Consider the following 57,671-nt stretch of genomic DNA (forward strand, 5'->3'; position numbering starts at 1 on the left):
TAGCCATTGACCGTGGCCGCGGTGCCACCGCGCTGGCTGGCCGGTTTCAGCGCGCCGGGCAGGCGCACCCGCGTGGTATCGCCTGCGCCGCGCGAGGTCGATTCCACCGGATGCCGGGCGAGGAACTCCTGCGGGTTGGTGTACCACACCGAGCCATCGACGAAGTAAACCGTCAGCAGGTTCTTGCTTTGCAGTTCCTCGGCATCGAACTCGAACTGGCCTTGCGGGCCTTCGCCACGGGTGGGGGGGCGGGGGGCCGCCATGACGGAGGTTTCCGCCAGCAGTGCTTCGAATGACGCCTTGCCGGCCTTGACGGTCTCTTCGCGCGTTTTATCGGTTTGCATACCCACCCCCTGAAAAATGATGGGGGAATATTAGGTTGCACACGTGGACATGACGAAGAAAGTTTTGTGTCCGGTGGGGCTGTGCGGTTGCCGCGCAACATTCCAGGGAATCCCCGGGGTGAATTCGGTAGGGCTGTCCCGAAAGTGCATTGCGAACGCAGCGGGCCCCGTAGCCGGTGGCGGTCAGGCCCAGGCCCAGGCCGGCGGCCGGGGGCGTCCCGTGGCGGCAGGGACGCCCTGGCTGGCTCAGGGGGCGCGGTTCACGCCGCTCAGTACGGCCTTGATTGCGGCGGCGACGATATTGTCGTCCACGCCGGCGCCAAAGCGGGGCGCTCCGCCCTGGACGCGCAGCTCCACGTAGCAGGCGGCGGAGGCGGCCGCGCCCTGTGCCAGCGCGTGTTCGTGGTAATCGATGATTTCCACTTCCAGCGCCAGCGCGTGGACCAATGCATCGAGCGGGCCGTTGCCGCTGCCGGTCACGGTGCGCACGGTGCCGGCATGTTCCAGTTCCACCTCGATCCGTACCGCGTCGTCGCCATGGCCGTGGCGCTCCTCCAGCCGGTGGCCGAGATAGCGCCAGGGCGTGGTGGCATCCAGGTATTCGCGGCGGAACAGGCCGAACAGGTCGCTGCCGGTGACTTCGCCGCCATGATCGTCGGTGACGCGCTGGATCACGCGTGCGAATTCGATCTGCATCCGGCGCGGCAGCGCAAAGCCGTGTTCCTGCTCCAGTACGTAGGCCATGCCGCCCTTGCCGGACTGGCTGTTGACGCGGATCACCGCGTCGTAGCCGCGCCCGACGTCGGCCGGGTCGATCGGCAGGTAGGGTACTTCCCACGGCTGGTCGTCACGCTGTTGCGCCATGCCTTTCTTGATCGCGTCCTGGTGCGAGCCGGAAAACGCGGTGAAGACGAGATCGCCGGCGTAGGGGTGGCGCGGATGGACCGGCAGGCGGGTGCAGTGCTCGGCCACCTGGCGCACGCGGTCGATGTCGGAGAAATCGAGGCCGGGATGCACACCCTGGCTGTAGAGGTTGAGCGCCAGCGTCACCAGATCGACGTTGCCGGTGCGCTCGCCGCTGCCGAACAGGCAACCTTCCACCCGATCCGCGCCGGCCATCACCGCCAATTCGGCCGCCGCCACCGCCGTGCCACGGTCGTTGTGCGGGTGCACGCTGAGCACGATGCTGTCGCGGCGTGCCAGATTGCGGTGCATCCATTCGATCTGGTCGGCATAGGTGTTGGGCGTGCTCATCTCCACCGTGGCTGGCAGGTTGATGATCATCTTGCGCTGCGGCGTCGGCTGCCAGACTGCCGATACCGCGTCGCATACTTCCCTGGCGAATTCGACTTCGGTAGCGGAGAAGGTTTCGGGCGAGTACTGGAACACCCACTCGGTTTCCGGCCGCGCTTCGGTCAATTGCTTGATCAGGCGCGTGCCTGCCAGGGCCAGGTCCTTGACGCCTTGCTGGTCGGTATCGAACACGATGCGGCGCCAGGCCGGCGCGATGGGGTTGTAGAGGTGGACGATGGCGCGGCGCGCACCGGCCAGCGCGTCGATGCTGCGACGGATCAGGTCGTCGCGCGCCGGGGTAAGCACTTCGATGGTCACGTCGTCCGGGATGCGCCGTTCTTCGATCAGCATGCGCACGAAATCGAAGTCGGTTTGCGAGGCGGAAGGAAAAGCCACCTCGATTTCCTTGAAGCCGATCTTCACCAGCGCTTCGAACATGGCCAGCTTGCGCGTCGCATCCATCGGCTCGATCAGCGCCTGGTTGCCGTCGCGCAGGTCCGTGCTCATCCAGATCGGCGCGCTGCGCAGCACCGCGTCGGGCCACTGGCGATCGGGAAGGGAAATCGGCTGGAAAGCACGGTACTTGGCGGCTGGGTCGGCAATCATGATCTATCCTCTACTAAATGTCCGATAACGGATTTAATTCGACGAACAAATCGTAGGTTTATCTGATTAATGATGTCAAATTTATCTTTTATTGGACAAATTGTAGTTGATGGTCTTGCGGCTGGACCGGATGGTCAAGCGGCTGGCGCTCGCGTACGCTGCCTTTCTTTCTGGAGACCCCGATGTTGCAATCGATCCGTGCTGTGCCGGCCGCCCCTCGATCCCTCTGCCGGGGCGCGGCGCGATGACGCTGGGCGATCATGCCGCCCCGCGTCATCCTCGGGTGGTCGCGTTGGGTGGCGGGACAGGCCTGTCCGCGTTGCTGCGCGGGTTGAAGCACTTTCCGCTGGACCTCACGGCCATCGTCACCGTGGCGGACGATGGCGGCAGCTCCGGCGTGCTGTTGCGCGACTTCCAGTTGCCGCCACCCGGCGATATCCGCAACGTGCTGGTGGCGCTGGCCAGCGAGGAAACGCTGCTGGGCAGTCTGTTCCAGTACCGGTTTGCCACCGATGATGACCATTACCTGGATGGTCATTCCCTGGGCAACCTGCTGATCTGCGCCATGCACTCGCTCACCGATGGCGATTTCGTCCAGGCGGTGGCCAATATCGGGCGCGTGCTGAACATCCAGGGGCGCGTACTGCCGGTGGCTGCCAGGGCGGCCGTGTTGTGCGCGGAACTGGCGGATGGGCGCATTGCGCGCGGCGAATCGCAACTGGCCCGGCAGGGGGCGCCGATCCGGCGCGTCTACCATGCGGCGCCGGTGGTGGCGGTGCCGGAGGCGGTCAACGCGGTGGCCGAGGCCGACGTGATCGTGCTGGGACCGGGCAGCCTGTATACCAGCGTGCTGCCCAATGTGGTGGTGCCGGAGATCCGCGACGCGATCAATGCCAATAGGCGGGCCGACATCGTGTACATCTGCAATGTGATGACCGAGGCCGGCGAGACCGACGGCTACGATGCGGCGGAGCACGTGGACGCGCTGTATCGCCATGGCGTGGCCCGTATCGATCATGTGGTGGTGAACGACGAGCCGATTCCCGGCGATATCCTGGCGCGCTATCTCGCGGAGGGAGCGGTGCCGGTGGCGGTGGACGAAGCGCGGCTGGGTGCGCTGGGCGTGCAGGTGATCCGCTCGCGCAATGCCAGCGTGCATGGCGGCATCGTCCGGCACGATCCGATCAAGACCGCCGCCAGTGTGTTCAGCATTGCGCTGGAGCGCCTGTAGCCGCGCGGCGCCGCATATGAATGCAAAAAGCCCCGCCGAAGCGGGGCTTTTCGTGCGCGTGGGATGATCAGGCGATGGTCTTGTTCGCCGTCAGGTCCCAGCCGGCGCTGACATTGCCGCCGCCGGCACCGTCTTCACGCTTCTGCTGGGTGTAGGTCCACTTGATCTTGCCGTAGCTGAAGCTCACCGCTTCGGACGGGAAACCTTCATCGTTGGCCGAGCCGTTCGGCTGCACCTTGGAGATCAGCACCTGTTCCAGCTTTACCTCGAGGTACTTCACCTTGTCGCCACCGGCGCGGCACAGTTCCAGCGTCACATCCTTGATGTGCTTGCCGGTGCAGCAAGCTTCGTACAGCTTGGGGCTGGCCTTATCGATCAGGTGCACGATATCGAAGGTGCTGTGGTTCACGCGCTCGGCGGTGGCGCCGCCGACCGAGCTGGCGGTGGCCGAAGCCGGCTGTTCCAGCTTGTGCGCGAAGGATTTGATCTCGATCCAGTCCTTGTGCTTGTCGTCGGTGCTTTCACCGGGAATGCCGTCGATCTTGATGAAGGCGTCGAATGCCATGTTGAAACTCCTGGGGTTGAGTGAACGAACCCACCCGGGCCGTTTTCTCAGAATTTGGTGAGGAAGCAGACTGAAATGTAAGTTGGGTGGATCTGGCGCCAAGATTACGTGCAAATTGCCATGCATCGTGGAGCGCGTATCGGGAAAAAGCAGCCGTTCAACCTGGAGCTTCGGCGTGGTTACTTGCATGCGCGGCAATTTTCATAACTGACTGATTTCTGTCAATATGCTTTAGGGATTTTTTGCGGCGATACCACGGCCGGAAGTGCTACCTTTGGGTGTTCCCGGCGGGCCGATCCGCCTCGATGATTACCGGTGCCAAACCTGAAAATCGCCGGGAAACGTGCGCGAAAAGCATGCGAAAATACGCACCTTGCAGGGAAATGCCAAAAAGTGTCGGGAAAGGGTGAACCGAACGCCTGTTTCGCTGTTTAACTGAAAGCCGTTTCCGGTCCGACTGCCTGCCGGCGTGCTGTCCATGCCTGGCCAACGGCATCGGAACGGGGTTCGGGATCATCGCGCCCACCGCGCGGCGCCGTTCGGCCGCGCGTCTGTCTTGCCACTCATAACCATAAGGAACCGCGATACGTGCCGCACGATATCAGCCTGATCACCACCATTTCCGCCGGTCTTGGCCTGGCGCTGATTCTCGGTTTTCTCTGCGCCCGCCTGAAAATACCCGCATTGGTCGGTTATCTGCTGGCCGGCATGGTGATCGGGCCGGCAACGCCGGGTTTCGTGGCCGATGTGCACCTGGCGGGGCAACTGGCTGAAATCGGTGTGATGCTGCTGATGTTCGGCGTGGGGCTGCACTTTTCGCTGGAAGACCTGCTGGCGGTGCGCAAGATCGCGTTGCCCGGCGCCGTGGTACAGATTGCCGTTGCCACGCTGCTGGGGATGGGCGTGGCGATGTGGTGGGGCTGGAGCATCGGCGGCGCGCTGGTGTTCGGGCTGTCGCTGTCGTGCGCCAGTACCGTGGTGCTGTTGCGGGCACTGGAAACGCGCGGGGTGCTCGAATCGGTGAACGGCCGCATTGCCGTGGGCTGGCTGATCGTCGAAGACCTGGCAATGGTGCTGGTGCTGGTGCTGTTGCCGGCGGTGGCGCCGATGCTGGGCGGTACGGTGGCGGGGCACGCGACCGGCGGCAACCTGTGGTGGACGCTGCTCAGTACGCTGGGCCAGGTGGCCGTATTCGTGGTGCTGATGCTGGTGGTCGGGCGCCGCCTGTTTCCCTGGCTGCTGTGGCAGGTGGCGCGCACCGGTTCGCGCGAGCTGTTCACGCTGTGCGTGGTCGCCGCCGCGCTGGGTATCGCCTACGGTTCGGCCAAGTTGTTCGGGGTGTCGTTCGCATTGGGTGCATTCTTTGCCGGCATGGTGATGCGCGAGTCGGATCTCAGCCATCGCGCCGCCGAGGAATCGCTGCCGCTGCGCGATGCGTTTTCGGTGCTGTTCTTCGTGTCGGTGGGCATGCTGTTCGATCCGCGCGTCATGGTCGAGCAGCCGTTGCAGGTCCTGGCGGTGGTGGCGATCATCATCGTCGGCAAGACCGTGGCGGCGTTCGCGCTGGTGCTGATGTTCCGCTATCCGCTCAATACCGCGCTCACCGTTTCGGCCAGTCTGGCGCAGATCGGCGAGTTCTCGTTCATCCTGGCGGGCATGGGGCTGGCGCTCGACCTGCTGCCCAAGGAAGGGCAAAGCCTGATTCTGGCCGGCGCGCTGATTTCGATTGCATTCAACTCGGTGGTCTTCACGGCCATCGAGCCGGCGCAGCGCTGGATCCGCTCGCGTTCCAACCTGGCGCGGTTGCTGGAACGGCGTGACGATCCACTGGCCGAACTGCCGATGGAAGTGGACCAGGACAAGCTGACCGGGCAAGTGGTGCTGGTGGGCTATGGCCGGGTCGGCCGCCGCATTGGCGAGGCATTGGCCGAACAGGGCATCCCCTTCGTGGTGGCCGAGCAGAACCGCGAGATCGTCGAAACCCTGCGTATCCAGGGCGTGCCGGCGGTGTCGGGCGATGCGGCCGAGCCCGCAGTGCTGATCCAGGCGCACATTGCCAATGCCGGCATGCTGGTGATCGCCACGCCGGACAGCTTCCATGTGCGGCGGATGGTGGAGATTGCGCGCACGCTCAACCCGGGCATCGAAACCGTGGTGCGTACCCATAGCGAAGACGAAGCCGTGCTGCTGGCGCAGGAACAGGTGGGGCAGGTATTCATGGGCGAACACGAGCTGGCCAAGGGCATGACGCGCCATGTGCTGGAACGAATGACTGGCCGCCGGAAACCGGTGGGGGCCACACACTGACGGCGTGATGCTCTGACGCACGCCGGCCGGGGAGCACCATGCTCCCCTTTTTTCAGGTGCCTGAGCGGGGCCGCGATCAGCCATCCTCCGGCCATTGGTGTGCGGTGAGGTGGGCTTCCCCCTCACTGTGCCAACGATCTTGCGCTATTCACCCAGTGGCCCGGCTGAATCACTGTTTGGCTGAATGTGGCGGCGTCATTCCGAAATGGGAGGGGGGAAATCCGAAGGTTTGCCCTCCTTGCCCTACCACGGAAACCCGTGCGTGGGACACCACCTGTCCCGCCGCATCCACATACTGCGCGCGGCTATCACCGCGACATCTTGAGACAAGTTGTGTGGCATCCATGCCGGATGCGGAAACCTGGCGAAATCAGGCGCGGACTCAAAAGAGGATTTGGCTAATGTCCACGAAAGGCACGCATGATCGCCTTGCCCATCGCCTGGCCTGTACCCTCATATTGCTCAACCAGGGTGGCAAGCTCACGCCCAAGGGCCTGGCGGGCCGGTTCAATGTCTCGGTCAAGACGGCGCGTCGTGACCTCGATCGTCTCGACGCCATGGGCCTGCGCCAGGATGAAGACGGGCGTTACTTTTTGCCGAGCTATCTGCTCGGCAAATTGACTTTCCACGAAGTAGACCGGCTGATCGCATTGTCGGGCATCCAGGACCTGTTCCCGGATGTGGGTTCGGCACTGCTGCGGGATATGTTCGATCACATGGCGCGTAGTGCGCTGCTGACCAAGGGAGTGTACGACGAGCAGGCCGGAAAGCCCGCGGACGTGCAGACGATCCAGGGCGCGATCACCGAGTACCGGCACCTGGATTTCCAGTATCGCACCGGTGCCGGCCTGGATGACTATGTGGACCTGGAGCCCTACCGGCTGCTGAACGACAAGGGGGCATGGTACCTGGCGGCGGTTCACCACGGCCAGATCAAGACCTTCCACCTTGGCAAGATTCAGACGCTGTCGGTCAAGGCGTCCAGCTTCCAGCCCGACCCCGCCATCCAGGTCCGCGTCCAGACCGACGACAGCATCTGGTCCCACGAGGCCTTGAGCGAGGTGCTCATCACCGTCAATGCGGAGGCCGCCGATTACTTCAAGCGGCGCACCGTGCTGGCCCGACAGCAGATCGTCGAGGAACTGGCGGATGGCAGCCTGATCGTGTCCACGGCGGTGGTTCACCCCGCGCAGATCCTGCCCATCGTGCGCTACTGGATTCCGCACCTTCGCATTCTCAACCCGCTGGAATTGCAGATTTCGCTGGAACAGGAGTTGCGCGAATATGTGCAATAGCGCGCTGGTGCCAACCGACATGAAAAAAGCCCGGCCGAAGCCGGGCTTTCCAGTTGCGAAGCAGGGCGTCTAGCGACGCGCGGCCTCGCCGAGTCGGCGCGCTGCATCCTGCGCGCTCATATTGGCATTGCCCCAGTAGGCCCCGATCACATCGAAGAAGGCGGAGCGGACATTGTCCTGCACGGCCATGTTGTGGGCCCAGGACGGCACCAGCACGCCCTTGTTGGCGGCCGCGGCGAAATCCTTGGAGGACTGGCGGGCGTACTCGTCGTAGCGCGTCATGTTCACGTCGGTCCGCGCCGGGATGTTGCCCTTGTACAGGTTGAACACTTCCTGCCCTTCCTGGCTCATCAGCAGGCGGACGAAATCGCGTTGTGCCGCATGGCGCAGCGGGTCGGTCTGCTTGAACATCGTCAGCGTGTCGGCGGCGAAGCTGTAGTCGCCGCTTTGCGTCGGCGCCGGCCAGCACAGGTAATCGCGGCCCTGTTCCTTGCCGGCCTGCACGAACTCCGCCTTGGACCAGTCGCCCATCAACTGCATCGCGGCGCGGCCATTGATGACGTCGGCGGTGGCGAGGTTCCAGTCGCGACCCACCGGGTCCGGCGTCACGTAGGGCTTCAGGCGCTTGAGGGTTTCCAGTGCCTTGATCATCTTCGCGCCGGTGAGGCTGCCCTGGTCGAGCTGGCTGAACGCGGCACGGTAGAAGTCGGCACCGCCCTGGCCCAGCGCAATGGCTTCGAACACGGTGGCGACCTGCCAGCTCTGCTCGCTGTGCGCCAGCGCCGGAATCCCGGCCTGCTTCAGCTTGTCGGCCATGACGAAGAAGTCGTCCCACGAGGTGGGCGGGCGCAGGTTCAGGCGGTTCACGATCTGGGCGTTCACCCACAGCATGTTGGTACGGGCGGTGCCCAGCGGCACGGCCACGTACTTGCCGTCGGCCTGGATCATCTGGTCGAACACGGCGGGCAGCACGCGTGACCAACCTTGCTCGCGGGCGATTTCGGTCAGATCGGCACAGACGCCGTCGCGGGCCCAGTTCTGGATCTTCACGCCACCGATGGCGGCGGCGGTGGGCGAATTGCCCGCCTGGACGCGTGTCTTGAGCGAGGCCATCGGATTTTCGCCGCTGCTGCGCGCATCCATCCAGTGGTGACCCTGCTTGTTCAGCAATGCCTTCACTTCCGACACCGCGCGCGCTTCGGACGACGACAGCCACCAGTGCAGCACCTCGATGTCGGCCAGCTTGAACTTGCCGACCAGATCGAGCAGCCTGCTGGCGCGCCCGTCGAGCTGGGCCAGCGTCTGGCCGGATTGGCGCAGGGCCGAATCGGTGGCCTGCGTCATGTTGTTGATCTGCTCGGCGGAGTGCGCCATGGTCGTGGTGGCCGACGATTGCTCGCGGGTCGATTCGGCGATCTGCCGCACCGCTTCCACTACGTGTTCCATGCGCTGACCGATGCCCAGCATGTGCTTGCGGGCGTCATCGGCACTGATCACGCTGCCGTTCACCTGATCGGCGGTGGACCCCATGCTGCTCACCGCGCTGGTGGTTTCGCTGCCGATCGATTCGATCATGCGAGCGATTTCCACTGTTGCGGTCGAGGTACGTTCGGCCAGCTTGCGCACTTCGTCCGCCACCACGGCGAAGCCACGGCCCTGCTCGCCGGCGCGCGCGGCCTCGATGGCCGCGTTCAGGGCCAGGAGGTTGGTCTGGCCCGCGATGTCCTTGATCACCCCGACGATGCCGCTGATTTCCTGCGAGCGCTTGCCCAGGCTGTCCATCGTGGTGCCCAGCTCCTGCATGGCGCTGGCGACGCCGCCCACTTCTTCCAGGACGCGGCTTACCGCGTCGGCGCTTTCGCTGGCGGTGTGCTGGGTGTCCGACACCGCTTCGTCCACGTCGCGGGCATTGTCGGCAATGTGATTGATGCTGACCGTGATCTGCTGCACGGTGGCGGCGGAGGCCGCCGCGAAATCCGATTGCTGGCGGGCGTCCTTGGCCATCTGCTCATTGACCACGGCCACTTCGTGCAGGCCGATGGCGAGGCCTTCCATTTCCCGCTGTACTTCGCGCAGCACGCCCTGCTGGCGGGATACGAAGGTATTGAGGGCCTTGGCGATCTGGCCGGCCTCGTCGTCGCCCATATCCGGCAGGCGCAGATTCAGGTCACCGTGATCGCTGCCCAGGCTTTGCAGCGTGGCGTGGATGCGGGCGAGCGAGCCCATTCCCTTGCCGACGCCGAACAGCAACGCGGCGGCGATACCGCCCACGCTGACCAAAGCAATCAGCAGGGCGATGGTGGCGGTGCCGCCCGCGAGATTGCCGGCGCTGAACACGTAGCCAAGGGTGGCAGCAAAGCCGGCGACGACTGCGGCGAGCGGTACGGCGACCATCCAGCTTCGTAGCGACATCATGATTAATACTCCTGCGGCGACCCAGCGGTGGGATGGCCTTGAACGTAAAGCGAAATCTCAGTGCAAAGCTTGGTGGTGGTCCCACCCGTTTGGCTGGGGGTAGTTAGGATTATTTTTACATATTTGCAGCATAGCCTAGTGTCCTTACCGATGTGCGGCCATAAGTGGAAACGTTAATGAGGAATACCCTTTATGTGCACTAGATCATTGGCTTGCGGCGGATAACCTCAAGATGTTTCCTGGTTGCGCCGCACCATTTTCGGGGTGGGCCAATCCCGTGTGCCCTGAATCGGTGCGCAAAACCAATATTTCTATTTGTGTAATTATAGGTCGCCCTGAGCAGACTGCTGGTGCAAGAAAATCCCGAATTTTTTCGGTGGAGAATGCGCAAGGCGCGCAAAGGGAGCAAGGAGCATCGCAATTGTGTCTGATTCGGGTCGGTAATCACCCGCTCAAACCGGACGATGATAGGGGAGGCGGGCCTTTCCGTGCGCGCGCAATGGCATGAAAGTGGGCAAGCGGGGAACAGACGTCGCGCTGTCCTCCCATCGGCCCCTGCCCCGAACCGATAGACGCAAAAAAGCCGGGTCGAAACCCGGCTTTTCGTTATTCGATGGTGCCGACAGTGAGACTCGAACTCACACAGCCGAAGCCACTACCCCCTCAAGATAGCGTGTCTACCAATTTCACCATGTCGGCCTTGCGGGGCGGGACATTGCCGTCCAACCTGCAAAGAGGCGGGATGGTAACCGGCGCGCTGCGGCGTGTCCAGCTTTCCATGCACGACATCGCGCAGGCGTTTCGTTCAGGCCGCAAGGGCTTTGCGGTACAATGCGCTGATATCAATGAAAGTTTTAATCTTACAAAGCATCATGTCCGATTCTTTGCTTGATTACCTCAATCGCTATGATCTCGCAGGTCGCTATCCGCACCTGCTGGCGGAGCGCTACCCGCGCATCATCGGCCGGATCGTGGATTTGTGGGGTACGCCGGCGTTGTCCGCCTATTTCGAAGAGCTGTTGATCATGGATCGCCCCGATCGGCAGGGGTTTCCGCCCGAGGTCGGCGCGGAGTTGATGTCATTGGCATTTGCTTACGATCATCTGGTCTTGCCGAGCCAGGAGCAGGAGGACGTGTGGGCGCACGTCAACGGCAAGGCGCAGGAAGAGCTGGCCGCGCATGGCCTGATGCCCAGCGCCAAGGATTTCCATACCAGCGTCGGCCGTGGTGAACAGCAGATGATCGGGCTGTTCCTGCGCGCGGGGCTGTCGATCGACGCCCGGGACGAGCAGGAATGGACGCCGCTGATGCGCGCCTGCTTCGAAGGCAACCTGGCGATGGCCGAAGCGTTGATCCGCGCCGGTGGCAGCGTTCATGCGCAGGACAACGATGGTTACAGCCCCTTGCACTGGGCCGCGCTCAACGGCAATGAAGGGCTGGTGAACCTGTTGCTGGCCAATGGCGCCCGCGTGAATGCCACCAGCAACCACGGCTTTACGCCGCTGATCCAGGCCGCGTCGTGCGGGCATACCAAGCTGGTGCGCGCGCTGATCGCGGTGGGCGCCAACGTGGCCGCCACCACCACGGATGGCTGGACCGCCTTGCACAAGGCGGTATCCAATGGCCACCTCGATGCCAGCGTTGCCCTGCTGGACTACGGAGCCGATCCACTTGCCGCCTATCAGGACGGCACCACGCCGCTGGACATCGCCCAGCGCGGCAATCGCCAGCAACTGGCGAAGCTGCTCGCCATGGCCGCCAGCCTGCGCCAGCGCCATCCCGAGGCACTGAATCCCTCCAGCAAGAAGTAAGCGCTGGATTGCCGTCCCGAGGTGGCGCGGCTGGCCGTGACCGCCAAGCAAAACGCCTGCACCGAAGTGCAGGCGTTTTACGTTGCGGGTTACCGGTGGCTCAGCCGACCTGTACCGAACGGCCGCGACGGTTGGTGGTGGTGAACGCGGCCAGCGTGACCGTGCCGCTGACTGCCACCGGGCCGGTGTAGGCCGGCGAGGCAGCGTTCGGTTCGCTGCCGTCGGTGGTGTAGCGCAGCACGAAGCCCGGGCTTTCGATATTGGCCAGCAGCTTGCCGCCTTCGACCCGGGCGCCCGGCACCGGCACGCGGTAGCCGTAGCCGCCGAGGAAACCATCCAGGCGCGGCAGTTCGCGTTGACCCAGGCGGTTGGCGAACTGGTTCCAGTCGGCCTGCATGCGGCGGTCGCGCTCGCCTTCGTCGGCGATGAAGGTCCAGCCCGGATCGACGGCCCAGGCGCGTTCGGCCAGGGCAACGATGCGCGGCATGGCAAAGTGCTCGACCCGCGTGCCACTGCGGGCATTTTCACCCCACAGCTCGCCCTGGATGCCCAGCACGTTGCGGGTGCCGTCGGCGGTCAGGCGCGCCTTGTCCTTCAGCGAATCGCCCAGCTCGCCGCCGAACAGGTTGAGCTTGGCGGTGGTGTAGATATCGAGCGGGCAGAATTCGAATGCCTTGCGCGTATTGATGAAGCCGCCCCAGTAGTAGCCGGGCTCCTGCGGGTCCTTTTCATAGGCCAGGTCGAAATACAGATTGGTGACGTTGCACAGCACCACCTTGTAGCCGGCGTTGGCCAACTGGTAGGCGAAATCCTCCTGGCCCCAGCCCCACACGTTGTTCCAGACATACGGCTGGAAGTTGGCGTTGACGAACTTGGGGTTCGGCTTGTGAACGTGCGCGCCGTCGACGGTTTCGCTGGTGAGGGCAATTTCTTCCCAGCCGCCGAAGGTCAGGTCGTATTTCTTGAGGATGTCGCGATAGCGCGCCAGGAAATGGTCGAGCAGTTCGCGCGTGCCGTTCAGGCCATGCTGCTGCATGAAGGCCTGGCACTTGGGCGAGCCTTCCCACACCCCGGCGGGCACTTCGTCGCCGCCGGTGTGCATGGTCTTCCATTCCACGCCGGCCTCGGCGTACATCTCCTTCACGTCGCGGATCACGGTTTCGATGAAGTGATACGCGCCGTCGAGCGCGATGCAGATCACATTGTCGTGCCACAACTGCACCGACTCGTACTTGGAGACATCGTCGAAATCCGCCAGCAGGTAGTACTCGGCCTCGGCCTGCTTGCCGGCCTTCACCAGGCGGTCGTAACGCACGTTCATTGCCTTGATCGCCGAGCGGGCGTGGCCCGGCACGTCGAATTCGGGCACGACCTCGATATGGCGTGCGGCGGCGAACTTCAGGATCTCGATGTATTCGGCACGGGTATAGAAGCCGGTGCCATGAGAGTGCTCGACCTCGGCGCCGGAGCCGAAGCTGGGCACCAGGTTGTCGGTTTCGGTGGTGGTAAAGCCGCGCAGGCTGCCGATTTCGGTCAGTTCCGGCAGGCTGGGGATTTCCAGGCGCCAGCCTTCGTCATCGGTCAGATGGAAGTGGAACTTGTTGAGTTTGTACAGCGCCATGCAGTCGAGCAGGCGAAGGATGGTCTGCTTGGAAGAGAAGTTGCGGCCCACATCCAGGTGCATGCCGCGATAGGCAAAGCGCGGGGCATCCTTCACCTTGCCGAACGGCACGCTCAGCGTCGGCTGCGGATTGCGCCAGGCGTCCAGCGGCAACAACTGGCGCAGCGACTGGATGCCATTGAACACACCGTGCGCGCTGGCGCCGGTGATCACGATACCGTCGGCGTTCACTTCCAGCGTATAGGCCTCGGCGGCGGCGCCGCTGTCGGCCACGGCCACCTGGCCCAGTTGCAGCACGATGCCCTTGCCCCGGGCGGCGCCATGGAACTCGGTGCCGGTGAGGTCCTTCAGGGTCTGGCGCAGGAAGGCGGCCTCGCGCTCCAGCGCCACCGGGAAGACCACCGGTGTGTCGTGCGAGAAAGTGTAGCTGCCGCCGCCAAAGCTCGATTCCAGCGGGGTGGGCGTGATCCTGCCTACCTGGTCGGCCGGCAGCAGCGTCAGTGCTTCGTTATCGGCGTAACGGGTATCCGCGGTGACATAGGGCACCTTGTCGCCGTTGGAGCGGTTGCGTTGTTCCGGGCGGGTGAACGGCACGATTTCCGGGTCGCCGATCGCTTCGGCGCGCGCATCGGCCTGGCCGTCGCCATACACCACGTAGAAACCCAGCGGGGCGTCGGTTTCCTGGATCACCCAGAACAGGCCGACATAGCGGATGCTGCGGCTTTCGCCCGGAGCCAGCGTGCCGAAGTCGGCGGTGGGCACCAGCTTGGACAGGTCGCCGTTGACATGCACCATGTCCACGCCGCCGGTGACGGTGCCCGGTTTGACCTTGCGGCAGGCGTTGAAATAGATCGCCCAATCGTTGCCCGACAGCGGCGCATCGGATTGATTGGTCAGCGTCAGTTCGGCCAGGAAAGTGTCGCCGTCGTAGTGATTGGAAATGCATTCCCAGGTGAGCTTGAGTTGTGATCCAGCGGGACGGCTCATCGGTCTACTCCAAGATAGCGGTGGGAGAATACGAACGGCTCGCGACGCCGTAAGAAAACGAAGTGTCTGTGAGTTTAGAGCGATTGACTTACGCTCGCCAGCGCCCGTTTTGCCCAGATTGTCGCGAGCGGCCCGCCGGTATGACGGCCATGCGCGGGGTCGGAGGGCGCTTCGTCAGGGCTGTCGGGCTTGTAAACCGTGATTCCACTGGGCGTTGCGGCTCGTTATTGTGTGCCGATATCTGCATCAAACCCATGAACATCGATCCGCTTGGGCATAGAGGGCAAAGCTTCCTTCCGGCTGTGGAAACCCTCGGCACACCTGCTTCCAGGGTTTGCCATGGGACGGGCGTCAGCAAGGACGGGCCGACGGATGCCGTCCCGGCCGGTGAAAGTGGCGGTGACCGCCGATCCGCGAGGACGGGCCGCCCAGGTGCCGGTCGGTTCACCGGGATGCTTGCCATGGGGCCGGCCGCGCGGCCCGCAACGGCGGCGCCCGCGCAATCGGCGCGGGTTCCGGGCCGGGCGACGGCAAGCTTTTCCGGTATCATTGCGCCTGAATTTCGGCGCGGGGGTTGCTGCCCACCGCGTTTCATTTGTCGCGACCCCTACGGATCCGAATCATGGCTGATGTCCTCAAGCTGCGCGGTGGCGCGGCGCTCTCCGCTTTCCGCATCGAAAAACTCCAGGCCGCGCTGGCCGCGCAAGGCATACAGGCCCGGCTCTACGCCGAGTTCTGGCATTACGCGGAGGTCGATGGAGAACTGGGCGCCGAGCAGCGCACGGTGCTGGAGCGAGTGCTCAGCTATGGCGAGCCGGCACGCGACGGTGAAGCCACGGGCACGCTGCTGTTGGTACTGCCGCGCCTGGGCACGATTTCCCCCTGGTCGTCCAAAGCGTCCGATATCGTGCATCACTGTGGCCTGGAACAGGTGGCCCGGGTAGAGCGCGGCCTGGCGATTCATGCCAGCCATGTGGATGGCTCCCCGTTGAGCACCGCCGAGAAGAGCCTGCTGATTCCGCTGGTGCACGACCGCATGACCGAGCAGGTGTTCGAGACGCTGGACGCCGGCATCGAACTCTTCCGCCATTTCGCTCCGCGCGAACTGGTCAGCGTGGACGTGCTGGGCGGCGGCCGCGTCGCGCTGGTCAAGGCCAATGGCGAGTTCGGCCTGGCCTTGTCCGAGGACGAGATCGATTACCTGGTGGAGAATTTCGGCAAGCTGGGGCGCAACCCCACCGACGTCGAACTCACCATGTTCGCGCAGGCCAATTCCGAGCATTGCCGCCACAAGATCTTCAACGCCGACTTCGTCATCGACGGCGAAGCGCAGGATCACAGCCTGTTCGGCATGATCCGCGAAACGCACAAGGCACACCCGGAAGGCACGGTGGTGGCGTATTCCGACAACTCGTCGGTCATCGAAGGCGCCGAGGTCGATCGTTTCTACCCCAGTGCCGGCAGTGCCGAATATGCCTTCCAGCGCCAGCAGACGCATATCCTGATGAAGGTGGAAACGCATAACCACCCGACCGCGATTTCGCCGTTTCCCGGCGCGGCCACCGGCTCGGGCGGCGAAATCCGCGACGAAGGCGCCACCGGGCGCGGCTCGCGGCCCAAGGCCGGCCTGAGCGGCTTTACCGTCTCCAACCTGAATATCCCCGGCGCGATCCAGCCGTGGGAAGACCCGGCCTACGGCAAGCCGGACCGCATCGCCAGCGCGCTCGACATCATGATCGAGGGCCCGATCGGCGCCGCGGCCTTCAACAACGAATTCGGCCGCCCCAACCTCTGCGGCTATTTCCGTACCTTCGAGGAAAGCTTCGACGGCCAGCGTCGCGGCTACCACAAGCCGATCATGATCGCGGGCGGCCTGGGCAACATCGCCGCCATCCACGTCGTCAAGAACGCCTTGCCCGAAGGCAGCCTGCTGATCCAGTTGGGCGGCCCCGGCATGCTGATCGGCATGGGCGGCGGCGCCGCCAGCTCGATGGCCACCGGCGCCAATACCGCCGACCTGGACTTCGATTCGGTGCAGCGTGGCAATCCCGAAATCCAGCGCCGCGCGCAGGAAGTGATCGACCGCTGCTGGCAACTGGCCGATGCCAACCCGATCCAGTCGATCCACGACGTGGGCGCGGGCGGTATCTCCAACGCCTTCCCGGAACTGGTGAACGACGCCCACATGGGCGCGGTGTTCGATCTGCGCAAGGTGAACATCGAAGAATCGGGCATGGCGCCCAAGGAAATCTGGTCCAACGAATCGCAGGAACGTTACGTGCTGGGCATCCACCCGCGCGATCTGCTGGTGTTCGAGGCGATCTGCGAGCGTGAACGGTGCCCGTTCGCGGTGATCGGTCGTACCACCGAACAACGGCAACTGGTGGTCGAGGACCCGCATTTCGGCAACAAGCCGGTGGACATGCCGATGGACGTGCTGCTCGGCAAGCCGCCCAGGATGACCCGCGATGTGGCGCGTCTGAAGCCCCAGTTCCAGGTGTTCGATTCGTCCGCCTGCGACCTGAAGGATTCGCTGTACCGCGTGCTGCGCCTGCCCACCGTGGCCAGCAAGAGCTTCCTGATCACCATCGGCGACCGTAGCGTCGGCGGCCTGACCGCGCGCGACCAGATGGTCGGCCCGTGGCAGGTCCCGCTGGCCGATGTGGCCGTCACGACGATGGGCTTTGCCACCTATCGCGGCGAGGCGATGGCCATGGGTGAGCGCACGCCGCTGGCACTGCTGAATGCCCCGGCTTCCGGCCGCATGGCGGTGGCCGAAGCGCTACTGAACATCGCTGCCGCACCGATCGCCGCGCTGGGCGACGTCAAGTTGTCGGCCAACTGGATGGCCGCCGCCGGCCACCCCGGCGAGGATGCCAATCTGTACGACACCGTGAAGGCCGTGGGCCTGGACCTGTGCCGCGAACTGGGCGTGTCGATCCCGGTGGGCAAGGATTCGCTGTCGATGAAGACGGTGTGGCAGGACGGCGCCGAGAAGAAGGAAGTGATCGCGCCGCTGTCGCTGATCGTGTCCGCCTTCGCCCCGGTGGCCGATGTGCGCAAGACGCTGACGCCGGTGCTGCGCGCCGAGTTCGATACCGACCTGATCCTGGTCGATCTGGGCGACGGCAAGTGCCGCCTGGGTGGTTCCGCGCTGGCGCAGGTACACAAGCAGGTTGGCACCTGGTCGCCGGACGTGGTCAGCGTGCCGCATCTGAAATCGTTCTTCGAAACGGTGCAGAAACTCAATGCCCAGGGCCGCATCCTGGCCTATCACGACCGTTCGGACGGTGGCCTGCTGACGGCGGTGACCGAAATGATGTTCGCCAGCCACGTGGGCGTGACGCTGGAAATCGACGAGGTCTGCATCGAGCGCCGTCGCCGCGCACGCGAAGAGGACGAGTTGTCGTCCGAGGACGTGGCGCGCGCCGAGATGGGCCGCGTGATGGGGGTACTGTTCAACGAGGAACTGGGGGCGCTGTTGCAGGTGAAGCGTAGCGACACCGCCGCCGTGATCGCCGCGTTCTCCAATGTCGGCATCCGCAGCGAGCTGCACGTGATCGGTACGCTGAACCACGACGATCGCCTGAAGGTGAAGAAGCGCAACCGGCTGCTGCTGGACGAATCGCGCGTCGAGCTGCAAAAGGCATGGACGGAAACGAGCTGGCGCATCCAGCGCCTGCGCGACAACCCGGCCTGCGCCGATGCCGAGTTCCATCGGCTGGAAGAACGCCACGACAAGGGCCTGTTCGCCCAACTGACGTTCGAGCCGGGCGAGGACATTGCCGGGCCGTTCATTGCTAAGGGTGCGCGTCCCAAGGTGGCGGTGCTGCGCGAGCAGGGCGTCAACGGGCAGATCGAGATGGCCGCCGCCTTTACCCGTGCGGGCTTCACCGCCGTGGACGTGCACATGAGCGACCTGATCTCCGGCCGTATCAGCCTGGCTGATTTCCAGGGCATGGCCGCGTGTGGCGGCTTCAGCTACGGCGACGTGCTGGGCGCCGGTGAAGGCTGGGCCAAGAGCATCCTGTTCAATGCCCGTGCGCGCGATCAGTTCGATACCTTCTTCCATCGCGCCGATACCTTTGGCCTGGGCGTATGCAATGGTTGCCAGATGATGGCCAACCTGGCCGGCATCATTCCCGGCGCCGAAGCGTGGCCCAAGTTCACCCGCAACCAGAGCGAACAGTTCGAGGCGCGCCTGACGATGGTGGAACTGCCGGAATCGCCATCGCTGTTCTTCGGCGGCATGGCCGGCAGCAAGCTGCCGGTGGTGGTGAGCCACGGCGAGGGCTTCGCCAACTTCAGCCAGCAAGGCGACCTGAAGCACACCATCGTTGCCATGCGCTACGTGGACAGCCACGGCAAGCCGACCGAGGCCTACCCGGCTAACCCCAACGGCAGTCCGAAGGGCGTGGCCGGGGTGACCACCGCCGATGGCCGCTTCAGCATCATGATGCCGCACCCGGAACGCGTGTTCCGTACCGTGCAGATGAGCTGGCACCCGGATCACTGGGGCGAGGATTCGCCGTGGCTGCGCATGTTCCGCAATGCGCGCGCCTGGCTGGGTTGATCGGCCGGTCCGCAAAAAAAAAGGAGCGCTCAGGCGCTCCTTTTTTTCATGCTCGTCGCTCAGGAACGCGGCTCGCCGGCGCGTGCCTTGCGCCGCCGCGCCCAGCCGACCAGCCCCCCACCGGCCAGCAGCAAGGCGGTGGTGGTGGGTTCCGGCACCGGGGTGGTGATGGCATTGAAGGAGATGCGTTGCAGATAGAGATCGGCGCCGCCCAGATCGGCTTGCCACATGTAGACCGGCACTTCCCCATAGATCGGCACTTCGATCAGCGGGCAATCCGGCTGCCCGACGCAGAACGGGTCTTCCTGCCAATCGGTGCCGACCTGCACGATCTCGGTGCCCACCTGCACCTCGGTCCAGTCGATCGAGCCTTGCGCCTCGGCGGAGCCGCGCAGCGCCGGGGCAATCGGATCGTTGTATTGCAACTGCTGCACGAACGAGCCGCCGCCGCTGCTGTAGCTGCTCCAGCCCACGCCATCCACGCCCATGCCGACGCCACCGGGGTATTCGGTGTTGTAGCTGCCGATGAAGTCGATGGTGTAGCCGACGATCTTCTGGCCGGGCTTGGCGGTGAAAGAAAAGCCCGCGTCGAAGAAGGCGTGCACCGGCAGCAGCGGATCGCTTTCATTGATCGCGTAATCGAACAGCGATATCTGGCTGCCGAAATCGAGGGTCACCCCATTGGTGGAGGCCGAATAGCCCACGCTGTTCGGGTCCAGATAATTGGTCCAGCCCCAGTCGTAGTAGTCGATGCCGAAGGTGAAGGTATCCGGATCGAAATCGACGGTGACATGGGTGGAGTCGATGGAGGCGGGAATGGCGAACGCGGCCTGCGACAGCAGCAGGCCGGCAAGAACAGGCAAAACATGGCGCACAAGCATGACGATCATCTCCAGTTAATGGTTTATTTCGGGTAAGGCACCATCAGGCTAGAGCTAGCTTTGCAACAGGTTTGGTATGTCTGCTTTTCACATTATTCGAATGTACGAATATGACGCGGACAATTGTCACGGGCAGGTCAGGCAGGGCGGATTACGGGGTCGCTCCGCTGCACGGTGCAGCGGTCTGCTTGCGCCGGCAAGGATGAAAGGCGGGTCATGCGTGGTGAATGGTGCACTGCGGCGTAGGCGACTTACTGACCGCGAAAAAAGGATTTTCCGCGACCGTTGGTCGTGTCACTGTCGGTTGTTGCGAAAACGCCGCGCCACCGACGAAAAAGCCGCCAGGAAGGCGGCTTTTCGCTGCCGCCGGCCTGGTGCCGCCGGCGGTAACCAGAAGATCGTTACTTGATCAGGCGGATATTGAACGGCAGGCGATACGCCACGCCCTTGCTGGCGTTCACGGCGCCGAGGATGCAGAACACCAGATGCAGGATCGCCAGCACCGGGATCAGGAACACGCCGATCACGACGAAGGTGAGCACGAAGCAGGCGATGTAGCCGATGATCGCGGTGATCGACCAGTTGAGGGCTTCCTTGGATTGATCGAGGACGAAGGCATCGTCCTTCTTGATCAGGAAGACGATCAGCGGCGGAATGAAACCAAAAATCAGCGTGCCGATCCAGGTCAGCACCGCAAAGGTATTGGAATCGTTGGAAGGCGGCTGAGTGGTCGGTTGAATATCGGTCATCTCTGTTCCCCTGTCTTTGTTGGTGCGCGGACATGCGCTGAGGCATCTTAGAGTTGAAGAAAGCATGGGTCAAATCGGCGTAAACCAGGCGCAAAAAAACCGGCCGGGGCCGGTTTTTTTGTCCATCGTGGCGCGGCGCGCCGTGGCTAGCGCGTCAGCGTGCCGGTCGGCGCGATCATCGTCAGCTCGACGAAGTTCGAACCCAAGCGCTTGTTGGCGCCGAAATCGATGACGTAGCCGCCCAGGTCCAGCCGGGTGAGCGTTGCCAGCGCGGCGTAGGCGGCCGCACGCGTCGGCGCCTTGCCGGCACGCTTGATGGCCTCCGTTGCCAGGCGGGCCGCGATATAGCCTTCCAGCACCGCGTAGCTCGGATACTCGCCGCTGCGCAGCACCGCGCCCGCATCTTCCTGGAACTCGCGGATGAAGCGCAGTTGCATGTTGGCCGGATACGGATAGACCTGCGAGATGCCCAGGCCGTGCGCATCCTTCTTGCCCACGATGCGGATCACGTCTTCGAACTGGATCAGCGAGATGCCGTAGAGCTGGCTGGTGCCACCTGCCGCCTTGTATTGCTTGACGAAGGCGGCGGCCGGCTTGGAAATCGCCAGCACGATCACCGCCTGCGGGTTGGCCTTGGCCAGCTTGGCGGTGGCGGCGGTGACATTGCCGCTCTTGGCATCGAACGAGGCCTCGATTTCCAGCTTGAGCTGGCGCTTGGTCAGGGCGTCCTTCAGTGATTTCAGCGCAGCCTGGCCGTCGGCATCGTTCTGCACCAGCGCGCCCACCCGGGTGATCCCCAGGTTGCCGGTCAGCAGTTGCACGGTTTTTTCCAGTTCCTGCGTATAGCCGGCGCGGGTCTGGAAGATGTTCGGGTCGCCGGGAAGGCGGATCAGGTCGGCGCCGGCATGCACGCCCACCAGCGCCACGTTGGCGTTGGCCAGCACCTTGGAGCGGGTGAGTGCATCGACGGTGGCGGTGCCGTAGTAGTTCACCAGCATCAGCGCGCCTTGCTTGTCGAGCAGGTCGCGGGTGTTCTGGATGGCTTTTTGCGGATCGTTGCCGTCGTCCATCACCTTGTGATTGATGACGGCGCCGTTGATGCCGCCGCGTGCGTTGACGCGGCCGAAATACAACGATGCGCCCAGTGCCAGCGCCTTGCCGGTATCGGCGGCGATGCCGGTGGTGGGAACGGATTGCCCGATGACGATCTCGGATTCGGGGGCGCGATTGATCGCTTCGACCTCTTCGTCCTCCGGAGCGGCGACCGCGTTGGCCAGGACGCCTGCGATCATGCAGGGCAGCAGGAACTTGCGCAGCAGCATCTGGATCTCCCCCTTTGCTTGAGCTGAACCCCCTTGCTGGGGGCCGTTTTTGCTATGTCCGGGGCATCTTAAATTAATGTCCACCGATGGTATAGTGGCGGCTCGTTTCAACGATGAAGGGGCGGGCATGCGGCGCGGCGTGTATGCGGGCAGCTTTGATCCGGTCACCAATGGCCACCTGTGGATGATCGAGCATGGCGTACGCCTGTTCGACGAAATGATCGTGGCCATCGGCGAGAACCCCGACAAGCGCTACACATTCAGTGTCGAAGAGCGCGTGGCCATGTTGCGCGAGACCACCGCGCACCTGACCAATCTGCGGGTGGAAATCTTCGAGAACCGTTTCCTGGTGGATTACGCGCGCGAGGAAAGCGCCGACTATATCCTGCGCGGCATCCGCGAAGCGGCCGACTACGAATTCGAGCGCAAGATGCGCTACGTGAACGCCGATCTGGCGCCGCACATCGATACGGTGTTCCTGATGCCGCCGCGTGAAATCGCCGAAATCAGCTCCACCATGGTCAAGGGTCTGGTCGGCCCCGGCAACTGGGAAAGCGTGGTCTGCCAGTACGTGCCGCAACCGGTGTTCGAACGCCTGCTGGCCTGGCGGCAGTCGCAGCCCCGCTAGGGCGTGTCATCCAATGTTTCGCGGCAGCGCCGGGCCGAAGAAGCACCAGGCACCAGGCACCAGGCACACGACGCAGGCAATAACGGGTTATTGGCAAGGAGTGCAACGCAGTGGATGGTGTTTTTTCGGCCCAGCCCTGCGGGTTCGGGGCATTTCGGGCGCCATGCGGCGTCGCCGGCCGCTTGCGGTATCCATACCGCCGCGCGTCCAGCTCCTTGCATGGCATCCCGAACTGCACCGAACGCTGTCGTGAAACATTGGATGACACGCCTAGCCACCGCCGTTCTTCGCCCCAACCATAGTCTTTCGGGCTGCCGCCATCCGTGCGACAGCCCTTCATCATTTCTTCAGGCCCGTCATGTCCGAGATCGCCAGCTATACCAACCGCCTTGCCAAGAATGCCAAGCACTGGGGCAAATGGGCCCGCCGCCAGGGTTTGTCCTGCTATCGCATCTATGACCGTGACGTACCGGAGTTCCCGGTGATCGTCGACTGGTACGACGGCCACGTCCATCTCCAGGAATACGACACCGGCTGGGTGCAGACCGACGAAGCGCACGAGGAATGGCTGGCGGAAATCTGGGAAGCCACGGCGCATGCGCTGGGCGTGCCCGAGGAACAGGTGGCGGTGAAGACGCGGCGCCGCCAGGAAGGCGATGCCCAATACGAAAAGACCGGGCTGGCTGGCGAGGATTTCATCGTCGAGGAAAACGGGCTGAAGTTCATCGTCAACCTGGATACCTACCTGGATACCGGCCTGTTCCTGGATCACCGCAACACGCGACAGCGAGTGCGCGGCGAGGTGAAGGGCAAGCGCTTCCTCAACCTGTTCTGCTACACCGGCGCATTCACGGTCTATGCGGCGGCCGGCGGCGCACGCGAAACGATGTCGGTCGATCTGTCCAACACCTACCTGGAATGGGCGGCGCGTAATCTGGCGGCCAACGGTTTTGCCGATGGCCTGCATCGCCGGGTGCGCCAGGACGTATTCCAGTTTCTCACCGACGCCATCGACGACGTCGCGCAATACGACGTGATCGTGCTCGACCCGCCGTCGTTCTCCAACTCCAAAAAGATGCTGGGTGTGCTGGACGTGCAGAAGGATCACCGCTGGCTGGTCGAAGCCTGCCTGGAAATCCTCTCGCCCGGCGGCGTGCTGTACTTCTCGAACAATCTGCGCAGCTTCAAGCTCGACCCCGCACTGGCGCCGCTGTGCGAGGATCTTTCCGCGCAATCGGTCCCCGAAGACTTCCGCAACAAGCGCATCCACCAGTGCTTCCGCTTCACGCAGGGCGCCGTCTGACCGGCATGACGCCGCACTACCCCGAACCGATGGTCCTGGTGGACCTGGAAACCACCGGTGCCAACCCGCTGCGCGACCGCATCACCGAAATCGGCATCGTCGAAGTGGGCGAGGGCGGTACGCAGCGCTGGAGCACGCTGGTCAACCCCGGTGTGCCGATTCCCCACTTCATCCAGCGGCTGACCGGCATCGACGACGCCATGGTGGCCGACGCACCCAGCTTCGCCGCCCTGGCCGACGATGTGGCGCAACGCCTGCGGGGGCGGGTGTTCGTCGCGCATAACGCGCGCTTCGACTACGGCTTCCTGAAAAGCGAATTCAAGCGTCTGGGCCTGCCGTTTCGCGCCACGGTGCTGTGCACCGTGAAACTGTCGCGCAAGCTGTATCCGCAGCATTTCAAGCACAACCTGGACAGCCTGGTCGAACGTCACAGCCTGCATGTGGAGGGCGAACGTCACCGCGCGCTGACCGATGCCGAACTGCTATGGCAATTCCTGAGCGCCGCCGCGCGGGACCATGCCCCCGAAGTCATCCACGCCGCCATCGCCGAACTGACGCGCCAACCCGCGCTGCCGCCTGGCCTGGATGCCAGCGCGCTCGACGACCTGCCCGAACTGCCCGGGGTATACGTATTCCATGACGCGGCCGACGTACCGCTTTACCTTGGCAAGCATGGCAACCTGCGCAAGGGCGTACTGGCGCATTTCGTGGCCGAACCGCGTGCCCGCGACAAACCCTGGATCGCCGAGGTGCGCCGGCTGGCATGGCACGAAACGCCCGGTGAACTGGGGGCGCAGTTGCTGGAAACGCGCCTGCTCAAACAACTGACACCCCTGCACAACCCCCGGCCGCGCCCGGCGCGCGAACTGTGCGCCTGGCAACTGGTGCCGCGCGACGGCCTGCTGGTGCCCGAGCGCGTGGACGTCGCGCGGCTCGACTTCGCCCATACCGGGCGCGACCAGGTATATGGCCCATTCCGCAACCGGCGCGATGCCAGCAAACTGCTGGAAAAACTCGCCGACAACTTCCGCCTGTGCCGTCGCGCGCTGGGGCTGGAAACAGCCGGTAAAGCGGAGCGGGGCGGTTGCCTGGGTTGCGTGACCGGACGTTGCAAAGGCCTGTGCCTGGGCAAGGAAAGCGCGGCCCAGCACAACGCCCGCTTGCAGACCGCGCTGGCCAAAAGCGCCTTCGCACCCTGGCCGTACCCCGGCCCGGTCGGCCTGCCCGAAGGCCCGGAGTGGGCCAGCCGGCTGCATGTGATCGACCGCTGGGTCTACCTTGGCACCATCGCCGACCCCGCCGAATTGCCCGCGCTGCTTCAGGCGCCCACGCCAATGTTCGACATCGACCTCTACAAACTGCTGCACCAGGAACTACGGCGGCGCGGCGAGCAGTCGGTGCTGCTGCTGACGGCCTCTTGAAGGTAAATTCCACGTCTTGAACCACAGAGCGCGCAGCGCTGCACGGAGAAAATCAAACTCATCACCCCGGAGCCATTTCATGTTTCCGGGTTTCTCTGTGACCCCTCCGTATTCTTGGCGCCCTCAGTGGTTCAAGGTTTGAATTTCCCGGCCTTTCCCCCCGCAATTTTTATCCTTTCTTTATCTTCCGCTCCCCGGCTTTTACCACGTTTTTATGCCCCGCCCGCCACCATGCAGAGCGTGGAGGCGGCGTCATGCCGCACCCCGTACACGGGAGCAAAACGATGGACGCGATCTACCTGGGGTTGCTGGCGCTGAGCTATGCCGCCACCGCCGGCCTGCTCGCCGGGGTGGCCCGGCTGGGAGGCCGGCCATGACCTGGCTTTATGCGGTGGCGGGCTCGAGCGCCGCGCTGCTGTTCGTCTACCTGATCTATGCGCTGCTGCGCGCGGAGCGTTTCTGATGACCTCCAACGCCTACGTGCAACTCGCGCTGTACCTGACGCTGCTGGGCTTGCTGGCCTGGCCGCTCGGGCGCTACCTGGCCGATGTGATGGCCGGGCGCTCGCGCGTCGTCACTGGCCCGCTGGGCGGAATCGAACGCGCCTGCTACCGGCTGGCCGGCATCGATGCCGAGCAGGAAATGGACTGGAAGCGCTATGCGCTGGCGGTGTTGCTGTTCAGCCTGATCGGCACGCTGTTCACCTATGCCTTGCAGCGTGCACAGGGCTGGCTGCCGCTCAACCCGCAAGGGTTTGGCGCGGTATCGCCGGATTCCGCCTTCAACACCGCCGTCTCATTCGTCGCCAACACCAACTGGCAGGGCTACGCCGGCGAAAGCACGATGAGCCACCTGACGCAGATGCTGGCGCTGGCGGTGCAGAACTTCCTGTCGGCCGCAACCGGCATTGCCGTCGTCTACGCCCTGATCCGCGGGCTGGCGCGGCATGGTGCTGCCACCGTCGGCAATTTCTGGGTCGATCTCACCCGCGCCACGCTCTACGTGTTGTTACCGCTGTCGCTGCTGCTGGCGGTGTTGCTGGTGGGGCAGGGGGTGATCCAGAACTTCGACGCCGACCGCAGCGCGCAGACCGTCACCACGGTGCACTACCCACAGGCACGGCTCGACGCGCACGGCACGCCATTGCGCGATGCCGCCGGCCAGGTGCTGACCGACACCTTGAGCACGCGCAGCCAGGTGCTGTCGCAAGGCCCGGTCGCTTCGCAGGAAGCGATCAAGATGCTGGGCACCAACGGCGGCGGCTTCTTCAATGCCAATTCGGCGCACCCCTACGAAAACCCCACGCCGCTATCCAACCTGATGCAGATGCTGGCGATCCTGCTGATCCCGGCGGCGCTGTGTTTTGCCTTCGGCCGCGAAGTGGGCGACATCCGCCAGGGCTGGGCGATCCTGGCGGCGATGGCGCTGCTGTTCGTCGTGTTCGCCTTGGCGGCGATCTGGGCCGAGCAACAGGGCAACCCCACCTGGGGCGCGCTGGGCGTGGACCAGGCTGCCGCAACCTGGCAGGCGGGCGGCAATATGGAAGGCAAGGAAACGCGCTTCGGCATCGTGGCTTCCGCCCTGTTCGCCACCATCACCACGGCGGCATCGTGCGGCGCGGTGAACGCCATGCACGACTCGTTCACCGCGCTGGGCGGGCTGGTGCCGATGTGGCTGATGCAACTGGGCGAAGTGGTGTTCGGCGGCGTTGGCTCCGGGCTGTACGGCATGCTGGTGTTCGCGTTGCTGGCGGTGTTCATTGCCGGCCTGATGATCGGCCGCACCCCGGAATACCTGGGCAAGAAGATCGAAGCGTTCGACATCAAGATGGTGGCGCTGGTGATCCTGGCCACGCCCACCCTGGTATTGGCCGGCACCGCGCTGGCACTGCTGGTCGAGCCGGGCCGCGCCGGCATCCTCAACCCCGGCGGGCATGGTTTCTCCGAGGTGCTGTACGCACTGTCGAGCGCGGCCAACAACAACGGCTCTGCCTTTGCCGGCCTGTCGGCCAACACCCCCTTCTACAACGTGCTGCTCGGCCTGGCGATGTGGTTCGGCCGCTTTGCCGTGATCGTGCCGGTGCTGGCCATCGCCGGCTCGCTGGCCGCCAAGCCGCGCCTGGCCGTCACCGCCGGCACCCTGCCCACGCACGGCCCGCTGTTCGTGCTGCTGCTGATCGGCGCGGTGGTGCTGGTGGGCGCGCTGACCTACGTACCGGCGCTGGCCCTGGGGCCAGTGGCGGAACACCTGGCCCTGAGGGAATCATGACCCATCAACAATTATCGATGTTCGACCCCGCGCTGCTGCGCCCGGCACTGCTGGACAGCGTGCGCAAACTGTCGCCGCGCGTGCAGTGGCGCAATCCGGTGATGTGCGTGGTCTACCTGGGCAGCATCCTGGTGACGCTACTGTGGCTGGCCGCGCTGGCGGGCCATGCCGAAGCACCAGCCGGTTTCATCCTGGGCGTGGCGCTCTGGCTGTGGTTCACCGTGCTGTTCGCCAACTTTGCCGAGGCGCTGGCCGAAGGGCGTGGCAAGGCGCAGGCCGCCAGCCTGCGCGCCGCCAAGCAGCGTGTCCTGGCCAAGAAACTGAGCGCGCCCCGGCGCAGCGCCGGCTACGAACTGCTGGAAAGCTCCGGCCTGCGCGCTGGCGACGCGGTACTGGTTGAGGCCGGCGACGTGATTCCCGGCGACGGCGAGGTGCTGGCGGGCGTGGCATCGGTGGATGAATCGGCAATCACCGGCGAGTCTGCGCCGGTGATCCGCGAATCGGGCGGCGACTTCAGCGCCGTTACCGGCGGCACCCGCGTGCTGTCGGACTGGATCGTGGTGCGCATCACCGCCAACCCGGGCGAAGCGTTCCTCGACCGCATGATCGCCATGGTCGAAGGCGCCAGGCGGCAGAAGACACCCAACGAGATCGCACTGACCATCCTGCTGGTGGCGCTGACACTGGTGTTCCTGCTGGTGGTGGTCACCCTGCTGCCGTTCTCGCTGTTCGCGGTGGATGTTTCCGGCGCAGGCGCGCCGGTGGGCATCACCGCGCTGGTGGCGCTGCTGGTATGCCTGATCCCCACCACCATCGGCGGCCTGCTCAGCGCCATCGGCGTGGCGGGCATGAGCCGGCTGATGCGGGTGAACGTGATCGCCACCTCCGGCCGCGCGGTCGAGGCGGCGGGCGACGTGGACGTACTGCTGCTGGACAAGACCGGCACCATCACCCTGGGCAATCGCCAGGCCACCGCCTTCCTGCCCGCACCGGGCGTGAGCGAGGCCGAGCTCGCAGATGCCGCGCAGTTCGCCTCGCTGGCGGATGAAACCCCGGAAGGGCGCAGCATCGTGGTACTGGCCAAGCAGCGCTTCAACCTGCGCCAGCGCGCGCTGGGTGACCACGGCATCGGCTTCGTGCCGTTCACCGCGCAGACGCGGATGAGCGGCGTGGATTGCGACGGCCGCGCGATCCGCAAGGGCGCGGCGGACGCGGTACGCACCTACATCGGCACGCTGGGCGGGCATTTTCCGGCCGAGGTGGAACGCAGCGTCGAGGACGTAGCCCGGCGTGGCGCCACCCCGCTGGTGGTGGCCGATGGCGCGCGGGTACTGGGCGTGGTCGAGCTGAAGGACATCGTGAAGGGTGGCATCAAGGAGCGCTTTGCCGACCTGCGGGCCATGGGCATCAAGACCGTGATGATCACTGGCGACAACCGCCTGACCGCCGCCGCCATTGCCGCCGAGGCCGGGGTGGACGACTTCCTGGCCGAAGCCACGCCCGAAGCCAAACTGGCGCTGATCCGTGCCACCCAGGCCGAAGGCCGGCTGGTGGCGATGACGGGCGATGGCACCAACGATGCCCCGGCGCTGGCGCAGGCCGACGTGGCGGTGGCGATGAACACCGGCACCCAGGCCGCCAAGGAGGCCGGCAACATGGTCGATCTGGACAGCAACCCGACCAAACTGATCGAGATCGTCGAGATCGGCAAACAACTGCTGATGACGCGCGGCGCGCTGACCACCTTCAGCGTTGCCAACGACCTAGCCAAATACTTCGCCATCCTGCCCGCCGTATTCGTCGCCACCTACCCCCAACTGGCCGCGCTGGACGTGATGCGGCTGGGCAGCCCGCAGAGCGCCATCCTCAGCGCGGTGATCTTCAACGCACTGGTGATCGTGTTCCTGATTCCGCTGGCGCTGCGCGGCGTGCGCTACCGCGCCACCGGCGCCGCGCGGCTGCTGCGCGACAACCTGCTGATCTACGGCCTGGGCGGCCTGATCGCCCCGTTCGCAGGCATCAAGCTGATCGACATGATGCTTAACCTGCTGTGAGCGGCGAACCCCAAATCTCGAAACACACAGGACACGGAGAAAACCAGGAAGACGCTGAGGCAACCCTTGGGAAATCGATAGGAATCCATAGCGCTTTTGGATTTCCTCCTCGTGGTAAACGTTACCCGTCTTTCTCAGTGCTCTCAGTGCTCTCAGTGTTTCAAGACTTGGGGTTTGCTCGAACCAACCAAGGAGCAAGACCATGAAACTGATTCGTCCCGCGCTGGTGTTGTTTACCGCGCTGACTCTGGTCACCGGCGTGGCCTATCCGCTGGCTGTCACCGGCATCGGCCAGGCGCTGTTTCCCCAGCAGGCCAATGGCAGCCTGATCGTGCGCGATGGCAAGCTGATCGGCTCGCGGCTGATCGGGCAATCGTTCACCGACCCGCGCTATGTCTGGGGGCGGCCTTCCGCCACCGGGCCCATGCCCTACAACGGCGGCGCATCCGGTGGTTCCAACCTGGGGCCGGGCAACCCGGCGCTGAAGCAGGCGGTCGAAGCGCGCATCGCCGCGTTGCGTGCCGCCGACCCCGGTAATGCGCGGCCGGTGCCGGTGGAACTGGTCACCGCCTCCGGCAGCGGGCTGGACCCGCACCTCAGCCCGGCCGCCGCACAATGGCAGGCAGAGCGGGTGGCACGTCTGCGCGGCATTTCCACTGCGCGCGTGCGGGCACTGATCGCAGCGCATACCGAAGGCCCGCAATGGGGGCTGTTCGGCGAAGCGCGGGTCAATGTCCTGGCGTTGAACCTGGCGCTGGATGCGGCACGGTGATTGGCGTTTTGCCTTGCTTGGCGAACAGGTGCGCCGGGTCACCCGGTGCGGAACTCCGCATGCGCGGGAGCGGTCTGCATTGCTCCCGCGCCGGGGCTTCACCCGGCGCAAGGCCCGCTTGCCGAGACCTCCCATGTTCTTTGAAATCGATCGCAGCCGATATGGCTCCGTCCTGGCGTTGCTGGACGGACGTCATCCCCACGAAATGCCGCTCCAGGGCGTACTGACCGGACCGCATCGCGGCCACGTGTACGTCGATAATCCCACCAGCCCCGGCGTCGCCATTGTTGCCGCCACCGGCGTCGGCGCCTATTTCTTGGGTGACCCTTACCATCCCCGGCTGCGCCAGCATCTGGACCCATTCATCGAGCACACGCTCAAACCGCGCGAACAGGACGAAATCGGCGCTGAAAGCTTTATCGGCATCGTGCTGGACGACCGCTGGAACGCCACGCTGGAAGCCTCCTTCGCCGCGCGTACCCCCGTACGCGGCCACTACCGCCTGTACCGCTTCGAACCCGGACGCCTTCCCATCCAGCCACGGCTACCGCCGCTACCCGATGGTTGCCGCGTGCTGCGCATCGACCGCGCCATGCTGGTCCACCCGGATAACAAAATGCTGCGCGACGACCTGCTGGAGTTCTGGCCCGACACCGCCACCTTCCTCGCTCACGGCCTGGGCAGCGCCATCTGCCATGGCGCCCAGGTGGTCAGCGCCTGCTTCTCCTGCTACGCCCTCGGCCGCCATCACGAACTGGCCATTCGCCACTACTCGGGGCACTACCGCCACCAGGGCCTTGCCACCCACGTTGCCATCGTCTGCCTGCTACTGGCCCGCAGCACTCGCTGCATCGCGCACTGGGCCTCCGACGACAACCACCCCGCCTCGGCGCGCTTCGCGGAGCGCTGCGGATTCGTACTCGATCAGCGCCTGCGGTATTGGGAGTTCGATTACTGACTTGTCAATTTGAGTTCCTTTTAGCTACCGGAAAGATGTAATGACTAACCGTGGTGCCTGATCAGGCACATAACGGGAAACTGAATGCTTTCTTCGCTGAAAGAAATTTGACGAGCCACTGATGGACTCTTACTCTCGATGCCAAATTTTTGGTTCGAGAATACTGTGTCAAGCCCCTTTTTTGCCTTAATTGGTAAGTATCGACAGGTTTTTTTCGCAGTCTGGGTTGATCGTAAGCAATTAACCCTCATTCCGCGTAATGCATCGGAGCTGGATTTTCTTCCTGCCGCGCTGGAATTGCAGGAAGCCCCCCCTCATCCGGCCGCGCGAGTCACCCTCTGGACGCTGATGGGCTTCCTGCTCATTGCGTTGTTATGGGCCTGCTTTGGCAAGGTGGACATCGTTGCCGTCGCGCCGGGCAAGCTGGTGGTTTCCGACCAGAGCAAAGTGCTCCAGCCGCTGGAACCCGGCGTGGTGACCGCCATCCACGTGCGCGATGGCCAGCAGGTTAAGGCCGGGCAGGTCTTGATCGAACTGGATGCCACCCTGGCGGGGGCGGAGGTCAGCAAAAACCGCAACGCCTGGCTGGATGCGCGGCTGGACCAGTTGAAGGCGCGCGCCCTGCTGCTGGCGCTGGATCAAGGCCGCCTTCCACTATTGCCCGCAGGCGATACCGATCTCCAGAGCGAACCCGACTACCCCAGCCGCAGAAACGCCAAGCAGGCCGACATGCTGAGCAGTTGGCGAGAGTTGCAGGCCAAGCTGGCCACCCTGGATGCCGCCACCGCACAGAAACAGGCTGAGCTAGCGGCCACCCAGGCCCAGGTGCACAAACTGGAACAGACCTTGCCGCTGATGAAGCAGCGCGAAGCGGATTTCAAGGATCTGGCCGAAAAGAACTTCATTTCCAAGCACGGATACCTGGACAAGGAACAGGCCCGCATCGAAACCGAGCAGGACCTATCCAGCCAGCGCAACAACCTCAAGCAACTGGAAGCCGCCATTGTTGCCAATCGCCAGCAGCGCGAAGCCACCAAGGCGGAATTCCAGAGCAGCCAGCACGAAATCCTGGCCCAGGTGGACGAACAGGCCTACGCCTACGGCCAGGACTACATCAAAGCCAAACAACTCCAGCGACAGACCCGCCTGATTGCGCCCGTGGATGGCGTGGTGCAGCAACTGGCCGTGCATACCGTGGGCGGCGTGGTGACCGAAGCCCAACCCTTGCTGGTGGTTGTCCCCCATACCGACCAGATCGAAGCCGAAGTGGTGCTGGAAAACAAGGACATCGGCTTTGTCGATGCCGGGCAGGTGGCTGCGGTCAAAGTGGAAACCTTCAATTACACCCGCTATGGCCTGCTGGATGGCCAGGTGGCCAACGTTACCCGTGATGCCATCCCCGACGAAAAGCTGGGGCTGATTTACCAGGCGCGGGTGAAGCTTACCCGTAACACCATGAATATCGATGGAAAAAATATATCGCTCGCCCCCGGGATGGCGGTAACGGCGGAAATCAAAACCGGCCAGCGACGATTGATCGAATACTTCCTTAGCCCGTTGATTCAGCATGTGTCGGAAAGTGCGAGAGAACGGTGAGGAAAAGAAATTGACGGAATTCAATGGGCGTGAATTGGCTGCCGATGGCCTGCTGGTGCTGGATCGCAACCGAAACGGCAGGATCGACAACAGCCGCGAGCTGTTCGGCGACGCCACGCCCAAATCCGACGGCACCGCGACCAAGGATGGCTTCGATGCCCCGGCAGACCTGGACAGCAACCAGGACGGCGAGGCAGCGGCCGGGTGCGCGAGTTGAGGCAGGGAATCTCTGATTAAAGCAAAATCCCAACGACATTGATACCCGTCAATTACTTTCAGCGGGCATGGGTATTGGATAGGTCGGGTTTATTCAAAGGCTTCTTGGTGATTAATTTTAAAGTGATGGAGATGAATAATGGTTATGCCAAGGCAGGCTAATTCATTACCGCTGGGTAAGGGATTTGGTAGGGTAAATGGTTGAAAAACGGGAAATCATGATGAATCGAATTCTTATGTGGGGCGCAATGGTGTTTGGCGTGGGATGTGGCTTGGCCATGCTCGCTGTTTTGGTTGTGCTGTTTGGCCCTGCTTTGCTCGGGCCAAAAGTGGTGACTTGGCAGGAAGAAGCCAAGCAGGCAGATGGCTCGATACTGGTTTTGACTCGAACCATTACCTTGGGTGGAGGCCATGAGGTGGGGCAAACCGCGCCGGTGGCAGCAGAAACGATCAGCTTTGTGCATCCGAAAACGGGGAAGACGGTTACTTGGAATTCGCCGAGTGATCCTTATTTTTTGGCCGATCCATTTTTGGTTCAGTTGGATGGAGATCGATTGCTTGTCTTAATTCATCCCCGTAGCGTTGGCTCGCGCGAACGATATGGAAATCCATGCCCGTCATTTATTTTGCAAGAAATGATCGGAGGTAAGGTTGTTAATAAATCTGCTTTTGACTTGCCAGAAAAATTCAGGAAAGTAAATATCGTGGTTGAGCCGAAAATTGAGAAATCACTGGAGATTATTGAGGAGGAAAAATACCTCCCTTTGAAATTGGTGGAAGAAATAAATGCTCAACAAACAAACTCAAGATTGATGGCGCTTGATTATTGTTATTGCGGCGGCTACTTGAAAAATAGATGTTGAATTTTTGAATCGATAATTGTGAGGGATGGATTGTGCAGATAACTGATTATGCGTTGCTTTCGGGTAGTGCTTACGAGGAAACACGAGAGGACATAAATAAAATCCCACTTCCGGAGGGATATGTTGAACTGAAGGATTTTGCCAAGTTCAATTCTGTATCCGGCTTCGAAGCCCATGTCTATAAAAGCCCTACCGGCGAAATCGTCATCGCCTACGCGGGCACCAACGCCGGATCGCTGGGCGAAGGCCCCACGCCAGACATGCTGGCCGATGCAGCCTTGGGGCAAGGGTTGCTGCACTCTCAGTTGATTGAAGCGGCAGCGCTTTATCAGCAAGTGAAGTTGGCCTTGGGCGATGGCGCGAATATTTCATTCACGGGCCATTCATTGGGCGGCGGCCTTGCCGCATTGATGGGGGTCTTCTTCGACAAACCCGCATATACCTTCGACCCGGCACCATTCTCGATGGCCGCCAATATGGAGAACCAGCGGGCGTTACTGGAACGCTGGCCGGTCGATCCTGATTTGAAGAGCTTCACCAGCAATATCGACGGCCCCATGAAGTTAACAAGCGGGAACACAATCGACCCGCGTACTCCAGTGCAAAAATTGGTTGACCTCGTTACCAACTCCCACGTGGGGCCGCAATTCATTCGCGGTGAAGACAATATCGTTTCGTTCGCCACGGATGGCGAAATGCTGTCGAACTGGACAACGGTGTTTGCTGGGCTCGGTGTGCGGCGAATCGGCGAGGTGCAGACAGTTACGCATGGCGATACCAATGCGCTGTCTTCTTATCCGATTGACTTGCATTCGATTTCGCTGTTGCAAGGGTTGTTGCTGAATGAGCAATTTCAGGGTTTGACTGGAGCGATTCCAAATTTGGTCAAGTATATTGTCGACCAGGAATTATTTGCTCGTAAAACCGATAGCCGTAGTGTCAACTTCATGGAAATGCTGATCCGCCACCAGATCGGCACGCCGGAATTAGCCGCCGACAACATGCTGGATCGCTTCACCGAAGATCTGGCGACGCTGGCCGGAAATGACGGCCTGGGCGGGCAGGTGTGGGGCGACGTCACCGATGGCCGTAATGGCCTGCTCAAATTGGTATTGGAAAACTACTACAACCAGCGCGACCAATCCTTCGATCATCTGGCGCTGAAAAAAGTACCGGGTGGGATCAGCCTGGACTTGGAAGAAATTGCCGGCGGCCAAGCGATTAGCGGCCTCAAAGGACACAAGGAACTCAAAAGCGGGTTGCTCAACAACATCAGCGTCGGCATCCATCACAAAGCCGCAGTGGAGGCCATCCAAGGCAGGCTGGATGATGCCCAGGTCTGGACACTGGGTGCGGCGCAGGGCCGTTCGCTGGCATTCGATGGGGACGAACGCAACGATCTGGTCGATGCCACGGACAGCACCGGTGCCCAGATCAATGGCGGTGGCGGCAACGACATCCTGATCGGGTCGCGGGCGGGACAAAGCACGCTGAACGGTGGAGAGGGCGACGATATCCTGCTTGCCGGCCAAGGTGGTTCCACGCTGGATGGTGGTGCTGGTAATGACACGCTGTTTGCCTACAACGACGACAACGACACCCTCTCCGGTGGCGAAGGCAAAGACATCTACTACGTCAGCGGTGGCGACACAGTCATCGAAACCGGCCAGGACACCGAAATCTACTACGGTGCCAACAAGATTCGCCTGGTGGGCGGCAAAGCCGTCAAGGGCATGAAGGACACCTGGCGAAGCGCCGATGGCCAGTTCCTGTGGACCCGCGTCGGCTCGGATACCTTCAGGGTAAAAGGGCCTGATGGCGGTTATGTCACCATCAAGGACGAAACGCAGACAGTCAGCACCAGCAGCGGCGGCACCGGTTCTGGTGGCAGTTCAGGTGGCGGCGATTCGGGCGGTGGCGGCAGCGGCGACCCAAGCTCCGGCGGCGGCGAGGGTGGCAGCGGCGACTCCAGCAACCCCGGTGGCTCCGGCAGCAGCGATAAAACCGAAAAAGCCAACCCGGCCGGCATCAACCTGCCGGGCAGCGAAGACGAAGAAGACCCGCCGATTATCGACCCCACGATCATCCCCGACAGCGGCGAAGACGCCAAAAAAGCTCCGCCCACCCGCTATGACCCGCTCACACTCGATCTGGACCACGACGGCCTGGAAACGGTGGGCACGGGCGAGCCCGGATCGGTGCTGTTCGACCACGATGCCGACGGCGTCAAGACCGGCAGCGGCTGGGTCAAGCCGGACGACGGCCTGCTGGTGCTGGATCGCAACCGCAACGGCCGGATCGACAACGGCCGCGAGCTGTTCGGCGATGCCACCCTCAAAGCCGACGGCACGTTGGCCAAGGATGGCTTCGACGCCCTGGCAGACCTGGACAGCAACCAGGACGGCAAAGTGGATGCCCTGGATGCCGCCTTCGCCAACCTGCGCGTCTGGCGCGACCTCAACGCCGACGGCGTCAGCAGCAGCAACGAACTGTTCACGCTGCAACAACTGGGCATCGCCGGCTTCAACGTCGCGCGCACCAGCAATGCCGAAGTGCTGGACAACGGCAACCGCATTGCCGACCTGGGCACCTACTACCACACCGACGGCAGCCTGGATCAGATGGGCACCACCGGGCAGATGGCCGATATCGACCTGGTGGCCGATACCTATCACCGTGAGTTCACCGATACCATCACCGTTCCGGCCGAGTTGCAGGGCTTGCCCGATCTGCAAGGCAGCGGCCGGGTGCGCGATCTGTTGCAGGCGGCGGCCTTGTCGCCGGCGCTGGCTCAGGCGCTGAGCCAGTTTGTCGCCACCGATAGCCGCGCGGACCAGCAAGCGCAGGTGCAGAACATGCTGCACCAGTGGGCCGATACCGCCGATTTCAAAACCTCGCGCGAACAGGCGGCGGAAACCGGCGGTACGGTGTTGTTCCAGTTCAGCAACAGCCAGCCGGTCAAGGTGGATGGCCAGTGGCAGTACAGCACTTACGCCCAGGATTGGCTGCGCCGGCTGGATACCTTCGAAACCTTCTGGGGGCAGAGCTTCGTCAGCTTTGCTGCGGGTGCCAACAACGGTGCCACCAGCATCCGGCAGGTCACCCTGGGGGGCGAGAACGTCACTCTGGTCTCCTTCAACGTCAACCAGCTCGACATCATGGAGCGCGCCTTCGATGCGTTTGCCGCATCGGTGTACGAGGGGCTGGCCCAGCAGACGCGTTACCTGCCTTTTTTCGATGCCATCAAGCTGGTGGTGGGGGAACAGGATTTCCACTTCGATACCACCGGCCTGGCCGCCTTGATCGGGCAGCGGCTGGCTGGCAATCCGGTGGAAGCGCTACAGGATTTGATCGGCTTTACCCGCGCCGGTGAGCAAGCCTTGACGGTGGCCGGCCTGGAGCCCTGGCGCTGGCTGGAAGGCTATCTGGGCGATGCGCGCTATGCCGCTGCCGTAACGCAGGCGCTGGCGCCGTTCCAGAGTGGCGATAGCCTGAACAACTTCCTGTTGGGCCACATGGGATACAACCTCCTACAGGGCAACGGCGGCGATGACGTGCTGCACGGCATGGGCGGCGACGATACGCTCAACGGCGGCGCCGGGGATGACCTGCTGGATGGCGGCACCGGCAATGATCGGTTGTCGGGCGGCGCCGGCCGGGATACCTACCTGCTGGAGCGTGGTACCGGGGTGGATCGCGTCGCCACGGGCAGCCGGGCCTCCGCCACGGAGGACGTCATACGCCTGGGCGCCGGCATTCGCCCGGAAGAGGTCGAATTGCGGCGCATTGGCAGCGATCTGGACATCCTCGTCAACAACCCGGATGGCAGCGCCGACCGCATGGTGGTGGAGCAGTATTTCGGGGATTTCGGCGGCTACCGCGTCAGCCAGATGCAGTTTGCCGATGGCACGGTGTGGGATAGCGCCGAGATGGAACAGCGCTTCATCCAGTACGGCACGGATGCTGGCGAATACCTGCACGTGGCCGACGTGCCGACCAACCGGGTGTTTGCCCTGGGCGGCGATGACATCGTGTTCGGCGGCACCGGCGACGACATCCTGGATGGCGGTGCGGGCAACGACACGCTCTATGGTGGCGAGGGGGATGATCTGCTGAATGGCGGCATCGGCAATGACTGGTTGTCGGGCGGCGTGGGCCGGGATACCTACCTGCTGGAGCGTGGTACCGGGGTGGACCGGATCGATACGGAAAGCCGGGCCTCCGCCACGGAGGACGTCATACGCCTGGGCGCCGGCATTCGCCCGGAAGAGGTCGAATTGCGGCGCTTTGGCAGTGATCTGGATATCCTCGTCAACAACCCGGATGGCAGCGCCGACCGCATGGTGGTGGAGCAGTATTTCGGGGATTTCGGCGGCTACCGCGTCAGCCAGATGCAGTTTGCCGATGGCACAGTGTGGGATCGCGCCGAGATGGAACAGCGCTTCATCCAGTACGGCACGGATGCCGGCGAATACCTGCACGTGGCCGACGTGCCGACCAACCGGGTGTTTGCCCTGGGCGGCGATGACACCGTGTTCGGCGGCACCGGTGACGACATCCTGGATGGTGGCACCGGCGAGGATCGGCTGCACGGTGGTGGCGGGCACGACACCTTTGTCCTGGAGCGCGGCTCCGGGCGCGATTGGGCCTTTACCGATAGCCGCACCTTGGGCGTGGATGATGTGATTCGTCTGGGCGCGGACATCCGGCCCGAGGAAGTCGAGCTGCGGCGGTATGGCACCAACCTGGATGTGATCGTCAACAACCCGGATGGCAGTACCGACCGCATGGTGGTGGTGGAGTACTTCGCTGGCAATCCGGTCAGCCAGGTTTTGTTTGGCGACGGCACGGCGTGGGATCGCGCTGAGCTGGAGCGGCGCTTTGTCCACTATGGCAGCGATGCCGCAGAGACCCTGTCCGGAGCCGATGTGCCGACCAACCGGATCTATGGCTTGGGCGGCGATGATTCCCTGTTCGGCGGTAGTGGTGACAATGTGCTGGACGGTGGAACGGGCAACGACTGGTTATGGGGAGGGGAAGGTCGCAATACCTATATGCTGGAGCGTGGCACGGGCTATGACCGGATCAAGGCCCATAGCGCCGCGGGTAGCGTGAACGACGTGATTCGCCTGGGCGCGGATATTCGCCCCGAAGAGGTGGAATTGCGGCGCTATGCGAACAACCTGGATGTGATTGTCAACAACCCGGATGGCAGCAATGACCGCCTGGTGGTGGAGCGCTACTTCACTGGCGATGTGATCGGCCAGGTGCAGTTCGGCGATGGCACGGTGTGGGACCGTGCCGAGCTGGAACGGCGCTTTGTCCAGTATGGCACCGATGCCAAGGATGCCCTGACTGCGGCGAATGTCGTGAGCAACCGCATCCTGGCGTTCGATGGCGATGACACGGTCTTTGGCGGCACGGGCGTCGATCATGTCTGGGGTGGGAGTGGCAACGACACACTGCATGGCGGTGCAGGCGATGACGTACTCGATGGTGGGGCCGGCAACGACACGCTGTATGGCGGTGACGGTCGGGACACCTATGTATTGGAGCGTGGCTCTGGTACCGATCGAGTGATTGCCAGCAACGCGGCTGGAGGCGTGGACGATGTGGTCCGTCTGGGCGCAGGCATCGCCGCCGAGGATGTCGAGCTGCGGCGCTATGGCAGCAACCTGCATGTGATCGTCAACAACTCGGACGGTACCAACGACCGCATGGTGGTGGAGCGCTATTTCGATGGCTACACCATTGGGCAGGTGCAGTTCGATGACGGTACGGCGTGGAATCGCGCGGAGCTGGAAGGGCGCTTTGTCCATTACGGCAGCGAAAGCGGTGATAGCCTGAGTGCCGCCAATGTCGTCAGCAACCGGATTTACGCGCTAGGCGGCAACGATACGGTAAGTGGCGGTACCGGCACGGATGAGATCCACGGTGGGGACGGCGACGACAATCTATTTGGCTACGCAGGCGACGACGTGTTGATCGGTGGGGCTGGCAACGACCGGCTGTCTGGTGGTGACGGCCGGGATACTTATGTATTGGAGCGTGGCTTTGGTACCGATCGAGTGATTGCCAGTAGCGCGGCTGGAGGCGTAGACGATGTGATCCGTCTGGGCGCAGGCATCGCCGCCGAGGAAGTCGAGCTGCGGCGTTATGGTAGCAACCTGCACGTGATCGTTAATAACCCGGACGGTACTAACGACCGCATGGTGGTGGAGCGCTATTTCGATGGCTACACCATTGGGCAGGTGCAGTTCGGTGACGGCATGGTGTGGGATCGCGCCGAGCTGGAGCGGCGTTTTGTCCACTACGGCAGCGAAGGTGCAGACACGATCAATGCGGCAAACGTGCCCAACAACCGCATCCTGGCGTTGGGCGGCAATGATGTGGTCTACGGCGGCACGGGCGCGGACGAAATCCACGGTGGGGAAGGCGACGACACCCTGTACGGCAAGGATGGCGACGATGTGCTGATCGGCGGTGCGGGCGTCAATCGCCTGTATGGCGGCGCAGGCCGCGATACCTATGTGCTGGAACGCGGTACCGGGCTGGATTGGATTTACGCCGACAGCACGACCTCGGGCGTGGACGATACGGTGCGCATGGGCGCGGGTATTCGCCCGGAAGAGGTGGACCTGCGGCGTTACGGCAACAATCTGGATATCCGGGTCAACAATGCCGATGGCAGCACCGATCTGTTCGCGGTGGATCGCTATTTCAACGGCAGCCCGATCAGCCAGGTGGTGTTCGACGACGGCACGGTGTGGGATCGCGCTGAGCTGGAGCGGCGTTTTGTCCACTATGGCAGCGAAGGTGCGGACACGATCAATGCGGCGAACGTGCCCAGCAATCGCATCCTGGCGCTGGCGGGTAACGACACTGTCTATGGGGCCAGTGGTGCCGACACCATCCTCGGGGGCGACGGCAACGACACCCTGTATGGCAAGGATGGCGACGACGTGCTGGATGGCGGTGTCGGCACGGATCGGCTGGAGGGGGGCAACGGCAACGATACCTACCAGTTCGGTGCCGGCTTCGGCGCAGACCGCATCGTCGAAAACGATGCCACCAGCGGCAACACCGACCTCGCGCAGTTTGCCGATGCCGCATCCGACCAGTTGTGGTTCCGTCGTGTCGGTTCCGATCTGGAAGTGAGCGTGATCGGCACCGGCGACAAGGTCACGGTGGCGAGCTGGTATTCGGGCACCAAGTACCACGTGGAGCAGTTCAAGACAGCCGATGGCAAGATGCTGCTCGATAGCCAGGTGGATGCGCTGGTTTCGGCGATGGCGGGCTTTGCGCCGCCGGATGCCGGGCAGACCACGCTGCCCGATCAGTACCGCGAGCAGTTGCAACCGGTGCTGGCGGCCAACTGGCATTGATGGTTGTTGATGTGCCGGCCGCGGTTTTTTGCGGTCGGCGGTAAGACCGCCCGGCGCATTGGCAGCCAAGCTGTGCTGCCCTGCCGCCGGGCGCTTTTTTCCTCTGGTTCCAATGATGAATACACAAGATTTGGCCGACCCCGCGCAGGAAGCGCCGCGCGTGGATACGGCATTGGCCTGCCTGGTGATGCTGGCGCGGTTTCACCAGGTGGCGATCGAGCCCGATCAGGTACGCCACCAGTATGCGGATACCGATGGCCGGTTGACGGAGGCGGACGTACTCCGCGCGGCCCGGCATGCCGGGTTGAAGGCCCGGGCGGTGGACACGCGGCTGGATCGGCTGGATCGCACGCCGTTGCCGGCCATGGCGCGCACGCTGGCGGGCGAGTGGGTGATCCTGGCCAGGGTGGAGGGCGATCAGGTGCTGTACCACGACCCCATCGCCGGCCGGCCGCAGCGCTGCTCCCAGGAGGCATGGCTGGCAATGTGGAGCGGGCGGCTGATCCTGTTCACATCGCGTGCCAGCCTGGCGGGCGATCTGGCGCGCTTCGATTTCAGTTGGTTCATCCCCGCCGTGGTCAAGTACCGCAAGCTGCTGGGCGAAGTGCTGCTGGTGTCGTTCGTGCTGCAACTGATTGGTCTGGCAACGCCGCTGTTCTTCCAGGTGGTGATGGATAAGGTGCTGGTGCATCGCGGGATCACCACGCTGGATGTGATCGCGGTGGGGCTGTTGGTGGTGTCGTTGTTCGAAGTCGGCATGACGGCGCTGCGCACCTATGTGTTCAGCCACACCACCAATCGCATCGATGTCGAGCTGGGCGCAAAGCTGTTCCGCCATATGCTTGCCCTGCCGCTGGCTTACTTCCAGGCGCGACGGGTGGGCGATTCGGTGGCGCGGGTACGCGAGCTGGAGAACATCCGCAACTTCCTCACCGGGCAGGCGTTGACCTCGGTGCTGGATCTGTTTTTCTCGGTGGTGTTCCTGGCGGTGATGTTCTACTACAGCGGCTGGCTGACGCTGATCGTGGTGCTGTCGCTGCCGTGCTATGTGGGGCTGTCGGTCCTGATCACGCCCATTCTCAAGGCCAGGCTGGACGAGAAATTCGCGCGTGGCGCGGAAAACCAGTCGTTCCTGGTCGAAACCGTGAGCGGCATCGAAACGGTGAAGGCCATGGCGGTGGAGCCGCAGGTCACCCGGCGCTGGGATAACCAGCTCGCCGCCTACGTGGCAGCCGGGTTCAAGGTGTCGCACCTGGGCAACCTCGGCAGCCAGGGCGTGAACCTGATCCAGAAGATCGTCACCGTGGCCACCATGTGGATGGGGGCCAAACTAGTGATCGAAGGCAAGCTCAGCGTGGGGCAATTGATCGCCTTCAACATGCTGGCCGGGCGCGTGGCCAGCCCGGTGATGCGGCTGGCGCAGCTTTGGCAGGATTTTCAGCAGGTGGGCATTTCGATGCAACGGCTGGGCGATATCCTCAATACCCGCACCGAGATCAACCAGAGCCGGGCGCAACTGCCGCCGATCCAGGGCAGGATCGAATTCGACCAGGTGCATTTCCGCTATCGGCCCGATGGCCCGGAAATCCTGCGCGGCGTCAGCCTGGAGATCAAACGCGGCGAGGTCATCGGCATTGTCGGTCGCTCCGGCTCCGGCAAGAGCACGCTGACCAAGCTGCTGCAACGGCTGTATGTGCCGGAACGTGGCCGGGTACTGGTCGATGGCGTGGATCTCGGGCTGGCCGACCCGGCGTGGCTGCGACGTCAGATCGGGGTGGTGTTGCAGGAAAACCTGCTATTCAACCGTAGCATCCGCGACAACATCGCCCTGGCCGACCCGGGCATGGGCATGGATGCCGTGATCCGTGCCGCCCAACTGGCCGGTGCGCACGAGTTCATCGTCGAGTTGCCGGAAGGCTACGACACCATGGTGGGCGAACACGGCACGGGGCTGTCGGGTGGGCAGCGGCAACGCGTGGCGATTGCCCGGGCACTGGTGACCAACCCGCGCATCCTGATCTTCGACGAAGCAACCAGTGCGCTGGACTACGAATCGGAACGCATCATCCAGAACAATATGAAAGCCATCTGCCAGGGCCGTACGGTGCTGATCATCGCGCACCGGCTGAGCGCCGTACGCGAGGCGGATCGCATCGTGGCGATGGATCGTGGCCAGATCATCGAACAAGGCCACCATCGCGAGCTGATCGGGCGCGATGGTGGATACTACGCACGGCTGCACGCCATGCAAGCGGGGTAGTCGAAGGCGGCTGCGCGCTGAGGCGAAATCCGGATCGGGCAACACAGAGGGCACGGAGAGCCCAGCGAAAGGCGGGAGGAATCCAAAGCGGGAAGAAACGAAGCGCCGCAAGGCAGCGGCCGGCTCCCCCTCGCCTTTTTGTGATCCTCTGTGTTGCAAGATTTGGTTTTCAGCTACCCGTGGGTAAAACCGGAATCTTGAACCACAGAGAACACCGCGGGGGTACAGAGAAAGCCTCGGCAGTGCGATGCGGCTGATTTTCGTGCCTGGGGCGTGTCATCCAATGTTTCGCGACAGCGCTGCGGGTTCGGGGCATTTCGGGCACCGCACGGCATCGCCGGCCGCTTGCGGTATCCATACCGCCGCGCGTCCAGCGCCTGGCGCGGCATCCCGAATTGCACCGAACGCTGTCGTGAAACATTGGATGACACGTCCTGGCGGGATGCTCGATTTTTACCCCGTTTTTATGCCGCATTCTCTATGGTCCCGGTGTTGCAACGCTTGGGTTCAGGAACAAAACAGCCATGACCGACCACCGCCCCGATCCCGATCAGTTGCTCGCCGAGTTGCGCCGTGAGGAACACCAGGCCGCACGGGGGAGGTTGAAGGTTTTCTTTGGCGCCTGCGCCGGGGTGGGCAAGACTTTTGCCATGCTGGAGGCCGCGCAGGCGCGCGCGCGCGAGGGCGTGACGGTGCTGCTGGGTGTGGTGGAAACGCACGGCCGGGCCGAGACGGCCGCGTTGCTGGAAGGGCTGCCTCGCCTGCCGCCGACGCAGGTGGAATATCGTGGGCACGTTCTGGCCGAGTTCGATCTGGATGCCGCGCTGGCACGGGCGCCACAGTTGATCGTGGTGGACGAATACGCCCACACCAACGCCCCGGGCAGCCGCCACGCCAAGCGCTGGCAGGATGTCGAGGAACTGCTCGCCGCCGGCATCGATGTCTACACCTCGCTCAATGTGCAGCACCTGGAAAGCCTGAACGATGTGGTCGGGCGCATCACCGGCATCGTGGTGCGCGAGACGGTGCCGGATCGCGTGTTCGATGCCGCCGCCGAGGTCACGCTGATCGATCTGCCGCCGGACGAACTGCTGGCGCGGCTGGCCGATGGCAAGGTTTATCTGGGCGAGCAGGCGGCGCGCGCGGCGCGGCATTTCTTCCGCAAGGGCAATCTGCTGGCGTTGCGCGAGCTGGCGTTGCGGCGCGTGGCGGATCGAGTGGATGCGCAGATGCGTGCCTATCGCGCCGACCAGTCGATCCAGCCGGTATGGCATGCGCGCGAGCGGCTGCTGGCGTGCGTGGGCGCCGGTCCCGGCGCCGACCGCTTGCTGCGCAGCACGGCGCGGCTGGCGGCCAGCCTGCACGCGGACTGGCTGGCGGTCCATGTGGAAACGCCACGAACGCAGCGGCAGCCGGATGCGCAACGGCAGCGGACATTGAAATCGCTGGCGCTGGCGCAGGAACTGGGCGCCGAAACCTGCGTATTGGCCGGTGCCGACGCGGTCGCCACGCTGCTGGCGTATGCGCAGAGCCGCGATGTGTCCAGACTGGTGGTGGGGCGCTCGCCCCAGGGTGGGTGGCGCCGTTGGTTGCGCCCCGGGCTGGCGGAACGGCTGGCGCAGGCCGCGCCCGACATCGATCTCTACGTGGTGGCGCAACCGGCTGGCGAGCCCGCCGCGCCGCAGGGCGAGGCGCTGGCCGGCTTTTATGCCGACACCGGGGCGCCGCAGCGCGCGTCGCGCGGTTACCTGGCCGCGTTGCTGGGCTGCGCCGCCGTCACCGCCATCGCCGCGCTGTTGCATCTGGTCTTCGATCCGGCCAACGTCATCATGCTGTACCTGCTGGCGGTGATCGGCGTGGCGCTGCGCTATGGGCGCGGCCCCGGCGCTGCCGCGTCGCTGCTGGCAGTGCTGGCCTTCGATTTTTTCTTCGTACCGCCGCGCCTGTCGCTGAGCGTATCGGATACGCAGTACCTGCTCACCTTCTGCGTGATGCTGGCGGTGGCGCTGGTGGTGGGGCAGCTCACCGCGCGGCTGCGCTTCGAGGCCACCGTCGCCACCCAGCGCGAACGCCGCACTCGCGCCTTGTTCGATCTGTCGCGCGAGCTGGCCGGCGCGCTGACCGCCGAACAGATCGTCGAGATCGCCACGCGCCACCTGGGCGCGGTATTCGGCGCTCGCGTGGCGTTGTTGCTGCCCGATGGCGCCGACCGTGTCCGCGCCGCCGCCGATGCGATGCCGGTGGATGCCGCCGTCGCCCAATGGGTTTACGAGCATGCCGAGGCGGCGGGGCGCGGCACGCGCACCCTGCCTGGCGCCGACGCGCTCTACCTGCCGCTGCGGGCACCGATGCGCCCGCGCGGCGTGGTGGCGCTGGCGGCCGAGGCACACGCGCTGGCGCTGCCCGAACAGCGCCGCCTGCTGGATACCTGCGCCAGCCAGATCGGGCTGGCGCTGGAGCGCGTGCATTACGTGGACGTGGCGCGCGACGCCATCGTCGCGATGGAGGGTGAACGCCTGCGCAACAGCGTGCTGTCCAGCGTATCGCACGATCTGCGTACGCCGCTGACCTCGCTCACCGGCCTCGCCAGCCTGCTGGCCGAGCGTGAGCTCGATCCGGCGCAGGCGCGCGAACTGGCCGCCAGCATGCGCGACGAAACGCGGCGCCTGTCGCAACAGGTGACCAACCTGCTCGACATGGCCCGGCTGGAGGCCGGCGTGCAGCTCAACCCGGCATGGCAGCCGATCGACGAAGTGGTGGGCACGGCCCTGCGCGGCGCGGCGCCCTGGCTGGGCGCGCACCGGGTGCGCACCGTGCTGGCCCCCGATCTGCCCATCCTGCGTTTCGATGGCGTGCTGATCGAGCGTGTATTGCTCAACCTGCTGGAAAATGCCGCCAAGTATTCGCCGGCTGGTGGTGAAATTGTCGTGTCCGCGCGCGTGGTGGATGGCGCGCTGGTGGTGAGCGTCTCCGACGACGGCCCCGGCTTGCCGCCCGGGCCGACCGCGCGGCTGTTCGACAAGTTCGGCCGGGGCGAGGTCGAATCCGCCACGCCCGGCGTCGGGCTGGGGCTGGCGATCGGCAAGGCCATCGTCGCCGCGCACGGCGGTATCATCGATGCCGCCAACCGCGCGCCGCATGGCGCGGTCTTCACCTTCACCCTGCCGATCGAACCCGCGCCGAGCCTGCCGCATGAATGACGTTTCCATCACCGTGGTGATCATCGAGGACGATCGGCAGATTCGCCGTTTCCTGCGCGTCACGCTCGAAGGCGAGGGCATGATCGTCCACGAGGCCGACACCGCGCGGCAGGGGCTGATCGACGTGGGCAACCGCAAGCCCGATCTGGTGATCGTCGACCTGGGCCTGCCCGATCTGGACGGCGTGGAACTGATCCGCAAGCTGCGCGGCTGGGCCACGTTGCCGATCCTGGTGATTTCCGCGCGCACGCAGGAGGCCGAAAAAGTGGCCGCGCTCGACGCTGGCGCCGACGACTACCTGACCAAGCCATTCGGCATCCCCGAATGTCTGGCACGCATCCGTGCGCTGCTGCGGCGCCACGCCGGCAACGCCGCTGGCCCGGCGCAGCGCTTCGGCTTCGGCGAGGTGAGCGTGGACCTGGCCGCGCGCCAGGTGACGAAGGGCGGCCAGCCGGTGCACCTCACCCCGATCGAATATCGCCTGCTGGCCACCTTGATCCGCCATGCCGACAAGGTCCTCACCCAGCGCGACCTGCTGCGTGAAGTGTGGGGCCCCTCGCACACCGAAAGCAGCCAGTACCTGCGCGTCTATATGGGCCACCTGCGGCAGAAGCTGGAAGACAACCCGGCGGACCCCCGGCATATCCTCACCGAAACCGGGGTTGGGTATCGGCTGCTGAGTGGCCGGGGCTAGGTGTCGAGTTGCATCCGTTCAATGGTTCTCACGCGCGCCGGGGGGCAAGCCAAGATAACGCTGTGCCCCGATGTGGTGTGTGTTTATCATGGCACGCATTATTTTTTTCTTTCCTTGGGCTTTCCTGTTTTCGATGAAATCTGTTCGACTTTTCTGTCTGCTCGCGGCGTTATTGCTGCCTTGTTCTGCCATGGCCGCCGATGTGGTGCGCGAAGGCTCGCTGGCCAACGGCCTGAATTACATGGTGCGTAGCCATGCCACGCCCACCGACAAGGTGGAACTTCGCCTCTTGGTGCGGGCGGGATCGATGCACGAGGCGGACGACGAGCGGGGCATCGCGCATCTGGTCGAGCACCTGGCGTTTGGCCGCACCCGGCATTTTGCGCCCGGCGAAGTGGTGGATTTCCTCAATGGCCAGGGCATGCGCATCGGCAGCGACAGCAATGCCTACACCTTTCATCATTTCACCAACTACCAGCTCAGCGTGAACCCCGACGTCACGGAGCGCGCCATGACGTTGCTGGCCGACTGGGCGGATGGCGGCATCGTGTTCGATCCCGCCATCGTCGCCAGGGAGCGCACCATCGTGCTCGATGAGATGCGCCTGGGCGAAGCGCAGTCCAAGGGGTATGGCGAATACCTGGACGCGATGTTTGCCGGGTCACGCTACGGTGAGCGCATGCCGATCGGCCAGGAGGCGGTGGTCCGCGATCTGCCGCTGGAGCGGATCGAGGCGTTCTACCGCCGCCACTACGTCGGGCCGCGCATGACGTTGCTGGTGGTGGGCGACATCGACGCAGCGCGGGTCGAAGCGCAGCTGAAGCAGGCGTTCGCCAGGGTGCCGGCCGGGCCGGCGCCGGACGAGCCCGCCGCGGTGGCGCTCAGCGGCGAGCGGCGCAGCTTCACCGAATTCCAGGCGCAATGGGCGCGGCGCTCCCAGCTCAACTGGGCGTGGCTCGAGGCGCAGCCGGTGTCGCGCCCGTTCGAGCAGGAGCTGGCCGATTACCAGCGTGTGTTGGCGATGATGCTGGTGCAGGCGCGGCTGGGGGCGGAACCCGGCTATTGGCCACTCGTCAATCTGACTCCGCAGTACCGGCAGTGGATCCTGCTACTGAACAGCAAGCAGGGTGGCGACCGTGCCACGGTCGAACGGCTGTACGGCACCATCGAAGCCGCCCGGCGCGACGGTTTCGGCGATGCCGAAGTGGCCGACGGCAAGCGCCGGCTGCGGGAGTTGATCGAAGCCAACCACCCGCTGGACGCCGCACGCTGGACCAGCGCGGCGCTGGCCGACCAGTATCAGGTGGCCGCGCTGATGCGCGACAACTTCTACGAGCCGGCACAGTTGCACGCCTTGTTCGACCGCTTTGCCGAGCAGACCGATGCGGCGGCGGTGACCGAAGCCTGGCGCAGCCTGAGCGCGCAAGCGTCGCAGGTGGTTTCGGCCTGGCGCGCGCCGAGCGAGAACGCCACGACCTTCGTCGGCATCGACGACGGTGAGGTGGCACAAGTGGTGGCCGATCTGGGCGCGCGCGACAAGCTGGAAGCCGGTCAGGCGGCGAATACCGTGCAATTGATGGACCATTTGCCCCCATCGGGGCAGATCACGGCGCGCGAGGCGGCACCGGGCGGCGGCGTGTTGCGTCTGTCCAATGGCGCCACCGTGGTGTGGCAGCGGCAGCGTTCGCCCAGCGAGCAGATGGGGCTGTTGCTGATGATCGAGGGCGGCCAGTTGTCCGCCACGCGTCCCGAGTGGCTGGCGACCGCCGCAGTGCCGTTCTACCTGAACGAAGTTGGCTGGGGCGGCCTTTCGCGCGATCAAGTGCAGGCTGCGCTGGTCGGCAAGGCCACCACGATGTGGCCGTGGGTCGATCTGGACATGCACGGCCTGGGCGGCACCGCGCGTGCGGAGGAACTCGAAACGCTGCTGCAACTGGTGCACCTGCAATTGCTGGAGCCCCCGCCCAGCGCCGTCGCGCGCGACTACGCGCTGTCGCGGCTGAAGGGCGGTAGCGGCGAATTCCTGGGTGCGGCATCGTGGCAGCGGCTATACGCGCCGCAGGTCTGGCCCTATGACAACTGGAAGGATCAGGACTACCGCCTGCTGTTCCCGCTGGAAGTGGTCACCGCGCACCGCAACCTGTACGGCGATCCGGCGCGCTGGACCGTGGCCATTACCGGCGTGGCCGATCCGGCCCGGCTGGAAGCGCTGGTCGCGCGCTACCTGGGCAGCGTGGCGCCACGCACGCCCAGCCGCGCCGCGCCGGCGCCGCAGCGCCTTCAGGCCTATGCGCAGCATGTCTATGGGGGTAGCCAGCCCGGCAAGCGCGAAGCCAGCTTCATCTGGCGGGTGATGGCGCCGGAGGATTTCAACGGTGACGATGCATGGATCGCCTATTCGCTGGTGGACATCCTGCGCCAGCGCCTGATGGCCAGCCTGCGCTTCGAGCAGGGCAGTGCCTATGGGGTGGCGGCCGGGCACGGCATGTTCCGTTCGCTGGGGGTTGGCATGTGGCTGCGCACCAGCGGCCCCGCCGAGGCCTGCGCCCGCACCATCGAGACCACGGTGGCGACCATCGGCCAACTGGCGCGCGAAGGCGTGACCGACGCCGAGTTCCAGATGGCGCAGGCGCGCTCGCGCAAATGGGTGGCCGATCTGCCGCAGATGCCGGCGGACTACGCCAGTGCCATCGCCTTCCAGTACGGCATGGGCGGCACGGCCGCGCTGGCGTTCGACCCCGCGAAGCGCTACACCCAGGCGCAGCTCGATGCCGCCGCCGCGCGCTGGCTGGCGCCCGAACACCTTTATCTGGAACGCAACGGCTGCGCCGGCACCTGGGGTGACCACGATCTGGCGGCGCTGTGGCAGGCTCCGGCCCGGGTGGCGGGGCAGTAGGGCGTGTCGTCACCTGTTTCACGACAGCGAAACAGGTGACGACACGCCCTAACCTCCTACAACAAGTCCCGCATGGGCCCGACAGTACGGCCGCGCGGCGCGGCGCACACTTGTCGCATCCGGCCGCCTTCCGACAGGGGGCGGCCTCGACTGCGAGGAGAGTTCGATGCTGAGCGAACTGATATCCGGCGAGCGGGCGCGTACCAAGATTGCCGCCTTGTTCGATTCCGAATCCGCGGCGGCCAATGCCGCCAACCGCGTGCAGCGCACCGCTGGCGTGCCGGTGGGGCAGGTACAACTGGTATGCCCGGGCGAGCGCCATTTCGGGCGCAAGCTGGAGCCCGAAACACGCGGTATCGTGCGAACCGCCATCCGTGCGCATGTCACGCTGGGGCTGGCAGGCGCGGTACTGGGACTGATTGTCTATGGCGTGCTGTACATCGCCGGCAACCCGGCCGTGGTCAGCAGCCCATATGTGGCGGCGGTGCTGGCGGCGGTGTTCGGGCTGGTGTTCGGCCTGCTGGCCGGTGGCCTCGCCACCGCGCGGCCCGATCATCAGGCCGTGGTTACGCCGGTGCGGGACGCGATCAAGGCGGGGCGCTGGGCGGTGGTGGTGCATCCGGCGTCGCCCCAGCAATGCGACGATGCGCTGAAGGTGCTGCATGGCGTGAGCAACGAGGTGGTGCGCACGATCTGACCGGGGTGTTTCCCCCCAATGAAACAGCCCCGTTCGCGGGGCTGTTTCATTGGGGGCTGACCGTGTTCAGCCGGGCCTCGTCAGCAGTTTGCGCAGCGGCGTCGGAATGCCGGCGGCCAAGGCTTCGGCGCGGGTGAACCAGCGGCCGGCGGTTTCGCGCAGCACGGGCGCATGGCCCACCACGCGTGCCGGCAGCGGGGTGATGGTCAGGCGGAAATGCGTGAACACATGGATGAAGTCGGCACCGGCCGGGCCAGCTTCGATGTCCAGGCCAAAGCGGCTGCGGCATGCGGGTTCGGCGTCGAGCGTGGTTGCCACTTCGGGCAGGCTCCACAAACCGCCCCAGATACCGCTGGGCGGGCGTTGCTCCAGCAGCAGCCGGCCTGCATCATCCGCGATCAGCAGCATCACCGTATTGCGCTCGGGTATGGTTTTTTTCGGCTTGGGCGTGGGTAGCTCGTGCTGGCGGCCCTCGATGCGCGCCACGCAGTCGTCGCTGAGCGGACAGGCCATGCAGGCGGGTTTGCGCGGGGTACAGACCGTGGCGCCCAGGTCCATTTGCGCCTGGGTATAGGCGGGCATGGCGGACGCATCATGCGGCAGCAGGTCTTCCGCCAGCCGCCATAGCCGTTGCTCGACGGCGCGCTCGCCGGGAAACCCGGCGATGCCGGCCCAGCGGGTGAGCACGCGCTTGACGTTGCCGTCGAGGATGGGGGTACGCACCGCGTACGAGAATGCGGCGATGGCGGCGGCGGTGGAGCGGCCGATGCCGGGCAATTCCGCCAGTTGCGCCGGATCGCGCGGAAACGCGCCGTCGAAGCGCGCCATCACCATGCGCGCGGCGGCATGCAGGTTGCGTGCGCGGCTGTAATAGCCCAGCCCGCTCCACAGCGCCAGCACATCGTCCTGCGGCGCGGCAGCCAGATCGGCCACGCCGGGAAAACGTTCCAGGAACCGGGCGTAGTACGGCAGCACCGTCGTTACCTGCGTCTGTTGCAGCATGATTTCGGACAACCAGACGCGATAGGCGTCGCTGACCTGCCATGGCAGGTCGTGGCGGCCGTGGCTGGCATGCCAGGCGATCAGGCGTTCGGCGAAGGGGGTCATTTCCTGGCAGGTGTCGGGGTGGGGAGCTTGCGCGGTGGCTTGGCGCCACTGGCGGGTGGGGAGGGCTTGGCGGCAGCGGGCTTGGCGGGTGCTTTCGTGGCGGCTTTCTGCCGCGCTTCGAGCTGTTCGCGCAGCGTACTGTAATCGATGCGGTATTCGGGGGATGCGAGCGAGCCGGTCAGGCGGATCGGCACCGTCAGGCCCACGATATCGCGCAGCTCGGGCACGCGCGGGTTGGCGCTGGCGCGCATGGTGTAGTCGATGCTGCCCCGGCCCAGGTCGATCTGGCCGCCGCCATCCAGCCGCAGCAGGCCGGTGCCGACGTACAGGTCGCGATTGTTGGCGATGCCGTCCTTGATCGCCAGGCTGGCGTGCAGCTCGGAGAAGTGCGTGCTCGCCTTCATGTCGGCCGGGCTGACCTGCTCGCCATTCATCAGTTTCAACTGCTGGTTGGCGGTGCGCAGCAGCGCTTCCAGGTCCATCCCCCGGATCAGGCCGCGCGCCAGCGACATCCGCGCCCGGCCATTGGCCGAGCCGCGGATTTCGGACAGGCGCGAGCCGCGCGCCGAGACATCCAGGTCGAGCTGGCCGCGCCCTTCGAAGCGCGACGTCGCCAGCAGGTCGTTCATCAACGGATTGACGTTCACATCGGACAGCAACTGCCGCACATGAAAGCTGGGCACATCGCCGGAGGCATCGATCTCCATCTGGCCGGACAACTCGCCGCCGTAGATGTGTGCCGACAGTGGGTCCAGCCGCACCTTGCCGTCGTTGGCCATGAACTGTAGCGCGATGTTCTGCAGGTGCAGGTTCTTCACCACGAATTCGCCGATATGCAGTTGCCCCTCGGCATCCAGTTGCTGGAGCCAGCCGAATTCGAACGGCGTTTCGGTATCGACCGCCTTGGCGCCTTCGGCCACGGCCGGCAGGTAGGGGGTGAGATCGAGCCGGGCGAGGTCCAGGTTGAGGCGGTAGCTCGGGTTGACGAAGTTGCTCACCGAGAACAGCGTGGCGAACTCGGCGCCATCCAGCGTGCCGCGATTGTCGAGCGAGATGGTTTCCTGTTGCAGGTCCATTTTCGCCTCGCCGGACAGTTCGAACGGGATGGCGCCGCGCGGCAGGCCCTTGTTGGTGTAGGTGCCGGTCAGGCGGTAGTTGGGCAGGCGCGCCAGCGTGCCCTGGTGCAGTTCCAGCGGGCTGGCGAAATTGAGGGTGAAGGTCTGCTCCGGCGAACTGAGTTTCACGTCGAGCTTGGCCGCGTCGGCGCGCAGCGAGCCGCGTTGCGTTCCCGCCAGCGCCGGCACGTCCACTTCGGCCTCGATGCGGCTTTGCGGGCTGCGGATATCCAGGGCGAACTTCAGGTCGTTCAACCGCGCCACGCCGTTGCGGAAATCGATACGCGGGGCGTCCACCGTCCATTGCCACGCCTGCTGCGCCCGGGTGCCCACCGCCTTCACCTTGAGCGAGCCGCCGTTCAGGCGCAGCGGCTCCCAGCCGTAGACCAGCTCGCCGGTGGCGTCGAGTTGCGCATGCGCCACGCCCAGGCTGTCGCCGCTCTTGCCCTGCTGCGTCATGTTCAGCGTCAGCCCCGCCACGTACAGCCTGCGCTCGGCGGCGATATAGCGCAGTGCCGCGCCCGCTTCGGTATGGCTGCGCCACCGGACGCTGCCGTTCTGCGCCAGGGCGAAGTCGCCGCTCAGTTTCAGCGCGCCTTCCTTGGGATCGGTGGGGTGATCCACCAACAGCTTCAGGTTGCTCAGGCTGACCGCGTCGCCAGTGGTGGTGTCGGCATAATCGAAACGGCCATCGGTGAACTCCAGCGCCTGTAGGTCGAATCGCAGCTCCGCGTGCGCGCCACGGCTGGAAAGCAGGTCGTCGAAGTTATAGCGGCCATCGGCGATGCGGCGGATCGACAGCTCGGGGCGATCCACCTCCAGCCGGGTGATGCTGACCTGATGCCGCCGCAGCAACGCCCAGGGCGAGAGCTGGATGCGCACGCGATCGGCGTGGGCGAACCGGGTAATGGCATCGGTCTCGGACAGCGTGACGTCTTCGGCGATCAGGCCGGGGGAGGGCAGCAGCACCACGTGCGTGGTGCCCTGGATCGACAGCATGCGACCGGTTTCGCGGAAAACCAGCGCGCGCAGTTCGTTGCGCGCGTACTCGGCGTCGAAGAAATACGGGCCGACACCCAGCAACAGCGTCAGCGCGAACGCCAGCAGCAGGGTGATCCGGAAGGGACGGGAATGACGGAGGTCCATTCGTGGGCAGGCGGTTTGAATGCGGCCGATTATCGCGAACGTGCGAATGTTTTCCTAGCACCTATTTGGCGCAGCTCGGTGATCGGTGGTGGACCGGTGGCCGGGCGCGCCTGGAGATCCGGGGCTTCGCGCCGCGTGGATCGGCTGCCGTCTTGCGCGCGGCCTGCCCCGCGGGGCAGGCCGGCAGCGGCGTCTCCAGATCGATTCGACCGCCTGCCACCGGCATCCAGCCCGTGCTGAACGCAGTTTCAAACGGCCTGATTCGTGACATTCCCCTCTTGTTCCCCGGGCCGGTTGAACTAACATTGCCCGATCGCTTTCCCAAGGAAGTCCGCAATGCCCCAACCCACCCGCATCAAGGTGCGCGGCTATCATCTCGACCTGTATGGCCACGTCAACAACGCCCGTTATCTGGAATTCCTGGAAGAAGCGCGCTGGAACATGATGGAGGAGGGCGGGCAGCTCGACTGGTTCATGCAACAGCGCCTGGCGCTGGTGATCAGCCGCATCGACATCCAGTACAAGCGCCCGGCCTCCATGGGCGACGAATTGCTGGTGGATAGCGTGCTGTCGTCGCTGGCGGAACGCCACGGCGTGGTCACCCAACGCATCGTGCGGGCCGACAACGGCAAGCTGGTGGCACAGGCCGACGTCACCTTCGCGGTCATCCATCCCGATCAGCCCGGCGCGCAGCCCATGGCGGGCGAAATCGCCGAACGCCTGAGCAACCTGCTGGAGGAGCGCTGAGATGCGCCGCTTGCTGATCCTGTGCGTGACCTTGCTGCTGGCGGCCTGCGCCGGGTTGCCCACCAACCTGGAAAAGCCGCGCGTCTCGCTGGCGGGTATTTCGCTGAAAGAGGCGGGCCTGTTCGAGCAACGCTTCACCCTGACGCTGCGCGTGGAGAACCCCAACAACGTGGCGTTGCCGATCAAGGGGCTGGATACCACGCTGGCGGTCAACGACAAACCGCTGGCCTCGGGCGTCGCCGCGCAATCGGTGACGATCCCTGCGATGGGCGAGGCGAAACTGGCGATCGACGTCACCAGCAACCTGGCGGCGCTGGTGCGCCAGCTACGCGCCGCCAACGGACAGGGCGCGCCGCGCTATCGGCTAACGGGTAAACTGTTCGTGCCGCTTCGCGCCGACGGCATCCCCTTCGACCTCGAAGGAGAGGTTCCGGCGATCGAGGGGCTGTTCGAGCCGGCCGGGAAAACCCAGCAGTTCTAGCCGCCGCGCTGCCGTGAAACGAAAACGAGCCTGTTCCTGCCATGAGCGACAACGAATCGGATCGCCAGCCGATCATCGAGATCGTCACCACCAGCAGTGCTGAAGCCGAGCTGGACCCACCCGAGCCGGGCCAGGCCGCCCAGCCGGCGGCGAGTTCCTCGTTCCTGCGGCGCTTCCAGTTGCCGCTGATGATCGGCGCCGGCGTACTGCTGGCGCTGCTGCTGTTCGGTATCGGGCTGGGGCTGGGCTTGTTCGTCCGCGAGTTCAACGAAAAGCAGTATGTCGACCAGATCACCCTGCTGCGCGGCGCGCTGGAAAGAAACGCCACCGGCTGGGAAGAGGCGCGCAAATCGCTGGAGGATGCCGAAACCCGGCAAAAAGAGGTGGAAGGCGAGCGCGACGAGCTGAAATCGCAACTGGATGTGGTGCAACAGGCGCTGAAATCCGCGCTGGCCCAGATCTCCACGCTGACACCCACCCCGACGCCCCGGATCGTTCCGAGCACTGATGCCACCGGCGCGCGCTATCTGCGCTTCGGCAACAAGAACTGCCTCATCCGACCCGGACAGGATCGGGTGGAACTGGAAAACTGCTTCCAGGAACACTGACCCGCTCCCCGCCCCATACGGCGTGCCTGGTGCACGCCGTTTTTCGTTTTGGCCGAGCGAACCGGCGGGAGCCCACTAGCGGGCAAAGACCAGGGTGTCATTGATGACGATGGACTTTCACCCCAACGTTTTGCAGCACCGCACAGGCTCGCAAACGAGGCCCCCTCGCGGCGGCGAGGGCGGGGGGAGTGGAATCAATCAGGGAGAGCCGCTGCCGGCAGGCTGCTCATGTGGTGCGCCCGGCTTCGCCGGGAGCTTGATGTCGGTGGATTTTTAGCTCGTGCATGCAAGGCCCCAAGGCTCGGGGGGAGTGGAATCAATCAGGGAGAGCCGCTGCTGGCAGGCTGTTCATGTGGTGCGCTCGGCTTTGCCGGGAGCTTGCTGCCAGTGGATTTTTAGTTCGTGCATGCAAGGCCCCAAGGCTCGGGGGGAGTGGAATCAATCAGGGAGAGCCGCTGCTGGCAGGCTGTTCATGTGGTGCGCTCGGCTTTGCCGGGAGCTTGCTGCCAGTGGATTTTTAGTTCGTGCATGCAAGGCCCCAAGGCTCGGGGGGAGTGGAATCAATCAGGGAGAGCCGCTGCTGGCAGGCTGTTCATGTGGTATGCCCGGCTTTGCCGGGAGCTTGATGTCGGTGGATTTTTAGCTCATGCATGCAAGGCCCCAAGGCTCGGCGGAGGGGGGGCGATGCCTGCAAACCACTGGCCAATCGCGCCAGACTTTGCCGAGGGCCAATCTGTCGGCGGATTTTCTATCGACGGTGCGCAAAACAAACAGGCCCTTACCCGCCGTTACCGAGCTGCATGCCAAGCCGCCACGGGCGTTCGTGTAAAATGCACGCTTCCTTTTTCTTGGGCGATGCCCGCCTTGGAGCACTGATGACCGCCTCGATCTTTGCCGCCGTCGAAATGGCCCCCCGCGACCCGATCCTGGGTCTGAACGAAGCCTACAACGCCGACACCCGTAGCAATAAAGTGAACCTCGGTGTCGGGGTCTACTACAACGACAACGGCAAAATCCCGCTGCTGGCCGCCGTCAAGGCCGCGGAAGAGGCCCGTCTGAAGAATGCACCGCCGCGCGGCTACCAGCCGATCGAAGGCCTGGGCGCCTACAACACCGCCGTCCAGAACCTGCTGTTCGGTGCTGGTAATGCACTGGCCGAGGCCGGCCGCCTGGTCACCGCCGAGGCCCTGGGTGGCACCGGCGCGCTGAAGATCGGTGCCGACTTCCTCAAGCGCCTGTCTCCCGAAGCCACCGTC

38 protein-coding genes, 1 tRNA gene and 1 pseudogene (2 of these 40 cut by a window edge) are annotated in these 57,671 nt (G+C 64.3%); 28 read left to right on the top strand and 12 right to left on the bottom strand.

Annotated elements, in window-relative coordinates:
• Window positions 1-344, bottom strand: partial view of a CHAT domain-containing protein gene (locus FAZ21_RS07430; protein WP_136772651.1) — the beginning only. 5,317 nt of this gene lie to the left of the window's left edge; only the first 344 of its 5,661 coding nucleotides appear in the window; the start codon lies at window positions 342-344; the stop codon falls past the left edge of the window.
• A gap of 246 nt (window positions 345-590) precedes the next feature.
• Entirely contained in the window at window positions 591-2,243 is a 1,653-nt protein-coding gene (gene leuA / locus FAZ21_RS07435; protein WP_136772652.1) for a 2-isopropylmalate synthase, read from the bottom strand.
• A gap of 109 nt (window positions 2,244-2,352) precedes the next feature.
• Here leuA and FAZ21_RS07440 point away from each other — a divergent pair, with 109 nt between their 5' ends.
• Complete coding sequence (locus FAZ21_RS07440) at window positions 2,353-3,474, top strand: gluconeogenesis factor YvcK family protein (protein WP_246038534.1); 1,122 nt, start codon at window positions 2,353-2,355, stop codon at window positions 3,472-3,474.
• Between the two features lie 67 nt (window positions 3,475-3,541).
• On the opposite strand, the gene FAZ21_RS07445 is transcribed toward FAZ21_RS07440, so the two are convergent.
• Window positions 3,542-4,039 (bottom strand): Hcp family type VI secretion system effector, encoded by a 498-nt coding sequence (locus FAZ21_RS07445; protein WP_136772653.1) that lies wholly within the window; start codon window positions 4,037-4,039, stop codon window positions 3,542-3,544.
• Window positions 4,040-4,627: 588 nt separating this feature from the next.
• Between FAZ21_RS07445 and FAZ21_RS07450 the strand changes: the two genes are divergently transcribed.
• The gene (locus tag FAZ21_RS07450) at window positions 4,628-6,346 is read left to right on the top strand and encodes a cation:proton antiporter domain-containing protein (protein ID WP_136772654.1); all 1,719 of its coding nucleotides are present in this window, start codon (window positions 4,628-4,630) and stop codon (window positions 6,344-6,346) included.
• A gap of 401 nt (window positions 6,347-6,747) precedes the next feature.
• Window positions 6,748-7,641: a helix-turn-helix transcriptional regulator gene (locus FAZ21_RS07455; protein WP_169307295.1), complete on the top strand. Its 894-nt coding sequence runs from the start codon at window positions 6,748-6,750 to the stop codon at window positions 7,639-7,641.
• A 69-nt stretch (window positions 7,642-7,710) separates the two neighbouring features.
• On the opposite strand, the gene FAZ21_RS07460 is transcribed toward FAZ21_RS07455, so the two are convergent.
• On the bottom strand, window positions 7,711-10,056 hold the full coding sequence (locus FAZ21_RS07460) for an extracellular solute-binding protein (protein WP_136772656.1): 2,346 nt from the start codon (window positions 10,054-10,056) through the stop codon (window positions 7,711-7,713).
• Window positions 10,057-10,670: 614 nt separating this feature from the next.
• Window positions 10,671-10,755: transfer RNA gene (locus FAZ21_RS07465), tRNA-Leu, on the bottom strand.
• Between FAZ21_RS07465 and FAZ21_RS07470 the strand changes: the two genes are divergently transcribed.
• Both FAZ21_RS07470 and FAZ21_RS07475 read left to right on the top strand, forming a co-directional pair.
• Window positions 10,730-10,948 carry a hypothetical protein gene (locus tag FAZ21_RS07470; RefSeq protein WP_136772657.1) on the top strand — a complete coding sequence of 73 codons (219 nt, stop codon included), beginning with the start codon at window positions 10,730-10,732 and terminating at the stop codon, window positions 10,946-10,948. The two genes, FAZ21_RS07465 and FAZ21_RS07470, sit on opposite strands and share 26 nt — an antisense overlap.
• The gene (locus FAZ21_RS07475; RefSeq protein WP_169307296.1) at window positions 10,929-11,867 is read left to right on the top strand and encodes an ankyrin repeat domain-containing protein; all 939 of its coding nucleotides are present in this window, start codon (window positions 10,929-10,931) and stop codon (window positions 11,865-11,867) included. Before FAZ21_RS07470 ends, FAZ21_RS07475 begins: the two co-directional genes overlap by 20 nt.
• A 100-nt stretch (window positions 11,868-11,967) precedes the next feature.
• Here FAZ21_RS07475 and FAZ21_RS07480 read toward each other — a convergent pair whose 3' ends face one another.
• The gene (locus FAZ21_RS07480; protein ID WP_136772659.1) at window positions 11,968-14,475 is read right to left on the bottom strand and encodes a beta-N-acetylhexosaminidase; all 2,508 of its coding nucleotides are present in this window, start codon (window positions 14,473-14,475) and stop codon (window positions 11,968-11,970) included.
• Window positions 14,476-15,097: 622 nt separating this feature from the next.
• Between FAZ21_RS07480 and purL the strand changes: the two genes are divergently transcribed.
• A complete protein-coding gene (gene purL, locus FAZ21_RS07485) occupies window positions 15,098-19,048 on the top strand; it encodes a phosphoribosylformylglycinamidine synthase (RefSeq protein ID WP_136772660.1) in 3,951 nt (1,316 codons plus the stop codon).
• A gap of 59 nt (window positions 19,049-19,107) precedes the next feature.
• Here purL and FAZ21_RS07490 read toward each other — a convergent pair whose 3' ends face one another.
• The 3 genes from FAZ21_RS07490 to FAZ21_RS07500 all read right to left on the bottom strand — a co-directional run bounded on the left by FAZ21_RS07490 (window position 19,108) and on the right by FAZ21_RS07500 (window position 22,000).
• Window positions 19,108-19,929 (bottom strand): PEP-CTERM sorting domain-containing protein, encoded by an 822-nt coding sequence (locus FAZ21_RS07490; RefSeq protein WP_211243401.1) that lies wholly within the window; start codon window positions 19,927-19,929, stop codon window positions 19,108-19,110.
• 401 nt (window positions 19,930-20,330) lie between these two features.
• Window positions 20,331-20,678, bottom strand: a complete 348-nt coding sequence (locus FAZ21_RS07495) for a DUF4870 domain-containing protein (RefSeq protein WP_136772662.1) — start codon at window positions 20,676-20,678, stop codon at window positions 20,331-20,333.
• A 146-nt stretch (window positions 20,679-20,824) separates the two neighbouring features.
• Window positions 20,825-22,000 carry an ABC transporter substrate-binding protein gene (locus FAZ21_RS07500; protein ID WP_169307297.1) on the bottom strand — a complete coding sequence of 392 codons (1,176 nt, stop codon included), beginning with the start codon at window positions 21,998-22,000 and terminating at the stop codon, window positions 20,825-20,827.
• 127 nt (window positions 22,001-22,127) lie between these two features.
• Here FAZ21_RS07500 and coaD point away from each other — a divergent pair, with 127 nt between their 5' ends.
• The 12 genes and pseudogenes from coaD to FAZ21_RS21360 form a co-directional block, all read left to right on the top strand.
• Window positions 22,128-22,628 (top strand): pantetheine-phosphate adenylyltransferase, encoded by a 501-nt coding sequence (gene coaD, locus FAZ21_RS07505; protein ID WP_136772664.1) that lies wholly within the window; start codon window positions 22,128-22,130, stop codon window positions 22,626-22,628.
• A 358-nt stretch (window positions 22,629-22,986) separates the two neighbouring features.
• Window positions 22,987-23,931 (top strand): class I SAM-dependent methyltransferase, encoded by a 945-nt coding sequence (locus FAZ21_RS07510; protein ID WP_136772665.1) that lies wholly within the window; start codon window positions 22,987-22,989, stop codon window positions 23,929-23,931.
• Window positions 23,901-25,352 (top strand): exonuclease domain-containing protein, encoded by a 1,452-nt coding sequence (locus FAZ21_RS07515; protein ID WP_211243402.1) that lies wholly within the window; start codon window positions 23,901-23,903, stop codon window positions 25,350-25,352. The genes FAZ21_RS07510 and FAZ21_RS07515 overlap by 31 nt, the downstream gene beginning before the upstream one ends.
• 373 nt (window positions 25,353-25,725) lie before the next feature.
• Window positions 25,726-25,815, top strand: a complete 90-nt coding sequence (kdpF, locus tag FAZ21_RS07520) for a K(+)-transporting ATPase subunit F (protein ID WP_136772666.1) — start codon at window positions 25,726-25,728, stop codon at window positions 25,813-25,815.
• Window positions 25,815-27,620, top strand: a complete 1,806-nt coding sequence (gene kdpA / locus FAZ21_RS07525) for a potassium-transporting ATPase subunit KdpA (RefSeq protein WP_136772667.1) — start codon at window positions 25,815-25,817, stop codon at window positions 27,618-27,620. The genes kdpF and kdpA overlap by 1 nt, the downstream gene beginning before the upstream one ends.
• The gene (gene kdpB / locus FAZ21_RS07530) at window positions 27,617-29,674 is read left to right on the top strand and encodes a potassium-transporting ATPase subunit KdpB (RefSeq protein WP_136772668.1); all 2,058 of its coding nucleotides are present in this window, start codon (window positions 27,617-27,619) and stop codon (window positions 29,672-29,674) included. Before kdpA ends, kdpB begins: the two co-directional genes overlap by 4 nt.
• 202 nt (window positions 29,675-29,876) lie before the next feature.
• A complete protein-coding gene (gene kdpC, locus FAZ21_RS07535; RefSeq protein ID WP_136772669.1) occupies window positions 29,877-30,446 on the top strand; it encodes a potassium-transporting ATPase subunit KdpC in 570 nt (189 codons plus the stop codon).
• Window positions 30,447-30,579: 133 nt separating this feature from the next.
• The gene (locus FAZ21_RS07540) at window positions 30,580-31,404 is read left to right on the top strand and encodes a GNAT family N-acetyltransferase (protein WP_169307298.1); all 825 of its coding nucleotides are present in this window, start codon (window positions 30,580-30,582) and stop codon (window positions 31,402-31,404) included.
• 138 nt (window positions 31,405-31,542) lie between these two features.
• Window positions 31,543-33,000 (top strand): HlyD family type I secretion periplasmic adaptor subunit, encoded by a 1,458-nt coding sequence (locus FAZ21_RS07545; protein ID WP_136772671.1) that lies wholly within the window; start codon window positions 31,543-31,545, stop codon window positions 32,998-33,000.
• A gap of 10 nt (window positions 33,001-33,010) precedes the next feature.
• Window positions 33,011-33,217: an SPM autocatalytic domain-containing protein gene (locus FAZ21_RS07550; RefSeq protein WP_136772672.1), complete on the top strand. Its 207-nt coding sequence runs from the start codon at window positions 33,011-33,013 to the stop codon at window positions 33,215-33,217.
• 196 nt (window positions 33,218-33,413) lie between these two features.
• Window positions 33,414-34,079, top strand: a complete 666-nt coding sequence (locus FAZ21_RS07555; protein ID WP_136772673.1) for a hypothetical protein — start codon at window positions 33,414-33,416, stop codon at window positions 34,077-34,079.
• A 32-nt stretch (window positions 34,080-34,111) separates the two neighbouring features.
• A pseudogene (locus FAZ21_RS21360) lies at window positions 34,112-34,477 on the top strand (Tle-like phospholipase domain-containing protein); the annotation flags it as partial.
• Here the strand turns inward: FAZ21_RS21360 and FAZ21_RS07560 are convergent.
• A complete protein-coding gene (locus FAZ21_RS07560; protein ID WP_136772674.1) occupies window positions 34,408-34,617 on the bottom strand; it encodes a hypothetical protein in 210 nt (69 codons plus the stop codon). The pseudogene FAZ21_RS21360 and the gene FAZ21_RS07560 overlap by 70 nt on opposite strands.
• Window positions 34,618-35,026: 409 nt before the next feature.
• On the opposite strand from FAZ21_RS07560, the gene FAZ21_RS21045 reads away from it, so the two are divergent.
• The 6 genes from FAZ21_RS21045 (at window position 35,027) to FAZ21_RS07660 (ending at window position 51,211) form a co-directional block, all read left to right on the top strand.
• Window positions 35,027-41,464 carry a calcium-binding protein gene (locus tag FAZ21_RS21045; protein WP_211243404.1) on the top strand — a complete coding sequence of 2,146 codons (6,438 nt, stop codon included), beginning with the start codon at window positions 35,027-35,029 and terminating at the stop codon, window positions 41,462-41,464.
• A 115-nt stretch (window positions 41,465-41,579) separates the two neighbouring features.
• Window positions 41,580-43,724: a type I secretion system permease/ATPase gene (locus tag FAZ21_RS07640; RefSeq protein WP_136772675.1), complete on the top strand. Its 2,145-nt coding sequence runs from the start codon at window positions 41,580-41,582 to the stop codon at window positions 43,722-43,724.
• Between the two features lie 524 nt (window positions 43,725-44,248).
• A complete protein-coding gene (locus tag FAZ21_RS07645) occupies window positions 44,249-46,924 on the top strand; it encodes a DUF4118 domain-containing protein (protein ID WP_136772676.1) in 2,676 nt (891 codons plus the stop codon).
• Entirely contained in the window at window positions 46,917-47,618 is a 702-nt protein-coding gene (gene kdpE / locus FAZ21_RS07650; protein ID WP_136772677.1) for a two-component system response regulator KdpE, read from the top strand. The genes FAZ21_RS07645 and kdpE overlap by 8 nt, the downstream gene beginning before the upstream one ends.
• A 190-nt stretch (window positions 47,619-47,808) precedes the next feature.
• On the top strand, window positions 47,809-50,514 hold the full coding sequence (locus FAZ21_RS07655; protein ID WP_169307299.1) for a M16 family metallopeptidase: 2,706 nt from the start codon (window positions 47,809-47,811) through the stop codon (window positions 50,512-50,514).
• Window positions 50,515-50,680: 166 nt separating this feature from the next.
• Entirely contained in the window at window positions 50,681-51,211 is a 531-nt protein-coding gene (locus tag FAZ21_RS07660; RefSeq protein WP_136772679.1) for a riboflavin biosynthesis protein RibA, read from the top strand.
• 66 nt (window positions 51,212-51,277) lie between these two features.
• Here FAZ21_RS07660 and mutY read toward each other — a convergent pair whose 3' ends face one another.
• Together mutY and FAZ21_RS07670 are read right to left on the bottom strand one after the other, a co-directional pair.
• Window positions 51,278-52,318 (bottom strand): A/G-specific adenine glycosylase, encoded by a 1,041-nt coding sequence (mutY, locus tag FAZ21_RS07665; RefSeq protein WP_136772680.1) that lies wholly within the window; start codon window positions 52,316-52,318, stop codon window positions 51,278-51,280.
• Window positions 52,315-54,579, bottom strand: coding sequence for an AsmA family protein (locus tag FAZ21_RS07670; RefSeq protein WP_136772681.1), 2,265 nt, complete (start codon window positions 54,577-54,579; stop codon window positions 52,315-52,317). The genes mutY and FAZ21_RS07670 overlap by 4 nt, the downstream gene beginning before the upstream one ends.
• Before the next feature lie 336 nt (window positions 54,580-54,915).
• On the opposite strand from FAZ21_RS07670, the gene FAZ21_RS07675 reads away from it, so the two are divergent.
• The 4 genes from FAZ21_RS07675 to FAZ21_RS07690 all read left to right on the top strand — a co-directional run.
• Window positions 54,916-55,326, top strand: a complete 411-nt coding sequence (locus FAZ21_RS07675) for an acyl-CoA thioesterase (protein WP_136772682.1) — start codon at window positions 54,916-54,918, stop codon at window positions 55,324-55,326.
• A gap of 1 nt (window position 55,327) precedes the next feature.
• Window positions 55,328-55,807 (top strand): LEA/WHy family protein, encoded by a 480-nt coding sequence (locus FAZ21_RS07680; protein ID WP_136772683.1) that lies wholly within the window; start codon window positions 55,328-55,330, stop codon window positions 55,805-55,807.
• Window positions 55,808-55,848: 41 nt separating this feature from the next.
• Window positions 55,849-56,415 (top strand): hypothetical protein, encoded by a 567-nt coding sequence (locus FAZ21_RS07685; protein WP_136772684.1) that lies wholly within the window; start codon window positions 55,849-55,851, stop codon window positions 56,413-56,415.
• 875 nt (window positions 56,416-57,290) lie between these two features.
• Window positions 57,291-57,671: the 5' portion of an amino acid aminotransferase gene (locus tag FAZ21_RS07690; protein WP_136772685.1), read on the top strand. Its footprint extends 822 nt past the window's final position; the window shows 381 of its 1,203 coding nt (coding positions 1-381); its start codon is at window positions 57,291-57,293; the stop codon falls past the right edge of the window.

The sequence above is a fragment of the Chitiniphilus eburneus genome (assembly GCF_005048205.1).
GTDB lineage: Bacteria > Pseudomonadota > Gammaproteobacteria > Burkholderiales > Chitinibacteraceae > Chitiniphilus > Chitiniphilus eburneus.

Bases quoted from the DNA above. Each gene is read 5' to 3' on its own strand.
- kdpB (WP_136772668.1), top strand. From the start codon at position 27,617: ATGACCCATCAACAATTATCGATGTTCGACCCCGCGCTGCTGCGCCCG.
- FAZ21_RS07640 (WP_136772675.1), top strand. From the start codon at position 41,580: ATGAATACACAAGATTTGGCCGACCCCGCGCAGGAAGCGCCGCGCGTG.
- FAZ21_RS07460 (WP_136772656.1), bottom strand. From the start codon at position 10,056: ATGATGTCGCTACGAAGCTGGATGGTCGCCGTACCGCTCGCCGCAGTC.
- FAZ21_RS07440 (WP_246038534.1), top strand. From the start codon at position 2,353: ATGGTCTTGCGGCTGGACCGGATGGTCAAGCGGCTGGCGCTCGCGTAC.
- FAZ21_RS07540 (WP_169307298.1), top strand. From the start codon at position 30,580: ATGTTCTTTGAAATCGATCGCAGCCGATATGGCTCCGTCCTGGCGTTG.
- kdpF (WP_136772666.1), top strand. From the start codon at position 25,726: ATGACCTGGCTTTATGCGGTGGCGGGCTCGAGCGCCGCGCTGCTGTTC.
- FAZ21_RS07675 (WP_136772682.1), top strand. From the start codon at position 54,916: ATGCCCCAACCCACCCGCATCAAGGTGCGCGGCTATCATCTCGACCTG.
- FAZ21_RS07545 (WP_136772671.1), top strand. From the start codon at position 31,543: ATGCCAAATTTTTGGTTCGAGAATACTGTGTCAAGCCCCTTTTTTGCC.
- FAZ21_RS07685 (WP_136772684.1), top strand. From the start codon at position 55,849: ATGAGCGACAACGAATCGGATCGCCAGCCGATCATCGAGATCGTCACC.
- FAZ21_RS07555 (WP_136772673.1), top strand. From the start codon at position 33,414: ATGGTTGAAAAACGGGAAATCATGATGAATCGAATTCTTATGTGGGGC.
- FAZ21_RS07455 (WP_169307295.1), top strand. From the start codon at position 6,748: ATGTCCACGAAAGGCACGCATGATCGCCTTGCCCATCGCCTGGCCTGT.
- FAZ21_RS07500 (WP_169307297.1), bottom strand. From the start codon at position 22,000: ATGCTGCTGCGCAAGTTCCTGCTGCCCTGCATGATCGCAGGCGTCCTG.
- FAZ21_RS21045 (WP_211243404.1), top strand. From the start codon at position 35,027: ATGGAAATGCTGATCCGCCACCAGATCGGCACGCCGGAATTAGCCGCC.
- FAZ21_RS07655 (WP_169307299.1), top strand. From the start codon at position 47,809: ATGGCCGCCGATGTGGTGCGCGAAGGCTCGCTGGCCAACGGCCTGAAT.
- FAZ21_RS07445 (WP_136772653.1), bottom strand. From the start codon at position 4,039: ATGGCATTCGACGCCTTCATCAAGATCGACGGCATTCCCGGTGAAAGC.
- FAZ21_RS07670 (WP_136772681.1), bottom strand. From the start codon at position 54,579: ATGGACCTCCGTCATTCCCGTCCCTTCCGGATCACCCTGCTGCTGGCG.
- FAZ21_RS07645 (WP_136772676.1), top strand. From the start codon at position 44,249: ATGACCGACCACCGCCCCGATCCCGATCAGTTGCTCGCCGAGTTGCGC.
- mutY (WP_136772680.1), bottom strand. From the start codon at position 52,318: ATGACCCCCTTCGCCGAACGCCTGATCGCCTGGCATGCCAGCCACGGC.
- FAZ21_RS07660 (WP_136772679.1), top strand. From the start codon at position 50,681: ATGCTGAGCGAACTGATATCCGGCGAGCGGGCGCGTACCAAGATTGCC.
- coaD (WP_136772664.1), top strand. From the start codon at position 22,128: ATGCGGCGCGGCGTGTATGCGGGCAGCTTTGATCCGGTCACCAATGGC.
- FAZ21_RS07510 (WP_136772665.1), top strand. From the start codon at position 22,987: ATGTCCGAGATCGCCAGCTATACCAACCGCCTTGCCAAGAATGCCAAG.
- kdpA (WP_136772667.1), top strand. From the start codon at position 25,815: ATGACCTCCAACGCCTACGTGCAACTCGCGCTGTACCTGACGCTGCTG.
- FAZ21_RS07480 (WP_136772659.1), bottom strand. From the start codon at position 14,475: ATGAGCCGTCCCGCTGGATCACAACTCAAGCTCACCTGGGAATGCATT.
- kdpC (WP_136772669.1), top strand. From the start codon at position 29,877: ATGAAACTGATTCGTCCCGCGCTGGTGTTGTTTACCGCGCTGACTCTG.
- kdpE (WP_136772677.1), top strand. From the start codon at position 46,917: ATGAATGACGTTTCCATCACCGTGGTGATCATCGAGGACGATCGGCAG.
- FAZ21_RS07680 (WP_136772683.1), top strand. From the start codon at position 55,328: ATGCGCCGCTTGCTGATCCTGTGCGTGACCTTGCTGCTGGCGGCCTGC.
- leuA (WP_136772652.1), bottom strand. From the start codon at position 2,243: ATGATTGCCGACCCAGCCGCCAAGTACCGTGCTTTCCAGCCGATTTCC.
- FAZ21_RS07495 (WP_136772662.1), bottom strand. From the start codon at position 20,678: ATGACCGATATTCAACCGACCACTCAGCCGCCTTCCAACGATTCCAAT.
- FAZ21_RS07475 (WP_169307296.1), top strand. From the start codon at position 10,929: ATGTCCGATTCTTTGCTTGATTACCTCAATCGCTATGATCTCGCAGGT.
- FAZ21_RS07490 (WP_211243401.1), bottom strand. From the start codon at position 19,929: ATGCTTGTGCGCCATGTTTTGCCTGTTCTTGCCGGCCTGCTGCTGTCG.
- purL (WP_136772660.1), top strand. From the start codon at position 15,098: ATGGCTGATGTCCTCAAGCTGCGCGGTGGCGCGGCGCTCTCCGCTTTC.